Below are 57,671 nucleotides of genomic sequence, written 5' to 3'. Positions count from 1 at the left end.
AGATAACGGACATCCGCGACGGGCGCGGACTGCGGGACGTCGTCGGGTCGGACCAGCACGACCCTCGTCGCGGACTGCGTGAGCACGAGACGGCGCCGGTCCGGCGGACCCGACGGCGCGATCGCGTTCGCCCCGCATGCGGCCCGCCAGACGCCGAGGATGCTCGCGTACAACTCGAAGGAACGCGGCATCTCGACGGCGACGATGTCGCCGACCCGGCATCCCATGTTCTGCAGTCCCGCGGCGACCCGAGCGGACATCTGCTCCAGGTCGCGGTAGGTGTGTGCCTCGTCGCCGTCGATCACGGCGGGCTGTGCCGCGTGGTCGCGGCACGCCTGCAGGATTTTCGACACCAGGCTCATGCGCCGCCTCCGGCCGGTGCCGGCGCCGCGCCATCGCCCTCGACGCCCGAACCCGGTCTCGTCATCATCGATGTCTGCCCTTCGTCTTTCGGTGCCCGGCCGGCAGAGAGCACGATCGCCCCGGCCGCGGCTGCGATGGCCATGCCGATCAGAACGGCCTGGTACGGCACTCGCGTGACGAGGAACGCCACCAGAGCGACGGAGGCTGCCTGCGCGGCCGTGCGCAGCGTGTCCGCCGCCGCGAAGACCCGCCCCTGTACCTCGTTTCGGCTACCGGTCTGCAAGATGGTGTAGAAGCCGACCAGCACTGCCGGGAAGCCCGCGCCCATGACCACGCAGCCGAGGAGGGCGACGATTCGTTCGCCGAAGATCAGGCACAGGTTGCCCACCCCGACGACGAGCAGGCCTCCACGCAGCAACCTGAGTGACGTCGTCCGTGAACTCAGATGTACGCACGCGAACCCGCCCAGCACCGACCCGATCCCGCTGGCGCTGAACAGCCAACCGACCGAAGCGGCGCTGCCGAAGCTGTCCTTGGCGACGTCGAGCAGGACGGGGTCGATACCACCGACGATGAGCAGGACCACACTGACCAGTACGACGATGCGCCCGACCGGCCGATTGGCCCGTAGGTAGGTCACGCCGGCGGTCAGTTCCCGGATGAACCTGTCACCGCTCGGACTCGGCGGCGTCTCGAGGTGGCGCAACTCCGCCACCGCCGCCGCCGACCCGAGGTAGCACGCCGCAGCGACAACGCCGGCCAGGGCGATGCCCGACTGCTGATACAGCACGGCGCCGACGGCCGGGGCGGCGAAGAGTGCGACGTTTCGTCCGGCCCGGAACATCGAGTTCACCCGGGCGAGTTTGTCCGAGGCGATGGTGTTTACCAGCAAGGCGCTGGCAGCAGCACCCTGCAGGCATCCGCAGATGCCGATCACGATGATGATGGCGTAGAGGATGTACACGTCGTCGGCGCCGTGGACCAGCAGGACCAGCGGGATGCAGGCCGTTTTCAGGATGTCGCTCAGGATCAGCAACCAGGTTCGGCTGCGGCGGTCGGCCAGCAACCCGGTCGCCGGCGCGAGCAGAGCGGGCACCAGGTAGGCGAAGAAGACCATGCCCGCTGACGTGATCGAGCCGGTGAGCTTCTCAATCCAGATGGCGAAGACCAGGACGAGCATCTCGTCACCGAAGAAGGAAAGGCTGGCCCCGAGGGCCCACACGGAATGCCGCCCCGGTACGGCGACCTTCGTCTTCTCCGTCATCGCGCGGCTACTCCCCCGGCCGTCAGCTGGACCAGCCACTCCGATATCCGGCTCGCCGTACGCTGCGCCAATTCACCTTTGAGCATGCTGAAGTGGTCACCCGGGGTCGTCATGGCGACCACCGCTGGTGTTCTGGCCCGCCAAGTCTGCGCCATCTCGGCGGCCGAGAGCCCGCCTGGGCCGGCATCCTCGGCGCAGAGCAGCAACGCAGGACCGTGATGATGGCCCAGGTCGTGTGACGCGAGCTGTTGCAGCCCTTGCGCCCAGACCGGCAGCATTCGCCGTACCTCGTCCGGTTCGATGGTCTCGATGACCTCCGGACCGACACCGAGCGAGCCGAGCAACTCGCCCATCCGCGGTTCCGGGCCGATCGAGTGCGCCAGCTCACCGGTGCTCACCGCTCTCCGTCGGAGTTCGGAGAGGTGCTGGCGATCCGCGGAGTCGAGCGCTCGTCCGTCGAGCAGCACGAGGGAAACGCTGCGCTCATCGCCGGCGTGGAGGAGCCTGGCGAGTGTGTGCGCGCCCTCACACGCCAGTGACCAGCCGACCACCGTCCACCCCGGCGCGGCGACGGTCTCGAGCAGGTGGCCCGCAACCAGCCGGAGAGCGTCGTTCAGCGTCGGAGTCGCCGGACCAGCGGGCCAGGGGAGCCCGAAGACGCTTCCGCCGGCGGGCATTGCGGCGACGAGGTCGCGGTACGCGAGCATCGTTCCGGTCGGGGGCGCGACCAGGAGCACGGCCGGCCGGCGCGGGTCCCCGGAACGCAGCAGCGTCGGGGTTCCCGGCTCGGCGACGGCCGCGTCCCGCAGCAGTCGAGCGACACCCGCTGGTGTGGGATGCCGGATCAGGTGCGCCAGGGGCAGCCGTACCCCGGTCGCCTGTTCGAGACGGACCAGCAACGTCAGCGCCAGTATGGAGTTTCCGCCGCTGTCGAAGAAGTCGGTGACGGCGTTGATGTGCCGGTCTCCGAGCACCCCGCGCATACAGTCGGCGACCGTTTGCTCCTCCGCGGTCAGCGGGGCCATCGTGGCGGGTGGCGTGCCGTCTTCGGCGAGCCGCAGTCGCAGCATCGAAGCCACCGCCGAGCGGTCGGCCTTCCCGCTCGTCAACTGCGGTAATTCGGTGGCCCACCGGATCCACTTCGGCACCATGAATGCGGGCAACCGCTCGGCGACGATGTCGAGCAGAGTAGCCTCATCCGTCTCCGGCTGGGGCCCCTCGGGCACCAGCAGCGCGGCCAGGCTCACGCCGTCCAGGACCACGACCGAGGCGCTGTGGACCAGAGGGTGCGCTTCGAGGGCCGCCTCCACCTCGCCCAGTTCGATCCGGTATCCGCGGATCTTGACCTGGTCGTCCCGGCGCCCGAGGAACTCGAGCGCCCCACCGTCCTGGCGGCGAGCCAGGTCCCCGGTCAGATAGGCGCGTTGCCCGGGGGCGAACGGTAGGGTTCGGAACCGCTGTGCGTCGGCGGGGTCGGCCTCCAGGTATCCGTCCGCGACACCCGGTCCGCTGACGCAGATCTCACCGATGAAGCCGGGCGGCACAGGCAGCCCGGCCCGGTTGAGCAGATATATCCGGTTACGGCCGTACGCCCTGCCGATGGTGGACGGTGTGGCCAGCTCGCGTACGGATCCGATGGTGCAGTCGATGGTGCACTCGGTCGGGCCGTAGGTGTTGTAGGCCGGCACGCTCGATGCCGCCAGGCTGTCCCACAACGTCCGGGACGGGACCTCCCCGCCGATGACGACGAGTGAGGGAGGCACCGCGCTGCCGAGCAGGCCGGCTTCGACCAACACCGCCATGAGGCGTGGCGTGGTCTCGTAGAAGGTCAGGGCCGTCGCCGGGTCCTCGTTGAGTTCCACTAGAGCCGAGGGCGAGCCGCGCTGTTCGTCCGAGAGCAGGACGAGGGTGTTGCCAAGCGCGAAGCTGGCGAGCAGATGACTCAGGAAGATGTCGAACGACACTGCCGCGACCCCGGCGACGCGGTGCGGGCGGCCCGCGTCGTGCATCCGGAGCAGCGGGCCGAGCTGGTGCTCGACATGATCCGCCAGGTTCGCGTGAGTGAGCACCACTCCCTTCGGGGCACCGGAGCTACCCGAAGTGAAGATCACCATCGCGGCGTCATCGAGTTTCTGGGCCGGCAGCCGCCCGGGTTCCGTGGGACCGTCCTGAAGGTCGACGAGCCGGACACCGGTGGCGGCGACCTCCGCCGCAACGGTGGGGCCGTCCTGCACCAGGAACTGCGCGCCGGCACGGGCCAGCAACTCCGCCCGGCGCCGCGGCGGCTCCACAGGCTCCAGCAACAGCGCCGCGGCGCCGCTCAGCCAGATCGCCATGACTGCGAGCGGAAGCTCTACATCCCGTTGCAGGCAGACCCCGACCACGGCGCCGGGGCCGGCACCGGCGCCGCGCAGCGTGGCCGCCCGAGCACGGGCCAACCGGTGGAATTCGGCATACGTCACCGCGGACGTGCGGGTCTCCACCGCCGTGCGCTCGGGGAATCTCTCGACGAGGTCTCCGAACCGGGCCGGCACGGTGGCGAGAGACGAGCGACCGGACTCGACCGGCGCGGGTACGGCGGCCTGCCGCTCCGGGGTGACTTCGGAATCCCCGTGCGGGGCCTCGGCGAGGTCGTCGGCCCCGGCCGAGCACAGGTGGGCAAGAGCCCGCCGGAAGAGCCCAGCGAGCGTGCGGATCGGAGTGGCCTCCAGGAGCAGCGGGTTGTAGGTCAGGTCGCATCGATAACCGTGGCCCTGCCGGGCCACGTTGAGTGACAGGTCGAAGCCGGTGGCGTCCCAGCCGAACTCGGCCGGTCGAGCACTGAGCCCGCTGAACCGCCAGTCCCCGCTGAACTCCGTGCGGTTGTAGAACATCGCGACCTGCAGAGCGGGAACCGCTGTCGGCAGTTGCGAGAGGCGGGCAACCGACAGAATCTGGTCCAAGGGGAGAGCAGCGTTCTCGAGCGCGGCGAAGACCGTCCGGCGAGTCCTGGCCAGGACATCCGCAACGCTGTCCCTCGCCTTGTGGCGGAACCGGATCGGCACGGTGTTGGAGAAGATCCCCAAGGTCTGTGCGTACTTCTCCGGGCGTGCCGTTACCGGGCTGCCGATCAGCACGTCACCGGTCGAGCAGGCGCGGCCCAGAGCCAGCCCGAACGCGCTGCAGGCGATGACGAACGGCGTCGTTCGATGACGTGTCGCGGCCCGCTGCAGGCTCTCAGCGGCCGCGCCGTCCAGGTGGAACACATGTTGAGCGCCCGTGAACGGATCGATGGCCGCCCTGTTGACCTGCCGATACGGCAGCTCCAACGGCGAGGCTTCGCGCAGTTGCCGGCGCCAGAAACCGCGCTCGGCCGCGTGCTCCCCGCTGGCCGCCTCCTCCAGGGCGTACTCGGCGTACGAGGGAACCTGCTCCGGCAGCCGGCTGCTCGGGTCCTCATAGAGAGCCGACAGCTCCGCGCCGAAGATCTGCGCGGACACCTCGTCCACGATCGCGTGGTGGAAGGTGACTCCCAGAGCGTGCCGGGTCGGGTCGGAGGAATCGTGGACGATCACGATGCGCCACAGCGGCCCGGCAGCAAGGTCGAAGCGTCGCTTGGCGTGCTTGATCGCACGGTCCACGGGGTCGGCGCCGGACTCCTCGACGAACTCGTAGGCCTGCGCGGCCTCGGTCCTGTCGCCGATGCGCTGCCACACCTCGCCATCCCGTTCGTGCAGAGTGGTGCGCAACAAGCAGTGCCGACCGGCCAGAGTCGTCGCGCACCACCGGAGGCGATCGATCTTCAGGTCACCACGGAGCAGCAGCACCGTCGGCACGTTGTAGGCATGACCGGCGGCGAGCGCGTTGAGTACGAACATGCCGCGTTGCGTGGCGCTGGCGGGCACCCAGTGCCCGGTCGATTGGACGCCCATCACACCGCGATGGTGACGTTCGCGTCCGTGAGCCAGTAGTGGAGCTGGATGACAGCCTCAATGCTGGTCCGTGTGACCCCGAGACGCAGTCCGCCGGACGGCTCGTGGAGTACCGCCTTCAGCCGATCGGCATCGAGCAGCGGCAGCACCGGGCTACCGCCGTCCGCGAGGGCGGCGAGCTGCTGTGTCAGGCGGGCGCGGTAGGCCGGGTCCTGCGCCACCGGATAGGGCGACTTGGGTCGCTGTAGAGCCGACGGCGGCAACAAGCCCGCTGCGGCGCGGCGCAGCAGGGTCTTGCTCTCGCCGTTCTCGCTCTTGTGCGACCACGGCACGCTGTAGACGTACTCGACCAGCTCGTGGTCCACGAAGGGCACCCGCCCCTCGAGCGCGGCGACCGCACCGCCCAAACGGTCCCGGCGGTCCAGGACGACTCGCAGATACCGCGTCAGAGCCAGGTAGGTGAGCTGCCGCATACGCTTCTCCTGCGGCGACTCGGCACCGGACAGCGGTGTCTCCCGCAGCGCGTCTACATACCGGTCGCGGGTGTACTCGTCGAGATGGAGCTTGCCGACGAGGTCGCGATCCAGCAGGCCGCTCAACATCTCGGTGCCCTGCGAGGCGACCAGCCAGGGGAAGCTGTCACCGCTGCTGTAGTAGGCGTCATGGAACCAGATGTAGCCACCGAACAGTTCGTCGGCGCCGTCGCCGGCCAGCGTCACCGTCGCCATGGGTCGGATCTTGGTCGACAGGTCGAACAGGGAGGTATACATGTCGAGCCCGACGACCGGGCGCTCCATGGCGTGCACGACGGCCCGCTGCCGATCCTCCAGCGCCAGATCCGCAGCGGTCAGAAGGAACTCGGTGTGGTCGGTGCCGAGCAGCTCCGCCACCCGCTTGGCGTGTGTCGAGTCAGGGTCGGCGTGCACCTCATCCGGCCGGAACGAGGCCAGATGGTAGGCGTATTCCATGGACACGGTCTTGAGCGCCCGGCCGGTTGGTGAGCCGCCACGGCTGGCGAGCGCGGTGATGATGCTGGAGTCCAGACCACCAGAGAGCAGCGAGCACAGCGGGACGTCGGAGACCAGTTGTCGCGCTACGGTGTCTGCGAGGATCTCCTTCACCCGTTCGACGGTCGTCTGCTCATCGTCGGTGTGCTCCCGCACCGGCACGTCCCAGTAGCGGGTCACCTTCAGGCCCTGACGACTGAAACAGACCACCTCGCCGGGAGCGACCTCCCGAACGTCGCGGAAGGGCGACCTGCCGGGCGTGGGGGTGAATCCGAGCACCTCCGCCATGCCGTCCGCGTCCACGACCGGATCGACCAGTCCGCTGGCGAAGATGGCCTTCGTCTCGGACCCGAACACGAACTCGCCGTCGTGCGTGGTGCTGTAGAACAGCGGGTAGATGCCGAATCGGTCCCTGATGAGGACGAGTTTCTCAGTGATGTCGTCCCATACCGCGAAGGCGAACATGCCGCGGAGGCGCTCCGCGCATGCGGGCCCCCACTCCTGGTAGGAGCGCAGGACGACCTCGGTATCGCTCTGGGTCTCGAACCGGTGCCCACGCGCTCGGAGCTCGTCACGCAGCGCGACGAAGTTGAAGATCTCACCGGTGTAGGCGAGCACGCACTGAGTTCGCCCGTCCTCGTACGCGATCATCGGCTGCCCGCCGCCCGCGATATCGATCACGGCGCGCCGCTGAAAGGCCAGGAAGACGTGGTCGCGCAGCCACAAACCGTCCGAGTCCGGCCCACGGTGTTCGAGCGTCTTGCCCATGCGATCGGCCAGATCGTGTTCCTGGGACAGATCGCGCGTGAAGTTGCAGATGCCTGCGATGCCGCACATTGATCTAGAACTCCCCCGTGTGATATGCGTACGCCTTGACGGCCAGTCAGGCAGTCGCGGCTTGCTCCGCCAGCAGCTCTCGCAGCGACTCGGTGAACTCCTGCGCGTTGTCGACCTCGAAAATCTCCACCAGCGGGATCGAGATGCCGAGCTCTTTGCGGAGGTCCGCGATGAATCGGGTGGCCACGAGCGAGTCCAGACCGTGTTCCACGAGATTGTCGGTGACGGTCAGCTCGTCGGACTGCAACGCCTTGCGCAGCAGCCTCATGACGATCTCTTCGAGATCCTGCTGGGAATCGGTCACGGTCACATGCACCTCAGAGTTCGAGACGGGTGGCGGCATAGCGGCCCAAGCCGGCCGGTACGCCGCGAACAATGATCATGCTTCCATTGGACACTAAGAGGACGATGGATGTCCGTCAACCACAAAGCGGCGCCGTGAATCCAGATCCTTCATCCGATCCGTATCGATGATAGGCCATACTGACCCCCGGTCATTGCCCCTCATGGATGAAGCGGACGGGGATTCCCTGGGACCACCGCGGGTGTGGTGTTGTCCACTGGCTCGCACCCCTCCGGAGGCGACCGGAGGATGTACAGTATCCTGCCCACCCCGGCACCCGATCGAGTGGCTTGTCCACGGTCGGCGCCGATTGCCATGTCCAGTATGGTCGCCGGAGCCGATTGCACCTGGGGGTGGCGTGTTGGGCGGCAGCTGGACGGCGGGTGAGGCATCGCCGGTGAGGATCGGAACCCGGGCGCGACTCGACATCACCCGTCCTGTCGGGCCGTCAGATCACCTTCTCGTCTGCCTGCCTCCGGCGGGTGCGGGCGCCGCCCTTTTTCGTCCATGGGCCCGAAAAGTACCGGAGCGCCTGATCGTGGCGGGTGTGGATCTACCCGGACGAGGTTCTCTGCGCGGTGAGCCGTTGCGACCCGTCGGCGACTGGACGAGCCTGGTCCGTGACATCGTGACGAGTATCAGCACTGTCGACTGCGCTTCGGTAATCCTTTTCGGACACAGCATGGGTGCGTTGACCGCGTTCCTGGTGGCGCGGGGACTCGAGGCGGCGGGCCGGCCCAGCAGCCATGTCTTCCTGTCCGCCGGCCGTCCGCCGACCCGGCCGGCGCTGCACGGTCACCTCGCGTCCGCTACCCCCGCCGAGCTTGTGGCCGCCGAACTGCTGCCGTCGGGAGTTCTGGAGCACGTCGACCTGGTCGATCTCCTCGTGCCGCTGCTGCGCCACGACCTCGAACTGCTCGGCCGCTACGAGCACCAGGACCTGACACTCTCCAGCCCGGTCACGCTGATCGCGGGTGAGCACGACGCCGTGACGACGGTGGAAGAGGTACAGGGCTGGCACGAGGTGCTCACCGGCGACGTCGGGTTCGTGAAGCTGCCCGAGGGGCACGCCCTGTCCGACCGGCTGCGTGCCGAGGTGGTGAGAAGAATCCAGGATGGGTGGCTGTGACGACGGGCCGAGCGCCCCGTTTCGGAGTCGGATCGACGTTTGGCGTGGGGGAGACAATTGGTTGTCATGACGCAGGTTCGGTCGCTGCGGGACATTCCGGAGAACGACTGGAATGAGCTGACCGAATCGCAATCGGCTTTCAGCTGTCAACCCTGGCTGCGGTTCGTTGAGGAACGTGTCCGGCTTCGCTGCAGCTATCTGCTGTGGCACCACGAAGGGCGGCTGGCCGCCGCGCTGCCGCTCTACCGAGGGCCCCTGCGCAACACCGGCCAGACTTTCAGCCTGCCCGCCCTTCTGCAGGACCAGGCAATCGCGGTAGAGGGATCACCGGCGGACGGCACGGTCATCCTGGTCGGCGCGGCATACGGCTACCACAACGACGGCCTGCTCCTCGCCTCGTGGTTGGGACCGGACGATCGCGCGGCCGTCGGTGCGTCGCTCAGCGGATTCCTGCGCGAGTCCGTGGAGGCCCGGGATGTCGTGGGCGCCTTCCTCATGAACGTCGATCGGGGCACGATCGACGCGCTCGCCCGCGCCGGCTTCGCACCGCACGTTCCGGCGGCCGTCCTGAACGTCACCGCACGACTGGACGTCGTCGGCGATGACTTCGACGGCTATGTGGCGCACCTGCCGCACAGTCGGCGGCCTGACGTAAGGCGTGAGCGGAGGATGTTCGCCCAGGCCGGTCTGACGTGCACTGTGTCCACCGGGCCGGAGCCACTCGCCGACATCTCGGTGCTGGCCGAGGAGACCTACCGACGCCATGGCTACCCACCATCGCCTCCAGAGGAGTTCCAGGCGATGCTGGAGGCGTTGCAGACGCGGTTCGGTGAGCGATGCGTCCACTTCCTCGTGCACGACACAACGGGCGCGTTGACCGCGGCCTCGACGGGGTTCGTCCAGAACGACACGCTCGTCATACCCTGGTTCGGTGTGCGGGCGGACGCCGACCGCGCCGGGGCGCCCTACTTCAACACGTGCTTCTACGAGCCGCTCCGCTACGCGCAGGAGCACGGGCTCAAGAAGGTGGATCTCGGTATCGAGGCACTGAGCGCCAAGGTGTTGCGAGGTTGCTCGCTGTCCGTGAAGTACGGTGTCACGGTGACCGCTGCGGATCGTGCCGCGGCGTGGGAAGACGCGATCCTGACATTCAACCGCCGGCAGCGAGAGCTTCTTGGCGAACGTGCCGGTGCCGCCGCTCGAAAGGTGGTCGCCACCTTGCTCGCTGGTGACGGCGTGGAGCCGCGTGAGGATCGCGTGGAGGCCACCTGACCTCCGGCCGAAACAGGTGCACCGTCGAGGCAGCGTTGCGCTGCTTCGACGATCGGATCGCATGAGGATACAGGCCGCAGAATTCCGGTGGCCTGCCGCGAGAGCCGAGGAGAGCGCGAGGGCGGATAGCCACATCCGCTGTCCCGACTCAGGGCGTAGCGGGCAACCCGGCGCGGCACAGTTCAAGAGCGTCTCGAGCACCGCGCAGGGCTGCGATCACATTCGGCGAGGGTCGCACGTGCACTTCAGGAAAGTCGAGACCGGCCGCCCCGTCGGTGATCGGATAGGCCAGTTGCTCACGCCCCAGCCGGAACTGGGCGTCGATGCCGGCGCGGTTGCCGCGCGGGTCCTGGCGATGCCAGCGGCCCGCAAGGTACACGGCGACGAGGCCGTGCAGAAAGGGCTCTCCCCCGTCGGTCAGCTGTTGGTAGCACAACCCGGCCGGAACGCCGGCGGCCCGGGCCACGGCCACCAGCAGGTGCGACTTGGCATAGCAGAGGCCGACGCCGGCGCTGAGGACCTCGCCGGCGGTGACAGTGATCCGCGGATCCTGGGCGTCCACGGAATGCCGGATCCGGTCACGAACCCATTCGAAGGCGGCCCGCATGACGTCGACGTCGTCCGGATGCGCCGCGCGCAGTTCACCAGCCAACGCCCGCACCGCCGGATGGTCCACCTCGATGACCAAGTCACCGCCCAGGTACTCCATCGGCTCGCCCGCGACCAGTTGCATAGCTGTCCTCTCCCCGCCGCTTGCCCAGTCGGGTTCGAGGCTGCTCCTTGGCGCCACGACCCATCGCGTTACGGATGCGGCGCTATCTCACCGCAGCCACGCTTTTCCTGTCACCCTCATTCCCGGACACAGGTGCGGCAACGGGCACTGTTCGGCCGTTCGTCGCGGACGAGGGATTGGCCGACCCGGACAGCGAGGCGGGCGCGGCCAGTAACGGCTCGCCGACCTGTCCCGTCGCACCAGAGGGCTGCTGGACTGAGGGCACCAGCCCCAGGCCCGTGGACCGGTGGCTCCCGCCCAGGTCCGGTGCCCGGCCACGGCGATGAGTGGATGTTTGCTCGGCGAGGGCCTGGATACTTGTCGCGCCTATTGAACGAACGGTGCAACTCGGATTGTCGACGGCTCAAGATGGCCTGCGGAGAGGCGTCCTCCGAAGGCGACGTCGAAGGCGTTCGGGGCTGGTTCCCAGGCTATGGTCCACCTCGAACGGCCATGCCCGGTCGGGTCCAGGCTCATCCTCTGCAACTCCGTCGACACGAAGCGACTGAGGTGAACAAGATCGCCTATCCAGACGTGTCGCCCACGTCCCAAGACTACGGGACTGGGTTCTTCTCGAGGCGTATTAGAACGAGACAATCAAGACGGTCCCTGGCGCGGCATCCTGCTGACGGGGAACTGCACCGCATGCCCAAGCCCGGCATAACAATTGCCACGCGGTCGGATAGGTGACACGTGGGTCTTGCGCTCTCGTAGACCGAGGATATGGTGAGGGCCGTGTCGATAGAGAGCCCTGCGGACGAGACAGAGATTATCTTGCGGGTGCAATCCACTCTCGCACAGATCGCGCCGATCGCCATCTCTCAGCCGGGTCACGCGCAAGAGCAGATGATCAGGATGATCGACAGCCTCCCGCATGAACAGCTGAAGGAGCTGGAGCCCTCGATTCGGGACGTCGTCGAGGCGTTTCTTCCGAAGCGCCGTCGGCGGCTCATGGAACATCTCGAAACGAGGCTGACCGAGTCAAAGCCCGCTCGTCCACCGGCACCTGTTGTTTCACCCACACCGGCGACTCTCCTCCAGCGGTTCACGGCTGCCGCACCGGCCCCCCAGATCCCCGCCGCCCGTTCGACGAAGAGGCCCGTGACGCAGGCGGAGGTAGACGATCGGCTGGCCGGCCTTGAGGAGGCGCTCAGAGAGCTGAGCGAGAAGCATATCTTCCAGTGGCAGACCCTCTACCGCGACTGGCTTTCGGAGGACTTCGACTGGTTCTTGGACGCGCTGAGCAGTTACGTGCGCTACCCACAGGTATTGGAGAAGATCCACGAGGCGCTCGTGGCGCACTCGGCGGAGATCTTCGAAAAGGGCAGGCGACACCAGATCAACCAGGGGGAGACCGAGCAGTACGCGATCGACAAGTCCGTCAAGGGCCTACAGAGCTTTCTCGACCTGCCGATCGAGTTCTACTCTGCTCGACTGTCGACCGCTGCGGACGTGAGACAGGCCAGAGGGTTGCGTGCGCTTACGTCCAGCATGCTTTCCGCGATTCTGACCGGTTACAGCCTGCTCAACTTCGGTAGCCAATCCGGTAGTGAGGTTCTCGCCCGATACCCGAGGTCGTGGGCGCATGCGCTCGCCTTCTTCACGCCGGATGACCTTGATGCCCTCCTCGAACACATCGAGCACAACGAGTTCGTTCGCGGCCTGCTGTATTACCTCACGCCGCTGGTGGAGGCGATCGAGTCGCTCGGCGAGGGCCGGGAGCACATGCCGCTGCCCGCGCTCTCGCAGCTACGGTCGGATGCCGGGCGTATTGACATCTGGCTCAGGCCGTCGACGCTCTCGCCGTACCCGCAGCTAATCGAGCTTGAGTGCTATCTCGGCGAGCGGTATGTGCGGCAGCCTGATCTGCACGAAGCGGTCCGTCGGGGCGTCACGGTCGCGGTGGTCCCGGTCAGGGCCGGGTCAGCTCACGTCGCGTCAACCGACCCTCGGCTGCGGCAGACCGTCGTATACGCAGAAGCAGACCCGTCGAAGGTGGCGATCGCACGCGATGCCATCAAGGCACCGCTTGCAGCCCGCGCTTATCACCAGGGCACCGCCTCGACGCGCCGGCAGCCCTTGGGACACAACGTCGCCCGGTCCTTTCCCCGGGACAACCCCAACCTCCTGCCGTACTACATCGTTCATCGCCAGTCCGTGCGAGACCTGTTTCGCACCTTCGAGAGCCGCAGCGGTGTCCGCCTCTGGTGCAGCGTGCGACGTAGCGGCAAGACCACGGCGGGAGCACGGCTCGACGCTGACACCACGACCGGTCAGGTGACCGTGGTCAAGCAGACCTGTGATACCACCGGCGAGACACCCAACGACAACGTGTTCTACAAGCAGGTGCAAGCAGCCCTAGTGGAGGCCGACTGGTTGCCGGAGACGTTCTTTCGTGATCTCGTCCTGAGGTGCGGTGACGGGCAGGCGATCTCCGACCGAACAGTCTTCGTCCTCGACGAGTACGAAACACTCTTCGGCGCGCTCAGCGCGTCACTGCGACGGGACCCGGACCTGCGTTACTTCGTCGTGCAGCCACTGTTGAATCAGATGGTCGAGTTTTCCCGTGAGAATCTCATCATCTTCCTGGGACAGCAGCCCAACGCGCACTACATCCTCATGGACCAGAACCAGCTCAGCCCCTACGTACAGCAGGACTCCTTCCCACTCTTCTCGCACAGTCACGGCGAGCCAAGGGAGGAGTTCGCGCAGCTCATTCGGAAGGTTCTCGCCAACCCGGTGAACCCCGATGCGTCGTTCATCGACGCCGTCTACGGCGAGACTGCGGGCCATCCATATCTCACTGTGTCGATGCTGTACAGCCTCGTGGACTGGCTCATCGCCGAGAAGCGGCCCGTCAACCGGCTCGAGCTCACCCGGGAGGAGTTCGACCAGTTTGCCGCGGTTCGGCTGCGCCCGAGCGACGTACACCTCAATCGGGACTTCGGCATTTTCCACGAGGCCGCGCGGGAGGCCCTGAGCGAGGCCGGCCGCCAACGGTCACCGTGGCTGCACCAGGTCTACGGGGTCTTGCGCGCGGTGGCGCTCTCGTCGCCGGAGACCCTGCGTTGCACTCGTAGCGACTTCGCCGAGATCGCCGCGGGCTTCTCGGACGGGATTGACACGGGGCGCCTGCTCGCCACGGCGAGCGACAGCAACTTCTTCGCGTATGACGACAATTACGTCTGGCCGCAGATCCGGCTACTCGGCCGGATTGCCGCTGTGTCGCACGGGGGTGTGGTGTGACTGAATACCTTGATGAGCACATGTCACCGCAGCGGCTGGCTCAGGTGGTCACGGACCGGCTCCACGCCGAGGAATCGCCGGTCGCAGGGTACTGGCACGAGGTGCGCGGAGACCGGGACAAATACGCCGAAGATCTGCGTCGGTTGCTGGTGGGTGCTCCGGTAGTGGTCCTCGTCATCCGCGAGATCGTCTTCGACAATCCGAACGCCGTGCAGTCGGAGTTCGTCGAACTGATCGACAAGCATCGCGCCGAATTCGAGCAGTTGTTCAGCGAGTTGCCCGAGTATCCGCCTACGGTCGCCGTCGTGTTGCTGGCACGTAGTGTCCCAGCGGTGCCGCAGGTAGCGTCGCCGGCCATCATGCCTGGATGGTTTCCCCGCTTCGGTGGCACGATTGTCCCGGTCTATTTGCGCGACCTGACCTGGACCGGCAGCGCGGCCATCGACTGCGGCGAGTCAGCCATCCCACAGATCTGTGCTGGTCTGTTCACGTTGGACGGTGCGCTCCTCAGGCGTCTCACGAGTGTCCACAGGGCCGAGCCCGCAGAGGACTTCTGGGTTCGCGTGAGGTTCGATGACCGATTCGACTTCGGCGACTTTCTCTCAGCGTCACGCCGCTTCCGCGCCACGGTACGCAACAGGCAGGCGTTCCGGCCAGACGCGCGAGGCGGCACCACGGTGGTCGCCCGTCTCTGGAAAGTTGCTCAGCGAACGTCACCCGAGGCACTGAATCGAATAGGTACTGATCTAGCCACCGCGCTACGGCTGCCGGAGCCGCTGGGTCGCAATTGGCACCAGCCATTCGCTTCCGTGCTTGGACGCCCAGCCGATCGGCCCCCGGAGTCGGGCGTGGCGTTCGCAAGCAGCGTCCTGCGGACGGTCGCCGCGAGCGCCCAGTTCATCACCGTCGCCGCCCACGCCGACGACTACGACGCCTACCCCGTGGCGCTGCTACGTTCGACATCGCTCGACTTGCTGGCGGCGATGCGTGACGCCACATTGGTGCTGCAAACACTCGACTCGCTCTGACCCTCGGCGCTCCACCGCCACGACAGCCGTGTCCCATGTGGGCGCCGAATCCAGCCTTGCCCGCCGGTGTTGCAGTCCTGGGCCGGGGTTGCGTCGAACGCCAGTTCTGGATCTCAGCTTGAACTTCCCGTACCGCAAACGGGTTCGCCGCCTATGTCCGGGTCACCAAACCCGACGGTAAACGGGACCGCGAGTACGTCTCCGGCAAGACCCGCGACGAGGTGCACGACAAGTGGGTGAAGCCGCACCAGCAAGCCGCTGGGCCGGTCGCCACCAACGTCCCGACCTTCGACGACTTCGACCTGAACGCCACAGAGGCCGATGCGATCAGCTCGCTGGAGCGGGACCTGCGTGTCGGGCCGCCGGGCGACGTTCACCGGCTGAGCGCGCACCGCCGCCCCACGCCACCCCCGCACACTGGTAGCCGTCCTCTGCCGATCGAGGGATTCAATATAATTCCCTACTTTGGATGACTTACCAGGAAACACGAGCCCTGTGCTGCGGCACCCCCGCTCCAGGGCGCTAACAGGACAAGGGAGCGGCATGGCTCGGCACGAGCGGCCCGTAGATCCGACGGCTGGACCGTTGTCGTCCTTCGCCCATGAGCTACGAAAATTACGTGTCGAAGCGGGCAACCCCACCTACCGGCGGCTGGCCGAGATCGCCGGCTACAGCGCCTCGACCCTCTCCGCCGCTGCCAGCGGAATCCGGCAACCCAGCCTCGACGTGTTGCTCGCGTACGTCGGGGCCTGCGGCGGGGACACCGCCCAGTGGAGGCGGCGTTGGCTCGAACTGGACGAGGAACTGCGGCCCGCCAGTTCGGTCAGCGCACCAGCCGACCCGGCGAGGGCGGAGACACCCGAACCGACGCCGGTCGCACCGACCGCCACGCCCCTCGCAGAGTCACCATCCACTGTGATCGCCGGGGATCCATCGGCCCCGGCTACGGGTGAGCCGACCGGCACCAGCGGCGCGCCCGGACCGACCCATGACCGGCCCGCGAGCCCTCTGCGACACCGGAAACTTCGACTTCGACTGGCGCTGGCGGCGGTGGCGGTGGCCGGTGTCGCCGGTACGGCCGCCGTGGTGCCGATGACCCAGCCGTGGTGGGCGGCCGAGGGGGCGACGGCCGCCGCTGGCACGACGACCACCACCGCCTGCCCGGCGACCGCCACGGACGCCGCCTTCACCGCCGTCACGTACGGCGGTGGCGCGCATGTCCGGAGCGAGCCCCGCCGCGACCAGGGCATCCTCTACACCATTCCGCCCGGCTGCGTCGTCGGGCTCACCGGCTACTGCCTGGGTGAGCGGATCACCGACTCGACCTCCCAGACCCCCGACATCCGCTGGTTCACCCTGGCCGACGGTGGGCTGATCGCCTCCGCGGTGGTGCACGGCAACCCGCCCACCGGCCTGGAACCGTCCCGCTGCCGGGGCGACCGACCCGGGCCGGCCACGATCGCCCTCGCGATCGCCCCCGATGTGACCGGCCCGGGTGGGTGGCGGCTGAGCGCGACCGGCACGCACGTGGAGATCGTCGGCTTTGCCGCCTACTACGCGGACGACCCCGCGCTGGCGGCGGAGCGCCGCTGGCACCAGATCGGAATGACCGGTATTGCCGCCCCGCCGTTCGACCTCGTCTGGAAGCTCGACCGCCTGTCCGTGCAACCCGGATCCACCGCCGAGATCCCGGTGGTCGCGGTCGCGTGTCTCGGCGGCGGCGCGCCGACCGACGTACTCGACGTGCGGGTGGCCCGCCCCGACGGCTCCAGCACCGCCGGGGCCCTGCCGCTCGCCGCCGACCAGCGGCTCGCGGCCCGCCGTACCGCCTGCCTCTACCCCTGATGAGGGTGTACGCGGACGGCCACCACCGGTGGCCGGCGGGACGGATCCCACCGGGCCACCGGTCAGGCGTCACCGACCTCAACAGCCCTGGCGACCGGAGCGGATCCAGTAGGTGGTGCCGGCCCAGTCCATCTCGCCGTACGCGTCGACGCAGTTGTTCGCCGTGCCGGTCACTCCGCGCGGCCCGGCGTAGTACAGGTAGTCGGCGTTGTCCTTGGTGGACACCGCGGTGGGAGTGCACGGGCCGGTGCCGGAGGTCTCCGCGCACCGGGCGATCTGCACGGAGGTCCGCGCCGATGAGCCGTACGCCGCGCCGCGGTGGTACATGCAGGCGCTGTTCGTACCGCCGTTGGTGCTGTTGTAGTAGATGACCAGCTCGACCACGGGCTTGCTCGGCGGGTACGCGTAGCTGTAGGTGACCGTGCCCGAGCAGGCCACCGCTGCCTGCGACGGGGCCGCCGTGACGACCAGCACCGTGCCGAAGGTCAGCAACGCCAGCAGCGCTCCGAACGCCTTGCGCAGCATCATGACTTCCACTCCTCCGGGACGGGGTTGGTTGAGAGCCGTCCCGCCGTCCACTTCTACGGAACAGCGAAGTTGATCGCCGCTGGTGGTGGCGTCGATCAATCAACCTCGCACAACGCCGAACAACCACGTACCGCGTCGCCGCGCCGGGCCGAACGAACGGGTCGCGCCGGGGAAGGCGGCGGTCAGGCGCGGCTCCCGGTGACGGTGGCCTCGTACGACGTGGCGGTCCTGTCGTAGCCGGTGGCGACGCTGCGGCACTGCTGGCTGTCCTGCGGTACGCGCCTCTCGGGTCATTGATCTCCTGCTCACCGTGGCGCGGTGCTTCGCGGCCGTGGAGCAGGCCCGGTCACTCCGGCCGGCTGGGCAGCGGAATACCGGTGCTTTCGCCGGTTCTCAGGAACCAGAGCACCTGATCGGGTTCTGGCATGGGCAACGGGTCACCGAACGAGTGGACCTCCAGCTCCGCGAGCTGCCCGCTGGCAAGGAAAAGCAAGATGCCTCCGAACCACTGCCCTTCCTGATCGGGAAACTGCCCTTCTACGCGTACCGGAGTCTGCGCCGGTGAGGCGGGAAGGTTGTCGCCTTGGGGAAAGAGGTGGATGGTCCCGCATCCACACCCGCATCCCGGGCGGGCCATGACGTCACGCGCTTGCACCCGGAGCTCCTCAGCACCTACGAAGTCCTGGCGGAGAAGTGCTTCCAGGACACCGGCCTCGTTCGTGCTCAGGTGTCGTAGTGGTGGATCTGGCTCTGTCACGGCAGAAGCTTAAGCGCGGTTGGCCGAAGCGCCTTGGAGCCCATCTCTGTCGAAGATCCCCGCCGGGGGCATCGGTTCGTGTCCTTGGCGCAACCTTCAACCGGCCGGCTCGCCGAGCACCGGCGATGTGGTCGGTGGTTCTGCGCTACGGCCCGTCGTGAGTGTCGGTCGTTGGTGCGTACCCGGCGGTGGTAAGCAGGCACCGCATCCCGGCCGCTGGCAGGCTGTCTGATCAGCTGCAGCAACCCCTGGCGTGTCCTGTTTCGACAGCGGCGAGATGCGCCGCTGCCCCGATCGCGACTCCTGCGTGACAAGACGCCTTTGATAATCCGCGCAAGGCCGGCCACCTGGAAGGCATTGATCGCGGTCTTGACTCCATACGCCGCCCTACTCATGATTTACTGCGGCGGTCCAACAGTGAGGGTCAATGTCATGACGCAGGTAGAGCCACCGGCAGGAGGCCCCACATCAGCCGCCACTCTCAGCGAGCCTGGACCAAGTGGCCGACTCGCGCGTGCCAGGTCAGGCACGAGGGACTGGCTGAACCGTGGGGCCCATCGGCGGGAACTGAGCATCGCGAGCCTCGGTTCAGTGCTCCTCGCGGTCGCGATGATCTGGCTGATTCCGCCGTACGCGGTTCGCGTGATGACGGACGGCGCCACGACTGCGCCGATCGCTGACCCGGCCCACACCATCGTCGGTGACGCGGGGGACCCGACGGCCCAGGCATGGCTGGTGGGATGGGGTGGCCACGCTCTCACCCACGGCCTGCGTGGCCTGTGGGAGACCAACGCCTTCTATCCCGACGAGTACGGCCTGGCCCTGAACGACAGCCTGCTCGGCTATGCCCCGGCAGGGCTGATAGGCAGCGGTGTAGTCGGCGCCGTGCTGCGCTACAACATCCTGTTCGTGCTGGCTTTCGCGCTCGCCTTCTTCGGCGGCTACGCGCTCCTACGCCAACTTGGCGCGAACAAGGTCGCCGCCGCGGTAGCCGGGGCTGCCCTCGCCTATGCGCCCTGGCGCTACGGCCACGACGGCCATTTGAATATTCTCTCCACCGGTGGTATCACTCTGGCCCTGGCGATGCTGGCACGCGGCCACGGATTCTCGTTCACCCGCGGCTACCGTGCCGAGCGAGTCCGGCCGGGATGGGCGTTCGCCGGCTGGCTCGTCGCGGCCTGGCAGGTCAGCCTAGGCTTCGGCGTGGGGCTGGGATTCGTATACGTCCTCGCCGCCCTCTGCCTGATCACACTGACAGCCTGGCTGATCCACCGCCCACGCCTCAGCCCCCGGCTGATCGTCGGTGATCTGATCGGCGGGCTGGTCTTCACCGCGGTGACCGGATACTTCGCGTACGCGTACCAACAAGTCCGCGAGCTCAACCCACATGTCACCCGGGACTGGGACTACGTCGCCTTTTTCTCCCCGACACTGCGCGGACTTCTCGTGGCTCCGCAGTCCTCGCTGCCCTGGGGCACCCTGCACAACGACGCCCGCATCGCTCTTGGTGGCGCACCCACTGAGAAGGTGCTGCTGTGCGGGTACGCACTGTATCTACTGGCCTTCGCCGGCCTCTTCCTGTCCCGCTGGTCACTGGTGCAACGGCTTCTGCTGCTGTCTGGGGCGGTCGTCGGAGTGTTGTTCGCGCTGGGCACGAACGGGCCGATCTACCGCCTGCTCTATCACTACGTGCCCGGGTTCGATGGATCCCGTACCCCAGGGCGGTTGATCTTGTGGCCCACCATCTGCCTGGCCATCCTCGCGGCCGGCCTGGTTACCCACCTGGCCGACGTGGCTCGCAGGGGCGCCGAGCCGAAATGGTCGGTGGGAGAGGCACGGCTACTGACCGTTCCGTTGCTGGTCCTCGTGCTGGCTGAGGGCCTGCCTAACCTGGCCCACCCCCAAACCCCGGCCAAGCCGGCCGCGATGGCGCTAGCCGCCGCGCACGCTCCGACCATGGTGTTGCCGTCCAACGACGGCATCGACCTCCACGTCCTACTGTGGTCGACCGACGGTTTTCCCACCATGGTCAACGGTGCGGCCAGCTACACCACACCCAACCGTCAGGCGATCCGCGACGTCATGACGACCTTCCCCAGCCAGCAGGCCCTGGATCGGTTGCACCAGCTCGGCATCCGCAGCGTCGTCCTGCTGCGCGACCGGGTTTACGGCACCCCATACGAACCACTGCTCAACACCCCCGACCTACCCGGCATCACCCGCCACGACGTCGGGCCAGACGTGGTTTACACCATCGACGCCACCACGAAGTGATGGTGGGGGTGTCCTCGCCGTGGTGCTTCGGCCTGGCCGACATCCAGGACGAAGACCCGATCCGTATCACCGGGACCCGGTGGGCGATCGAGGAGTGCATCCAGACCGCCAAGACCAAGGTCGGCCCGGACCACCATCAGGTACGTCGACACGACGCTGACACCGCCACATAACGCCTGTTCACGTCAGAGGCGCTTGCCCGTTCCTCGGCTACTGGCGCGTGGCTGGCACGCCGCCACCATCCGCGGAAACCAGAGACATCACGTCGGGCTCGTCCGCACCGGTCCGACCTCTCCCTGGGTTGTCAATGCCCGGCGAGGTCATCCGTTCGACCCTGCTGCGCGTCGATGTACACTTCCCCCCATGGCGACCAGGCTTGATCGGCTGACGCCGCTGGGCTCTGCGCTTTCGGGTCTGGGTGGATCGCTGACCGTTGGCTACTTGATCTACTGCCTACAGGAATCGTCGCGCTCCTTCTGGCGCTGGCCGGGAATTCTTGGTTTGGTGATCCTCTCTGTCGGCGTCCTCGCACTGATCGCTGGCTTCCTCGCTCCCAAGTCTGATGCGGGCGAGACACGGACCCAGGTCCGGCAGAAGCAGAGGGGTGGCCGCCGGTCCACCAACTATCAGGCTGGCGGAAACATCTCGGTCGGACAGGTCAGCAAGCAAGAGAAGAAGTAACGCCGTGGAGGCGAATCAGGACCTGCGCGGCGGAATGGGATCGACCAACTATCAGGCGGTCGGGGACATTCGCGTAGGCCTTGATGCAGAAGAAGCCGGCAGACTCATCGAGCACGTCGCCGATGCCCTCAGGCCGCGACCGCCGGGATCGCCCGCTCCGCTACTGGGATGGGTACGCATCACACCGCAGTTTCTAGCCAACCGCAAGCCACGGGCGGACCTTGCGGATTACTTCGACGGCCTAGCGCCGGACTGGAAGGACGTCTGCCACCCCAAGCTCCGTCCTCGTCCTGCGGTGACAAAGGTCGTCCACGCGTTCCGAACCAACGATCTCGAAGACCGGAGCATCCTGCTCCGCATCGCTGGAGCTACCGGCGACGGCAAGTCCACGGTCCTTCTGCAGGCCGTTGCGCTGCTGGCCCAAGAGAATCGCTTCGACGCGATCTACTGGCGGAGCACGGCGGATGGCCGACTCGGTGCGGATGCCCTGGCCTCCATGCGCGCATCGCAACGGACAATTCTCATCGCCTCCGATGACGCCGAGGCGCTCCTCATGGATATCGACAGATTTGCTTTTGCCAAGCTGCATGAAGAGGATGTTTTCATTCACTTCCTGTTGGCTAGTCGCGATGTGGACTGGAACGGGGAACGCGATCGGCTCGGCTGGAAATTCAGCACGGCTGACCGGTGGGCACCGTCCTTCCGGGTGCTGCCACCCATCCAGCTGGGGGGAGTTGCGCCAGCCGACGCCCGCGTCGTCGCGGAAAATTGGATCAATTGCTCATCGAGCCGACCGGCGAGGCTCGCCAGCAACAACATAGGAAAGATCGCGGAGGGCATGCTCGACGCAAGCCGTGCCTCCGAGGGGCGGCAGGCATTTATGGGCGCCCTGCTGTCCATGCGTTTCGACTCGGAGCGCCTACGGCCGCGTCTGCTATCGCTGCTGTCCAGGTTGGCAACGGTTCGTCCGGGCGACCCGGGTATCTCCCTGGCGGAATTCCTGGTCGTTCTCGCCACCGTGGACGTCAGCGGCATCGAGGGCATGCCGCGCGATATCGCTGCGCGTCTTCTCGACATCCCAGAATCGGAGCTGCGGCCGTCGGTCGAGGTTCCGATGAAGCGGGAATTCTCTCTAGGAGCCTCCTCGCGAGCATTCTTCGCCCGGCATCCCAGCATCTCGAAGGCGATGCTGGAGTTGGCCCTCAGCGACGAGTCGGATTTGCGGGTCGAGTCGAGTCTCGAAAAGTTCATCGGCGACGTACGGGAAGCCGGTGAACAAAGCGGTTTCCGACCCGGATTCGGCCAGCTGATCGACCTGGGGCGGCGCTTGATGAACAGCGGCCTCCCGCGCGAGCTAGTCGCGCCGCTCGCGCTCCACCTATGCCGTATTGCCTGCACCGTGGAACCCCGGGAGCTAAGCAACTTCATCGCGCTGTCCCAAGCGCTTCGTGAGCTAGGCCGACCCCAGGCGGCCATAACAGAGGTTTGGGAGGGCCAAGCGACTCGGCTGGACGACCGCAGCGTGTGGGGCGACTACGCCAACCATGTGCGCGGTGCCTGGACCGAGCTATCCACCACACTCGGGACATCCGGGAACCAGTGGCCGTCGTACTGGGCGGCGCAGGTCTCCATTTCGGATCGCCCGGCCAGCGGAATAGACTCTCGAAACGTGCCGATCGCGCTGAATCAACTGGCCCTGAACGCAAAGCTGGTCTGCGAGCAGGGTGCGGAGCGGCGGGACTACCTCGATCTGCTGGTCGAGGTGGAGGCACTGACCAGCGCTCCTGGTTCGGCCTTATTCGACGGCAAGCGTTATCCGACGCGTTACCTTCAGCAGCTTGGCATCGCGCCGCGTCCGTACGGCGGTACGGACGCGTTGCTCGCGGCGATTCGGCGGGCAGCGGAGGGCCTGAGGGCATCTCAGCCGTCTCTACCCTGGTGTGACCGCCTCGCCAGCCCCAAGGATGATTCCTTCGATACGCTGATAGAACATTTGGCCCGCCGAGTCGGGCGAAGCGGTGTCGCGCTGCCCTGATCGAGAGCAGCCAAGAAGATCTGTAGGCGCTCCCACGTCAGCGGATCTCTGAGGCGGGGTCCGAAGCGGAGCCCCGAGGTCATAGTGGTCCCGGCCGCCCCCAGCGCGGCAGGCCGGCCCGGCCGGCGGCGGGAGCGCTCAGCTGATCGTGTCGAGTTGCGCTCAGTCTCCGCGTCGGAACGTGCGAGTGATCACGTGCTGCTGATCTGCTGCCTCACTCGGGTGAGTGGGCGTTGTGCGACGGAGGTGCAGGGCGAAGGCGGTGATCCAGGTCCAGCCGAGTCCGATGGTGAGGCGCTGGTACAGGCCGCGGTATTCGGAGACGGCCAGACCCTGGATGAGTAGAAGCATGGTCACGCCGGCTATTGCGCTGGTCATCGCCCAGATCCAGGAACGACGCCGTGCAGAGTGAAGCGCCCAGGTGAAGGTCAGGAGCGGCAGGGATAGGAACACAACGCTGCCGGCGGCGTTGTGAACTGTGCCGTGCCAGGTGTGCCGGGCCTGCCCGGCGACGTCGGTGATGAACAGCCCGGAGGCGATGAGGGCAACACCGAACAGCCCAGTGAGGGCCGCCGCGATCCAGGCGGCCGAGCGGGGGCGCAGGGCGCGGCGTATACCGATGGCGAATGCCACGAACAGTGAACCGCATACGAGGAAGTTAGTGATCTGGATCCATCCGGTCGACCCGAGTGCCAATTCGCTGGCGGCTTGGCGAATCGGGCGGTATTCGGGCTGTAGCGCGCCGCCAACGAGGATCACGATGACGAACAGAGGCCCGGCGGCGGCGCCGCACGCGAGGAGCCGCCGGGTGGTGACGTTTTCCTTCATGGCTCCATTGGGCGTGCGGGACCGGATTTGTGGTAGCGGCCGCCGTCGGTCGATGTGGCGACGATGGTGGCGGTTCGGAACCTACTTTCGTCGGTATGGGCAGGACGGGGTGCTTGGTCCCGGCCTACCGTTGTCGCCGTGGTGGGAGCCATCTGGAGTTGGACGCAGCCTGTCGTGGAGCGGGATGATTCGCCGAGGCGGCGGGTAGTCGACGCTGTAGTGGCGGCGGCCGCGTTGCTCGCCGGTCTGGTGTTGTCGGCCGGGCCGGCCGGCGACCTGCGGGGCGGCTACGGCCTCGCACCGGTGGTCTTCGCGGCGACGGCCGGCGCGCTGTGGTGGCGCCGGAGCGCACCGGTAACGGTGGCCTGGCTTGCTTTCGCCGGCAGCGCCGTCCTGGCCGCCGTCGAGACCCTCGACCCGGGCGACTCGATCCGGCCGGGCGAGAACACGATCATGTTCCTCACTCCAGCCGCCCCGTTCGCGGCCTACGCGGTCGCGGTCTACGCCGCTCGTCGCGTGTCGGGCTGGGCGGCGGTGGTCGCCCTCGCGGTTGCGGCCACGGCACCGTTGCCACCGCCCTGGGCGCGGCTACGCTCCGGTCTGGTGCTGCTCGGTGTGCCGGTCCTTCTCGGCCTCTACCTGGCAGCGCGTCGCCGCATGGTCAACATGCTGCGCGAGCGGGCCCGGTGGGCCGAGGCTGATCGGTACGCCGCAGCCGAGCGGGCCGCCGCAGGTGAACGTGACCGGCTCACCGCCGAGATGCACGATGTGGTGACGCATCAGGTCACCCTCATCGTGCTGGAGGCCGGGGCGCTCGGGCTGACCGCAGCCGATGAGGCGACTCGGGTGGCCGCCGAGCGGATCCGAGAGGCCGGTTGCGCGGCACTCGACGACCTTCGCGACCTGGTCCGGGTCCTTCCTGAGCAGCCGCCAGCCCGGGAGCCGGCGCCGGTACTGCTGCCCGATTGGCGACCACTGGTAGGCCCGGCGGCTCTGGAGGTGACGGGTACCCCGGTGCCGGTGTCCCCAGCGGTCGGGCAGGCGGTGGTCCGGGTCGTCCAGGAAGCGCTGACCAACGTGAGGAAACACGCGCCGGGTGCCCGTGTAGAGGTGGTGGTGCAGTACGAGGGCGTCGGCGTCCGAGTCCTTGTCCGCAACGGCGTAGTTCGGTCGGCGGCGGACGCGCGGCTGGCCGCTTCCGGGTCGGGAACCGGGCTGCACGGGTTGCGGCGTCGGGTCGAGTTGCTCGGCGGCACGTTCATGGCCGGGCCCGAGCCGGGCGGCGGTTTCACGCTGCGGGCGTGGCTGCCGGGCGTACACCACGACGGGTCGTCATGATCCGGGTGGTGGTGGCCGATGACGATCCGCTGGTCGGCGCTCACCTGCGGACAATCCTGGCGAGCGCCGGCGACATCGAGGTGGTCGACACCGTGGCAGACGGGGCTGCGGCGGTCGAGGCCGCCATCCGGCACCGTCCGGACCTGGTCCTGATGGACCTGCGCATGCCGGGCGTCAACGGACTGGTCGCCACCGATCAGATCGCCGCCCTGAACCCGGCCCCGGTCGTGGTGGTGCTGACTACGTTCACGGCCGATCGGTATGTGGCTGCCGCGCTGCGCGCCGGAGCCAGCGGGTACGTGCTCAAAACCACGCCGCCGCGCGAGTTCGCCGACCTCATCCGCACCGCAGCCGCCGGCCACACGATCCTGCCGCCCGGTGCGGCCCGGGTCCTGCTGCCCGCCGCCCCGTCGGTGACCCTGCCGAACGGCCTGTCCGAACGGGACCGGGAGATCTTGACCGGCCTGGGCCAAGGCCTGACCAACGCCCAATTGGCGGCCCGACTGCACCTCACCGAAGCCACCATCAAGGGCTACGTCTCGCGGGTCCTCACCCGACTCGGCTGCACCAACCGGACCGAGGCGGCCCTCCTCGCCCAGCGCGCCGGACTCGTCAAGTACGGATAGCCCGAGCCCAGCGGCACGTGGGATACGCTGGTTAACCGCATTATCGAGTGCGCGCTCATGCCGCGATCCGCGTTGCCGTGAACGGGCTCGTCAGGTCGTCAGGTCTGTACCGCGGCGCGCCACAGACGAGACGCCCGGTAGCGAAGCCGCTGGGAGAGTGCCCGAGATTCCTTCGAAAGCCGCCACCGGCCCGGATCTTGCTCAGCTTCGGTCTGCTCGTCCGGCCGCAGGCGGTGTGTTGCGACATCCAGCCGGTCACGGAGTCGTGTACGCCTCGAGCGCCTTCATCGTGTCGGCCAGGTCGATGTCGAGCGAACTGCAGCTCAGCCGGCGTAACCCGATTCTCGAGCCCCACAGACCCGTCCGGCGTGATCAGCTCGCGACAGGTTTCGATGGGTTTCGGTAACAAGCTGAGCTACATCAGCATGAAGAACATGGAGCTCACCCCGGCTGCCGATCTAGCCGGCGAGGATTCGGGCGACGGCGGTGCTCAGCACGCGTACGCCGCGGGTCGAGCCCGCCTCCAGCCCGGTCAGGTCGCGCACCCGGGTCAGCCGGTAGTCGAGCGTGCGCGGGTGGATGCACAGCGCGGCCGCGGTGTCGAGCCGGTTCATGTCGTGTTGGTAGTAGGCGTCCAGCGTGGCGACCAGGTCGGGGCCGGCGTCGAGTTGCGCCGCCACCACCTGGAGCCACTGCCCGACCTCCGCCAGCCGGGCGGCGCCCAGCTCGGCGAAGACGTCGGTGACCGTGTACGCGTGGCGCGGCACGGCCCGCACCGGTGCGACCTCGCTGACCTGCCGGGCCAGCGCCACGGCGTCGCCGAACGCGCGCACCCGCCCAGGCGCGGTGCCGGCCGCGCACGGCCGGCCGGTCATCGAGGCCACGTCGCGGGCCAGCGCGAGCCCGCGCTCGACCGCCGGCTGCCGGCCGCCCGGCGAGCTGGGGATCAGCGCGACCACCTCGTGCGGCTCCGGCCAGCTCAGCGGCATCCAGTGCGTCTTCAGCAGCGCGCCGGCGAACTCGTCCCGCGCCGCCTGGTCCGGCCCGGGCGACCCGCCGGCCACCCGGACCACCGTCGCGACGACGTGGTCGGGGACCGGCATGTGCAGGCCGCGCGCCAGGTCGGTCGCGCTGTCGTCGCCGGCCAGCAGCATCACCGTCAGCAGCCGCACCTGGGCGACGGTCGCCAGCGTGCGCCGCTGCCCCTCGATCCAGCCCCGGGTGTACGCGCCCTGAGCGGCCAGTCCCGCGGGAGCCAGCCAGGCGAGCGTGTGCATCGTCGCGGCGATGTCGTTCGGGCCGGCCGCCTCGTACACCTCGCGCAGCGTCAGCCGGGTGTGCACGAGCAGCACCTGCCGCTGCGCGGTGAGGGTGAGTCCCTTCTCGCCGCGCTGGCGGCCCATCGCGGCCATCAGGTCCAGATCCTGCACGGGGAACGGCGCGCTGTCCGCCGCGAGGTCGACCGTGCGCTGACGGAGGAAGACCGCGAAATCGAGCATCTCCGACCGCACCCGCGGCACGGCCGCGAGGTTGCGGTATTCCAGCAGCTCCTCCTGGTAGGCGTCCACCGCCCGGCGGGCGTTGTCGGCCACTCGCTGCCGCCAGAGGCTGAACAGACCGCCCATACCGGTCGACGGTAATCGATGCGTTCCGACCACGCCGCCCGGTTGACGCGGACCGGACAGCCTTGCGGACATTCACAAGAACCGGGGTACGCCGGCGACCAGGTTCTCGCCCTGTCACGAAGACCCGGCCACCGGCACCCTGGAACGCTTCGCCATGGACGTCGGACGACGGCCCGGCCGGGTCGGGCGCGACCAGGTACGCGCCCCGGCATCCGCAGATCGCACAGCACTCGAGAGGTGGTTCTGGTTATGACATGGCGTAGTCGACCCTCCGCCGGAGCACGATCCGGCATTCTCCGCGCATCCAGTCTGCTGTTGGCCGCGACGGCGATGCTCGCCGCGTTCATGGCCGCACCGTCCGCGGCGGTCGCGGCACCCGCGCCGAGCGGCGACGCGGCTGTCGCCGCCATCGGAGCCGAGCGGGCATCGGCGAGCTCCGCCGGCACGTTGAGCGTCACGACGTCGACGGCGGCCGCCGCCTCACCGGCGAAGGGCGGCGGTTTCTCGGTGATGTCGGGCTCCTGCCCGTACGCCGGGCAGTACATCGACCCGTGGCTCATCGTGTTCCAGGGCTGCACCCTCACCGGCCAGCCGACGACCGCGGTCAGCGCCCGGTGCTCCAACGGGGCCACCCTGGGCCCCGTGCACGTGCCGCCCGGCGTCTACGACATCTATGTCGACTGCTACCCGGCGTTCTTCAGCTCGCTCACGTTCATCTGATCGGCCCACCCGGCACGGATCCCGTCGCGGGATCCGTGCCGGCGGTGCCGGTCTCAGGGCAGCGCGTCCAGGTGCGGCCCGACCGTGTTGGCGAAGCGGTCAACGCGGGTTAAGCCTTGTCGAAGCCTTCCCGCCCGCCTGCGTATCAGCCTGCCGGAATGGGCCCCGAGCTTCTGCCCGGGACCCATTCCGGCACGAGAGCGAGCTGGGCCACACGCGCCTCATCGAGCCGGTCCCGTGCACGCTCCTAGCCGATAAGAGGGCGTCGCGACCGCTGTTGCACCGATGCGAGTTCGCCGAGAAGTGGCCCGTGAGCGCCGGCCTGGCCGCGCAGGTCTTGCATGGCGACCGCACTTCTCGGCGATGTGCGCTGGCAGACGCTGATTGCCGGCGGGCTACAGGTTGTTGATACGGGCCAGGAGGTCTGCCTCGGTCAGGTTCTCCAGGGCCGCGTCCTGCTTGCGGCCCAGGACCGCCAGCAGCTTCTCCTTCTCCAGCTTCTTGGCCGCCGCCGCCTTCGCCGCCTGGTCCTCCGCGAGGCGAACGGCGATGACGTGCTTGACGACCTCCAGCTTGGCCTCCAGCGTTGCCTTCGCCGGATTGGCCTCGGTGGTCACGAACGACTCGGTGTCGACGGCCTTGAGTTCGGCGTTGACCGCCTTGGCCACATCATCGAGGCTGAAGCCGGACTTGGCGGTCAGCGGCAGCTCCCACAACTGTTCCGTGGTCAGCAGTCCCTTGGCCGACGGATAGCGGAACTTCTCCCGGGTGGCCCTCTCGAAAATGGTCACGGGTAGCCTCTCTGAGATATCTGGGCAGGGAATCAGAACTGGATGCTGACGAGGCGGCGTCGGCCTCCGGCCATGGTCACCTTGGCGACCACAGAGCTGCGGACCGTGGAGCTGAAGCCGAGGCCGGAGAGCTGATCGGGAGACGGCTCGCACTTGGTGCGGTCGCCGAGAACCTCGAACACCTTGCGGTGCGGTTGCAGATCGCTGCGGAGGAACTCGTTGTAGATCCCCCGCGTCGGCTGGTCGTTCACGCACCCCTTGAGGATGAAGAAGTAGTGCCGGTTGCCGACCTCGTTGTCGTCGAAGTAGTTCGGCGAGTACATGATTGTGGACACCGGGACGAACTGTTCGGTGGTGATGCCCCACAGCTCCTTGCTCGCACTGCCCGACTGCACGTCCTTACCCGGCCGGAAAGCGGTGATCGCCCCGCCGGCCACCGTCATCCGGCCCACCTCGACGGTCTCCTTGTGGCCGACCGCGCGCTCGTGGCTGTAGTGCTCGATCTTCCCGTTGCTCTCGGTCTCGACCACGAAGCCGACCTGGGTGCTGTCCCGCTTGCGGTACTGGTTCACCTCGATCCGGTACTCACCGTCGGGGACACGGTCGGTCCAGGTGACGTTCTCCACCGGCTCGCGGGAGAGCGGCGCGCTGGCGTTCATGTCGACGTCCAGCTTGTTGCGCTTCTCCTGGTACCAGATGTGGTCACCGTTGGGTTCGTACACGTGCAGGTCCAGGTCGTCGTGGTTGAACCAGGACAGGCTCACCCGCAGCTTGCCGGTGACGTTGCCGCCGGCCCGCTTGACCCGCTCCCTGATCGAGTCGGTGACGTTGCCGCCGTACGACCAGCCGAAGTCGTTGTCCCACCTGAACAACCTCGGAGCATCCGGATGCTGGCCGGTGGTGAGGCTGACGAGGTGCGGCTCGTAGGTGTTGGCGACCCACAGATCGATGGTGGCGGCGCCGGGCAGGACGTCCTTCATGAAGGAGACCACGGGAATCTCCTCCGGCTTGGCGTCGCGAAGGAGCGCGCCTGACGACCGTGTGGTGGCCGCCTGCATGAGCAGCCCTTCGATACCGTCCTTCATCTGCACCTTGGCGTCGTTGTCGACCCACAGCACGTTGGTGACCGACACGTCGGAGAGCCGGGCGAACCTCCGCTGCAACGACTCCTCGATGCCCAGCTCGGCAATGGTCCTCATGGCGGCCTTGACCATGCCCGGGGTGATCAACGCCGTGGGGCGCTGGTAGGTCTGTGGCGCCACCTTCGCCTCGAACGACCGGACCGCCCGCTCCAGCTCGACGCCTGAGGAGAGATCCTGGACGAGGGTGCCGATCACCGTGTTGCGGAACCGGGCCGCCGGGTTCATGGCGTTGGCGAAGACGAAGGCACGTCTGTCGGTCGCCTGGGTCCACCGGTTCTGCAGCGAGCGGAACTCGGTCACCGTCCGGCGATGCTCCGCGCCGCGGTAGAGGGCGTTGTCGTCGATGAGGTCGACGACGGTGTCCAGAGCATGCCCGGTCAGCTCGGCCAGGCCACGCTGGAACACCTGTACCGCGGCGTGAAAATCGCCCTGTGCCGCTCCGACGTCCTCGGTGCGATGCCGCTCCTCCACCCGGCCGTGCAGGTGCTGCCACACCTCCACCTGCCCATCGCGCAGCGTCCGGGTGGTCTTCGTCCCGTACTGCGCCTGACCGGACCGGAAGATGGTGGACAACGGCAGCGAAAGAACGAACTCGTCCAGAGCGGCGGCGACGACGGAGAAGACCGGGTCGGATGCCGACACCCCGGACCAGACGGTACGGACCCGGCCGTCGTGGATCTCGACGACGGTACCGAAGTGCTTGATGAAACCGCGGCAGGTCGAGCAGTCGTACTCGGATCGCTTACGGAACCGAGGATTGGTGCCGGCGGGAAAGGAATCGAGAAAGGTGAGCCAGAGTGAGTCCCGGTCAAGACCGTCGCCGACGGTGTACAGCTCACGCTTGGACATTGTGGACAGGCGCGACGTCACATCCGTCACGAACTGCTGGAAATCTCCCACCGCCTCATTCCCCCTTGATCGCCGGAGATCCTACGCAGCGGACACCGATCGGAGGAACGCGTTTCCGGCTGTCCGCGCAGTCACAGACGGGCCCCGGTGGCCGGAGGTCAGTCGACCGGAGCGCTGCACGGCGGCGGTGGGATGCCGAACCGGCGGTCACCAGGTTCCGCCAGTCGGCCGGTGGCGCCGTCGAGTACATCCCGGTTCACGCTGTGGTTGCCTTCCCAGGCACCGACAGGCCTGGGTGGTCGAACAACTTCTCAGGCACGCCAGGCTCGCACGAGTGACCGTGTGAACGCGCGCTCGATCAGGTGCTCGCCCATGCCGCTGTTCGCGCGTTGGCCCCGCCCGGCGCAGCGAGGGGGCAGCCATCCACCGTTGACGGGCTAGCCGTCGGCGGCCCGAGCACCGACGACCACCGTCGCCGCACCGAACAGCATCGCCACCGCTGACGGTAACGCGAGTTCCAGCGTACTGAACCCTGCCCGGCGGCTGGGCTGTCGGTGCCCGCACGGACCGGGTGGACGTCGACGCGTTGCTCATCCGGCCCGACGGCTGTGTCGCCTGGGCCTTGCCAACCGGGCAGGACCTCACCGCCGCCACGCTAGTGCGTGCGCTGGTCACCTGGTTCGACCAACCGGCTGAGGGCCGTTTTAACGGTCGTCTCAGATTCGCTCGGTACGAAGTCGGCATCAGATAAGCGATGTGACCCGTATGTAGGAGGCTAGTGATGGCAGTCAACGCAGCGCCGTCCGGGGAAGCACCGGCCGGTCGGTTGGCAGGCCGGTGGGTGCCGTGGTTGGTGATTGGCTTGTGGGTGGCGCTGGCGGCGGTCATGGTGCCGTTGAGCGGAAAGTTGAGCTCGGTCACCACCGACAGAGCCGTGGACACCCTGCCGGCCGGCGCCGAGTCCACCAAGGTGGCGGCGCTGGAGGACGGTCTCCCCGGCGGTGAGGACAACACGTTCGTGTTCGTGTACCACCGCGCCGGCGGGATAACCGACGCCGACCGCGCGACGGTCGAGCGCCACTACGACACCCTTGCCAAGCGGTACCCGCCGAAGGTGGCGGCCACGGCCGGCGAGGACGACGAGGGCCCACCGACGAGACTCTCCACCAACGGCAAGGCGATGATGTTCACCCTCGACGTGAGCACGACCTACGGCGCACCGGAGGCCATCGTCGGCCCGTTGCGTGACGCCGCGAAGGACCGCCCCGCCGGCCTGGAACTGGACGTGACCGGCCCAGCCGCGGTCGACGGCGACATGGACGCCGTCTTCGACGGCATCGACCTGCAGGTCTTCCTCACCACCGTATTCGTCGTCACGCTTCTGCTCATCCTCACCTACCGCAGCCCGGTGTTGTGGTTCATCCCGCTGGTGGTCGTGAGCGCGGCGGCACTGACCGCGGTGGCGACCGTCTACCTGCTCGTCAAAGGCTTCGGCATCGTGGTCAACGACCAGAACTCGGCGCTGCTGACGATCCTGGTATTCGGTGTCGGCACGGACTACGCGCTGTTGCTCATCGCTCGATATCGGGAGGCACTGCACCACCACGAGAACGTCCGGGTTGCGATGGTCCACGCGTTGCGCGGCGCGGCGCCGGCGATCGTCGCGTCCGCGGCCACCGTGGTCGCCGGCCTACTCTGCCTGCTCGTCGCGGACCTGAACAGCACCAGCGGGTTGGGCCCGATCGGTGCGGCCGGCATCCTGTGCGCGCTGGTGGCCATGCTGACGCTGTTCCCGGCGGTGCTCGTGGTGCTCGGCAGGCGGATCTTCTGGCCGGCCGTCCCGCGGTTCAGCACGACCGTGGAGGAGAAGCCGGGGCTGTGGGGGCGGCTTGGCACCGCCATCAGCCGCCGCCGGTGGGTGGCGACGCTCGGCTCGCTCGGAGTCCTCGGCGTGCTCGCCCTCGGGCTGGCGGGCAATACCGGCGCCCTGCGGGAGCAGGACCAGTTCCTGTCCGCGCCGGAGTCGGTCACCGGCTTCACCGTTCTCCGCCAGCACTTCCCGGAGCTCGGCGGCCAACCGATGACGATCTTCACACGGCCGGCGTACCAGGATCGGGTGCTCCACATCATCGAGACCACCCGCGGTGTGGCCATGGCGATCCCGGGTCAGACCAAGGGTGGCTGGGCCGACATCTCCGTGTTCCCGACGGACGCGCCGGACACCGTCGCGGAGTACGACACGATCAAGCGGGTGCGCACCGCCGTGCACGCGGTCAGCGGGGCGGAGGCGATCGTCGGCGGGCCGAGTGCGGAGAACCTCGACACCGAGGTGACCACCAGCCGCGACGAGAAGCTGGTGATCCCGCTGGTGCTCGCCGTCGTCCTGATCGTGCTCGGGCTGCTGCTGCGCGCGGTCGTGGCCCCGTTGGTCCTGATGGCCACCGTGGTCGTCTCATTCGCCGCAGCCTTCGGCGGCAGCGTGTTCGTCTTCGACACGATCCTCGGGTTCAAGGGCATCGACTACTCGGTGCCGCTGCTGGCATTCCTCTTCCTGGTGGCGCTCGGCGTCGACTACAACATATTCCTGGCCAGCCGTGCCCGGGAGGAGGCCGCGCTTCTCGGCACCAGAGAGGGCATGCTCAAAGCCCTCTCCGCCACCGGTGGCGTCATCACCTCGGCAGGCCTGGTCCTGGCGGCCACGTTCGCGGTCCTCGTCTCACTTCCGCTGGTGATGCTGATCGAGGTCGGGTTCCTCGTCGCCTTCGGCGTGCTGCTCGACGCCCTGCTGGTGCGGTCGGTCCTGGTGCCCGCCCTCACCCTGCTGATCGGCCGGCGGATGTGGTGGCCGAGCCGGCTGTCCCGACCGGCGGAGCCGCCGGACGGGCGACAGTCGCTCGCCGACGATGAGGAGCCCGCGCTGCAACGGTGAGCGCGGCGGCACGGGCGAGATCCGGGACGGAGCCTCAGGCCCGTCCCGGATCCTTATCCCCGGCGGTGGGCCGCATGATTGGACCGGGCGGGGCAGCGGCCGGAAGGTCGACCCGAAGCAGCGCGCCACCGCGTGCGGAGCGGGCGACGGTGGCCCGGCCGCCGTGGGCGTCAACGACCCGCTGCACGATCGACAGCCCGAGACCGGATCCAGGCAACGCCCGGGCACTGTCGGCACGGTAGAACCGGTCGAATACCCGAGGTACGTCGGCGGCGTCGATGCCCGGCCCGGCGTCGTCGACCTCGAGCACCGCCGACGCACCCTCGGCACGGAGCCGGACCTGGACCGGCCGGTCCGCCGGGGACCACTTGCCGGCGTTGTCGATGAGGTTGAGCACCGCCCGTTGGAGCGCAGCGGGACGGCCGCTCACCCACACGGAGGTGAGGTCGAGCGCGATCTCAATGTCGGGCACGCGGGAACGCGCCCGAGTCGCGGCGGCCACCACCACGTCGGCGAGGTCGAGCAACTCGGTGCTCTCGTCGGTGACATCACCGCGGGCCAGGTCGGTCAGTTCGGCTGCGAGGGTGCTCAACTCGGCTACCTGGGCGCCGAGGTCGTGAAGCAGCCGGGTCCGGCTCTCCGCCGGCAGTGCGCTGTCCAGGGTGCCGCGTCGATCGAGCCGGATCAGCAACTCGACGTTGAGACGCAGGCTGGTGAGCGGGGTCTTGAGCTCGTGGGCGGCGTCCTCGGCGAGCAGCCGCTGGGCCTGCCGGGAGTCCCGGAGCGCGGCGAGCATGTCGTTGATCGACTGGATCAGCCGCCGGATCTCCCCGCCGCCTTCATCCGGGATGTCGGCGTCGAGATCCCCGGTGTGCGCGACACGTACCGCGGCGGCGGTCAGCCGGTCGATCGGTGCCAGCCCGGCCCGTGCCACGGTCCGCCCGACAAGGGCGCCACCGACCACGCAGAGCAGTCCGATCAGCAGCATACCGAACCCGAACTGGTTGATCGGGCTGTCGTCGACGACGCGGGCCACCTGGACCGCGCCGTCGCCCGCCCGCAGCGTGTAGATGAGGTATCCGTCCTCGTCGATGTCGTTCGACTCCATCAGGTCGGCCGACGCGCCCTGCGCCACGCGCCCAGCGTGCTCGCTGACCGGGGGCAGCGCGGGTTGACCGGCCGGCGTCCGGGTCGAGCCGTCGGGCAGGACGACCCGAACCAGCGGACCGGATCCGGGATACGGCGGTAGCGGGACCTGCGCCAGACCGGCGCGCTCCGCGTTCGTCGCCAAGACGCGGGAGTCGGCGCGCAGCTGATCCTCGGCGGTGTCCCGCAGCTCCCAGTCCAGCAGCTCGCTGGCCACCTGGAAGGCCGTGAACACGCTGACGGCGATGGCCGTCGCCGCGATCACCGTCAGCCTGGTCCGCAGCGACCGCCGGCGCCACCATCGGGTCAGCCGGTGCGGTGCCCGGCCAGCGGGCCTGCTCACGGAGGAGTCTCCCGCAACGTGTATCCCAGGCCGCGCAGCGTGTAGATCAATCGCGGCTCACCCTCGGCCTCCATCTTGCGGCGCAGATAGCTCACATACACCTGAAGGTTGTTGGCGGTGGCGCTCATGTCGAAACCCCAGATCGCCTCGAACAGCGCGTCGCGGGTCAACACCCGGGTCGCGTTGCGCACGAGGACCTCCAAGAGGGAGAACTCGGTCCGGGTCAGGCGCAGCGGCCGCCCGCCCCGCCACGCCTCGAACCTGTCGGGATCGAGCCGGACATCGGCGAACGACAGGACCTGCGACTCCCCGTCGCCCGGCGTACGCCGGCGCAGCAAGGCCCGCACCCGGGCCAGCAACTCCTCGGTGGCGAACGGCTTGGGCAGGTAGTCGTCGGCACCCGCGTCCAGCCCCGCGACCCGGTCCGAGACCTGGTCACGAGCGGTCAGCATCAGCACCGGCAGATCCCGACCAGCCGCCCGCAACCGCCGACAGGTCTCCAACCCGCCGAGGCGGGGCATCATCACGTCGAGGATCAGCAGATGCAGTGCGTCGCCGCCGGCCCCACCGACCCCATCGAGCACGGCGAGACCGTTGGCGACGCTGATGGTGTCGTAACCCTCGACCTGAAGCACCCGCTCCAACGAATCACGGATGGCCGCGTCATCATCCGCGATCATGATCCGCACGCCGATGCACCCCTTTCCAGTCGATGCTTTTGCCGCTCATGGTCCCCGATCAACCTGAGGCCAGGATTAGAACCCGCACAGCAAGATCCCCGACCAACGGGACGGGGATCGCTCGAAACGCGAAGAGGAGTCACGGATCCAGATGCCGTGGTGATTCAGGTCGGCGACCTGATCGATCGCGGGCCGGACAGCGCCGGCGTGCTCGCCTTCGTTTGGCAGCGACTGGCGGACTCGCGGCGATGGATCCAGCTCATCGGCAATCACGAATCGCAGTACCTGGGTGCCGAGGGGTGTGGCCACAGCAGCTGTCCCACGAAGACGCCGCGCTCCTGAAAAGCTGGTGGTTGCGGGAGTATCTGCGAGTCGCGGCTGCGGTACGCACCGCCGAGGGAGAGGAGCTCCTGATCACACACGCAGGTCTCGCTCTCGATGCTCGGCGGCAACTGGGTGAACCGGTCACCGCTGCCACCACTGCGGATCTGCTCAATACCCGCCCCGAGGACATCCTGTGGCACGAACATGGACCGCTGTGGGCCGAGGCAGGCCCTCACCTGTACGACTCCTGGTTACACGCCGCGGAACCCCCGCCGTTCGGCCAAGTGCACGGACACTCGACAATCGCCGATTTTCGCCACCGAGCGTGGCGGTGCGCCGAACAGATCCGCCAGCGAGCGAGCGCCCCCGACACCCGTTCGTCGGCTCGTTCGGACCGCGCACACCGGCCGACACCACTTTTCGCTGGCGAGCGCTTCGCGGCAGATCAGGACGTCTGACCTGGGCGCCTCGACTGGCAACTACGGCGACGTCATGCGGATCCGAGGAGGTCCCACCGGTTGCCGGCGATGTCGAGGAAGACCGCCACGCGGCCATAGGGCTCTGCCCGTGGCTCCCGAACGAAGGTGACACCGGCCTCGGCCATCCGTCGGTAAGCGGCGTCGAAGTCGTCGACTCGGAGGAAGAACCCGACCCGGCCGGCTACCTGGTCACCGGTTGCGGCACGTTGGCGTTCTCCGTCGGCGCGAGCAAGGAGAATCCCGGTCTGGGCACCCGGCGGCCGGACGACGACCCACCGCTTGGGCCGCCCGTCAGTGGTCAGCGATGGGGAATCCTCGACGAGATCGAAGCCGAGTACGTGAGTGAAGAACGCGATCGCGGGGTCGTACTCGTCAACGATCAGGGCAACCAGATCGATCTGCACCACGGCAGCGTACGCAGGGTCCGTCTTGCTCGCCGCCCGCGCGCCGACAGCGGCAGAAGCGTGTATGTGACCTTGGTGTGCTACGCCGTGCTGCTCGCTCTGCCATCAGGCAGGAAACCGCCGCAACGAAGAGTCGATCCCGACGGGCTCTCCAGGGCGAGAGCCGACGCGTCCCGCTCGCTCAGACGTCCTGCTGTGTGCGGATGTCCAACTTTCCCGCCAGCCAGTCCGACTGGGGCACGGCCGATCCCCGGATGCCGAGACTCGTCCGGGCCGCCTGGTAGAAGCGATCGCGTGTCTCGTTGGCATGGCCGAGCCCAGCAGCCAGCTCGAACCCCGCGGTAGTCATGCCGCGGGCGTAACGGGCGATGTCCGTCACTGCGGCGCGCCACTCGCGGGCCGCAGTGATCGATGCGGCGTCGCCCAGGAGGAGGACACTCTCCCATGTCTTTGTGCGCCGGATATCGGCCTCTTCCATCCTGGCCAGGGCGTGTTCACGATCGACACCGTGACGAAGCGCGTTCAGGTTGGCGAGCCGGAGCGCGTACGTGTGCACTTCCTTGACTGCGTTGGCGAACTCGACGTACGCCTGAAGCCGGCGCTCGTCCCACCGCGCCGCCTGCTGGCGCTGCCACCGCGAGCGGTCCGCGATCAAGGTGGCGAGGATGGTCCCGCCTGTTCCGACGAGGACGCCGAGCAAAGCCGGCAGTTGGTCCATCAACGCGCTCATGCCCTGATGGTGCACGGGCGCCACAACCGACATGCGTCTGCCCGGCAAGGCGCCCGACCTTCGGCGTGACCGCGCGACCAGCGGCAGATCCGGATGCGCGGCCACAGCTTCCGCTGGGTGTGGCGCGTTGTGCTGCTCGTGCTCGGCACCACCCCGCGCACCGTCGACAGCGACCTCATCAAATGGGCCGACACGTCCTGGACGTCGACGTCGAGGCTCTGCGCCAGCGTGTGGCCGTCTCTCACGACTGAATCATGGCTGCAACGGGCAGCTGCGGCGGGCCGGGCTGGGCCTCCTTCCAACCGGGTCGCTGTAGAAGCGAAAATTCCGCTATAACGAGCATGCTGTTCCGCTGGCCGACATCGCCCCCTCGGAGTGCCCATGACGACGCAGTTGCGTGACCGTCTCGACCAACTACTCCATGCTGGCCAGGTCGGCGGTCTGCACGCCGTCGCGGCGGTTCGCGGTGGTCAAACCGTGCTGGAGTACTACAGGACCGGCGAAGATTTCGCCTGGGGCGACTCGCTGGGCGTCGTCGAGTTCGGGCCCGGGGTCCTGCACGACATCCGGTCCGTCACCAAGAGCGTGACCGTCCTGATGTACGGCATCGCGCTCGGCGAAGGACTGGTGCCGCCGCCAGCGGAGCCGCTCCTGCAGCGGTTCCCGCAGTACCCCGACCTGGCGGCCGACCCCCACCGCGCCCGGCTCACCGTCGAGCACGCCCTGACGATGTCGTTGGGCGTGGAGTGGCGCGAAGATCTCCCGTACAACAGCCCGGCCAACGCCGAGATCGCGATGGAGCTGGCACCGGACCGATACCGGTACATCCTGGAGCGGCCGATCCTCGAGCCGCCCGGCACCCGTTGGACCTACTGCGGAGGTGCCACGGCTCTGCTCGGCCGACTGATCGCCGAGGGCACCGGGCAGTCGCTGCCGCAGTACGGGAAGGCCGTTCTGTTCGCACCGCTGGGCATCGACCGTTTCGAATGGATGACCGGCGCGGACGGAGTGGCCTCCGCCGCGTCCGGGCTGCGACTCGCGCCCCGCGACCTGGCCAGGATCGGTGAGCTGGTGCTGGCCGAGGGAACCTGGGACGGTCAGCGGATCATCCCCGCCGACTGGATCCGCACGATGCTCCAGCCACGCCTGCAGACCAGCTGGGGCGCGCAGTACGGCTACCAGTGGTACATCGAATCCATCGAGGGCCATCGGCTGCTGGCCGGCATGGGCAACGGCGGCCAGCGCCTGTTCGTCCTGCCCGACCTGGACCTCACCGTGGCGGTCACCGCCGGCAACTACGACGACCCCAACCAGTGGCGGACCCCGCTCACGGTGCTGGAACGGGTCATCCTTCCCGCGATGGCCTGAGGCACCGCGCCCGCCGGTCAGCCCATCGGCAGGGCGCACATCTGGGCCGGGCGTCAGCTCACGCGTCCGGTTGGGACAGCTTCTGCGTTCGCCGGAAAGGCACCCGCGTCACGGCACCCGATCGACATCCGGTCATCGGCTAGAAGCGGATCGGCTTGACCAAGGCGCTGCTGGACATGCCCAGCTTGTCACCCTGTGGGCCGACACCACCGTCGTCCATCTGCTCATCGACGGCGTCCGACTCAAGACCGTCCCGTCCCGACTCACCCCCGCTCACCTGCGCCAACTCCTCGCCGACGACGGCCAACCGGCCGGGCAGCCCCCTATCACCACCGGTCCCGTTCGGGCCGGCGCCGCGATCGAAGTCGAACGCCTCGTCAACGCCACCGGCTTGATCGGCCTGGCCGGCCGGCAACACCCCATCGGCTACCACTTCGCCGGCAGGCGCGTCACCATCCGCCTCGACCGCGGCCTCATGCAGATCAGCGCCGACGGTGTCCTGCTGCGCAGCCTGCCCAACCCGCTGGCCCCGGCCGAAATCGCCCGCATCCGCGACGCTCGCCCCCGCCGGACCACCACCCGCGCCGGCACCCGAACCGGTGCGGGTCGAACGCCGCGTCAGCTGCCGAGGAGCCCTGGTCATCGCCGGTCAACGCATCCACGTCGGCATCGCCCACGCCGGAGCAATCCTCACCGTCGAAGCCGCCGACACCACCTTCCGGGTCCACGACGGTGACCAGCTCCTCACCGAAGTGCCCCGCACGACCGTCAAGCCGATCGCCCGGTTCAAGGCTCGCAAGCCCGAAGCCTCGCGGCGCAAAACCAGCGGTCAGGTCGAGTCGGAGTACGCAAGGTGAGTACCGCAGTGCCGGCAGCGGAACCGAAACGCGGTGACCGGGCCGTCCTTGCTGATCGCCTGCAAGTACCACTCCTCTTCCTCCATCGACCAGCCAGACCCGGCGATCTCCAACCGCAGTTGCATCACGGCATCAGGAAAGTCGGCCAACTCCCGCGCACCGACCTCGCCATGGAACTCCGCCGCGTCACCGCAGTGGTGCAACCACCGCTCCTGCTGCCAGCCGGCGAAGCCCGGCGTTCGACGGAGAACCACCTCGGTCACGTCCGACGGGACATCTTCAGGCACGCGCCAATGCGCATCGGTGAATTGCGCGTCGAACATCGCCGCCGCCCGGCCGTCCGCGATGCACCACGGACACAGCCTCCTGCCCACCTCGTCAACGGCATACACAGGGCCGACATACGTGAAGGGGCGCCGCTGGCCGCAGCACGCACACACCACCTCGGCGGCCACGACCGAACCCGTCGCCACCGGGTCCGGGTGGTAGGGAAACTGCGGAAGACCTGCCTGATCAGCCAGCACGCGCCGATCCTAGGGCGCTACGACCCAGCCGTCCGACCCCAAAGCGGTTACCCTGACCCGAAGATCGTCTAGCCGGATGTGTCACCCACGTCCCGAGACTGATCTGTCACGGAGGTCCTGAGAGGGCGGTCCGCAGTAACTTGATCTGATCTATGCGTTGCGTCCGGTTGGCGGCCGGGAGTGTGGATCTAAGGGTGTTTCCGGCCTGACCCGCCGGGCGTTGTGCCTGGTGAGGAGGGTGCCGTGATGACCGCGACACTGAACGACCAGACCGGACGTAAGAAGCGGGCCGAGCCGTCGGCGGAGGCGAAGGCCGCCGCCGAGCTGGTCCGGGCCGCTAAGGAACAAGGGCTGTCGTTGACGGGCCCGGACGGGTTGCTCAAGCAGTTGACCAAGACGGTCTTGGAGACCGCGCTCAACGAGGAGATGACCGAGCATCTCGGTTACGAGAAACACGACCAGGCCGCTGCTGGGTCGGGCAACGTCCGCAACGGAACCCGGTCGAAGACGGTGCTGACCGACAGCACCGGTCCGGTACAGATCGACGTGCCGCGGGACCGGGCCGGCACGTTCGACCCGCAAATCGTCCGCAAGCGGCAGCGGCGCCTGTCCGGGGTCGACGAGGTCGTGTTGTCGCTGTATGCCAAAGGCCTCACGACCGGGGAGATCTCGGCGCACTTCGCCGAGATCTATGGGGCTTCGGTGTCGAAGGAGACGATCTCGCGAATCACCGACAAGGTGATCGAGGAGATGGTCGACTGGTCGCACCGCCCGTTGGACGAGATCTACGCGGCGGTGTTCATCGACGCGATCGTGGTCAAGGTCCGTGACGGGCAGGTCGCCAACCGGCCGTTCTACGCGGCGATCGGGGTCACCCTCGACGGGGAGAAGGACATCCTCGGGCTGTGGGCCGGCACCGGTGGTGAGGGCGCGAAGTTCTGGATGAGCGTGCTGACCGACCTGCGCAACCGAGGCGTGAAGGATGTGTTCTTCCTCGTCTGCGACGGGCTCAAAGGCCTGCCCGAGGTCGTCACCAATGTGTGGCCCCGCGCGGTGGTGCAGACGTGCATCATCCACCTGATCCGCAACACCTTCCGGCTCACCTCCCGCAAGTACTGGGACGCGCTCAAGCACGACATCAAGCCGATCTACACCGCCGTCAACGCCCAAGCTGCCAGGGCAGCGTTCGACGATCTCGCCGACAAGTGGGGCGGCCGGTATCCGGCGGTGATCCGCCTGTGGGACAACGCCTGGGCCGAATTCGTCCCGTTCCTCGACTACGACGTCGAAATCCGGCGGGTGATCTGCTCGACCAACGCGATCGAGTCGTTGAACGCCCGCTACCGACGGGCCGTGAAAGCCCGCGGCCACTTCCCCAACGAGCAGGCCGCGTTGAAGTGTCTATACCTGGTGACCCGGTCCCTGGACCCCACCGGAGCAGGCAGAACCCGATGGACGATGCGCTGGAAACCCGCGTTGAACGCCTTCGCCATCACCTTCAGCGACCGCTTCCCAGCCGCTGAAACCTACTAACCAAGATCGCCGGAAACACCCTTAGCGAGACAGCCCCTGGCGGCCTTCCGGCGGGTTCGCTGTTGATAGCGGTGGGTCGATGGGTTGAATGTGAGTTCTGAGGCTGAGCGCCCGCCGGGAGCAAGAGGCTTCCGCGCCGGAGCCGGTGCTCACATCATGACCGCGATCCGGGCGGCAGATCAGGGTCACTCGGCGACTCTCGTTGCAGAACGCGCTCGGCAGCGAAGACAATGGATGGAGCCATCACTGTCGAGTGTGTCGCCGCCGGCGAGCCGACCTGCGCCTCCCGACGGCGACGACTTCGAACCTGGCGCGGCCGATGTCCTCCCGGTACGAGGGTGGTTCCCCGAGATGCTGACGTACTCGTTGCACGTTTTGATCATCGCCGTCCCGCTGTTCGTCAACGGGATCGTGGTGCACGAGTCGCGCTGGTGGGCCGTCTTCATCGTGACCGTGCTCGGGCCGCCGGCCCTCTTCGTCATCAGCATCAGGCCATGGGCGAGGCTCAGCGACGCACTGTCGCCACACCTCCAGATGGCTCTGGTGCTCTCGTCGACCGGACTTCTCGGGTACGTGGCCTACCGGTCCGGAGTGTCGACCATCCTGATCTGCGCGGCGGCCTTCTACCTCAGCCGGCTCCTCGCCGTGTATCCGGTTTTGCTGGTCCTCAGTTTGTGGCGTAACCGCCACGGCGAATTCGATCACCTGTGAGAGGGCGGTTCGGAGGATTAGGTCTGTTTCTGGGCGAGGGTGAATATTCCGGGCTCGTCTTCGGTGAGGACGTGGTGGTTGACCATGCGCTTTAGCTTCGCGCGGGTGCCTTCGACGTTCTTCGGGGAGGGCTCGACGCCGAGGGCGAGGCAGATGCCTTTGGCTCGCATGCCGGTGGGCGCGGTGCTGAGGACATGCAGGATCTGTTGGTAGGGCCCGCTGGCGATCGTGGGGTCGTCGGCGGTGAACTCGGTGGTGGTGAGGGTGCGCAGGGTGGCGCGGGTGGTTGTCAGGTCGGCCAGTTCGCCGTCGATGCGGGCGAGTTCGGCGGTCAGGGTGCTGATCTGCTCGCGGAGTTGGTCGGCGTGTTGGCGTGCGGTGGTTTGACGGTCGGCGATGAGGTCGAGAACGGTGGGTAGGTTCACCGGTGCCGCCAGGAGGGCGTGCTGGTTCCGGTCAGTCGGCGCACGATGTTCGCCGTCGACGCCCACAGCGCTCGTGACACCGAGGATTCTGGTCGGCTTTCGTACTCGCGTGTGAGGCGACTGTGCAGCATCAGTGTGCCGTTGACTTGCTCGACGATCCACCGTTTACGGATCGGTACGAACCCGGGTCTGGCGTCGGATCGTTTGACGATCTCGACGTCGACGCCCAGCACGGCGCCGTGCAGCGCGAGGTCCTGTTTGAACCCGGCGTCGACGAAGGCGCGACTCACCGTCGGGGTGTGTTCGACGACCTTGTCGAGCAGCCGGATGCCGATCGCGTTGTCAGTGACCGACGCCGCGGTCACCACCACCGCGATCACCAGCCCCAACGCGTCCACGGCCAGACCCCGCTTACGCCCCGACACCTTCTTCGCGACGTCTTTGCCGGTCGTCGCGGCCGGGACGTGGTTCGCCGCCCTGATCGACTGGGTGTCCAACACGACCGCGCTCGGATCCTCCCGACGGCCGGCTTTTTCGCGCGCCTGGCAGCGCAGCAGATCGTGGATCACCTGATCGGTGCCGTCGTCGCGCCACAGAGCGAAGTAGTAGTAGGTGGCCGACTTCGGCGGCAGGTCGTGCGGCAGGTACGCCCACTGACAACCCGTCCGGTTCTGGTAGAAGATCGCGTTCACGATCTCCCGCAGGTCATAGTCGCCTGGCTGGCCCGACACCGACACCGCGACCCGCTTGGCCTTCCACGCCCACAGAAACGGCCCGATCAGCTCCCACTGCCCGTCGGTGACATCGCTGGGATACCGCTTTCGATCACCCATGACCGGGCTAACGCCCCATCCGCCCGACGGTCACGACCAGAACTCACATTCAACCCATCGACCCACCGCTATCAACAGCGAACCCGCCGGAAGGCCACCATCCGAACGCAACGCATAGATCAGATCGAGCTACTGCGGACCGCCCTCTGAGACCCGACAGCACTACTTGAGCCATGTCCGACTTTGCTTGATGCGTTACAGGTCGACTTCACATGATGGGTGACACTCCGCCGAGCGTTGGTGGAGTTGTCCGTGCTTGCCGGATCGTGCGATCACGAAAACCCGTACCTTAGCGTTCCGGGTCCTCTGCGAAGACCTGGGTCGCGACCTGGTAGCCGTCGAACGCGCGTGCTACGCCGGCGTAGACCGCGACCTGAAGGAAGACTTCGGCGATCTCCTCCTTGGTGGCACCGGCGTTGAGCGCGATGCGGAGCTGCCCGCGTAGCGGCTCCAGGACGCCGAGTGTTGCCGCGATGGTTACAGATACCAGTGCCCGCGTCTGCGTATCTAGGTGCTCGGTGCGCGGCCAAACGTCGCCGAAGGCGTGCATCGTCGCGATCCGCTTGAAGTCTGCGCCGTTAGCTGGCTCACCAGGGGTAGCGCCAAGAAAGCGCTCCAAGCGGAAGCCCAGCAGGCGCTCAGCCGTGTCCAGCGCGGCGGCGTATCCCGGGTCTGTCGCCGCCGTTGCCTGATGGTCCGTCGCCATGATGCTTAGTCTTTCATCTACCAGGGCAAAGCGGGCGAGAACGGGCACTTCGACCGCAGCTCAAGGCCACCGAGACATATGCTGTACTTCCCTGGTGTACAAGATCAGAAAGGGCCACCCGGAAGAATCCGAATGGCCTCTGACCTGCGTCGGGACGGCCGGATTCGAACCGACGACCCCTTGTTACCATCCGTAACCAAATCGAACATGTCGTTGATTGTCGAGAATTGACGTTGAGCTGCACTGACGCGATCAAACACTGGTCGCTTCTTGTCACTGATCGTCACCGGTAGACGAGGTTTTTCGGGGGGTAAACGGGGGGTCGCCGACGTGGCAGCACTGGTTCCACCGCGCCCCGCTCCCCCACCGTCGGGGGCATGCTGTCGCCAGGAAACAGCGTGCGCCCGCCCGTCGCGACTCGCGTACCGCGAGCAGGGGTTCGTGGCGGTGGGGCGAGACGGACCTTGCCCCACCGCCGATTACCCTCGGCACGACTCTCGAGCTCACGCAAATCTAGCGACACCGTGGACATCAACTGGAGCGACGGCACGGCTGGCCAGGGCAAAAACCGGTCATGACCGGGAGTTGTAACTGCCCCGCGGCTGGTGCGACGACTTCCTGGAGGAGCTCACCGAGGTCGTTCAGCAGGAACCCGTTGACTTCGGCCGAAAGCGTCTGATCTGGATCTTCTTCGCTGGTATCTCAAGGTTAGGTTCCGAAGTTAAGCCTTGCCCGCAGTCGGCCTCGACAGGACGATCGGCGAGTGTTCGCGGTGGGCTTCTCCAACCGCGGACATGCAGTTCGACGATGCCGCTAACAGCCGCTCCGTGCCCCATCCATAGTGGTTGCCCGCTCGGCGGATGTGATACGCGGTTCGGACGGACGACACTGGCGAGATGCCAGCGAGGGAACATCGACCGTGATCGCACCGTCGATCGCCGTGGAGGGCCCGGCCTGGGGCGAGCCGGGGTTGACGGCGCGTGCCGGCCGATACCCGTTGGCCGTGGAGGCGCCGGTCATGGCGGGCGTCGACATCCTGGTCCCCGGCGTCTCCACGCTGAGCCACTACGCTCTCTACTGGGCGCTGGCCGCCCACGCCGAGGCCACCGGCCTGGACGAACAGCGGTGCCGGTGGCTAATCCGGCGGACCGAGGTGGCGCTCGCGGTGATCTCCCGGGCCGCCGGCTCGGACGGTCCGGATCCGGCGCCGGCGCACGGCGTGGACGCCCTGGTCCGGCTCGCCCCGGAGCCGGGCCGCGAGTTCAGCGTCGCCGACCGTGAGGGCCAGCGGTCCTACTCGCCCCGGGCCTGGGGTTTCTGGTCGCAGTACGGCGGGTCGAGCATCAGGTTAGGCACCGTGACGGTGGATCGAGGCGCGCTGCGCAGCGGCCGGCACCCCTGCCCGCCGTCGATCGTCGACATGTTCGCCCCGCTGTTCGAGATCGCCGAACGCGACGCCGGGGTGCAGGAGCCGGCGGCGCTGGCCGGCCGGCCCGAGGACCTCAGCGCGCTGGCCGCGCTGATGACAGCGACCGTCGCCGGCCGGCACGACCCGGACGACTGGACCGGCGACGACCAGACCCGCCGGGCGACCCTGCGGATCCTCGCCCGCGCCTGCCAGCTGCACCCGGCCATGCCGACCTGGGTGGGGGCGTTTCGGAAGGCCGTCGCGTACGGGGCGGCGGTGCGTGAGGACTCGGTGCTCGCCGGTGACGACCGGACCCAGGCGTGGCGGGGCGTCCTGCTGCGCCACCACTCCGTGGGTGCGTGGCGTCACCTCTGGGCCGCCCTGGTCGGCGAGGTGCACCGCAACGGGCCGGTTACCCGGGAGCACCTGCGCGACTGGTTCGCCGACCAACTCCCGGCCGGCACGGTCGCCGGCTTGGAGGCGGGGCTGCCCGACCTCGTGGACGGCCGCGGTGATCCGCTCCCCGCGGAACTGGCCCTGCGGGAGGACGAGACCCTTGCCGCCAAGGTGGCGCTGCTGCTGCTCGGCGCACGGCGGGCGGACCTGCTCACCGGGACCGCCCGGCGCTACTTCCTCGGTCGTCGGCGGGCCTACTTGGACCCGTCGTGGGTGGCGCAGCGCCGCACCGAGTACGTCGACTGGCCGCTGCGCGACCTAGGTCGCCAGCTGGTTGACGACATGCTCGCCCAGTCCCGGCGGGTGGCGCTGCGGAAGGCGAAGGTCCATCGTGGCGGCACGATGTCGATGCCGAGCCGGTTGCACGAACGCGGTGGAGCGTACGTGGCGGCCAGTCGGGAGAGCCGGGACAACATCGGGCTGCGGATCAATCAGCTCGCCGGGCTCGCCGTCCAGTTGGGGCTGCTCACCCCGGAGGTGCACCAGCCCGTTACCCCGCTCGGATTGGCCTTGCTGGACGTGGCACGGTGACCGATGAGTTGCAGTGGTCGTTCCGGTCGCCGCTCAGCCTGCTCGAACGGTGGCGGGACCGGTTCGACGGGGCCCGGCTGCGGGAGTTCCTGGTCACCGGGTACACCCTCGACCTGGGGTTCCTGGAGCGGTTCGCGGTGCCCACCGCCCGGGCGCTCGGCGCGCGGATAACCGTGCTGGCTGACGCTGGGCAGGCGGTGCACGACGCGGTAGACGTGCGGCGCGCGGGTCTGGCGTACCAGCACGGCCACGCGGTCTCCCGGGGCGCGTTCCATCCGAAGCTGGCCGTCCTGCTCGGCGACGACGACGTGTGGGTGGCAGTCGGCTCTGGCAACCCGACGGCCTCGGGTTGGGGCCATAACCGCGAGGTGTGGCTCACCGCCCGCAGCCGCCTCGGCTGTGGCCCACGGCTGCTGCACGACGTGGCGGATTGGCTGGTGGACCTGCCTACGGTTGTGGCCGTACCGAGTTGGATCGCCCTGACCCTCCGGGAAGTCGCCGGGCGGATGCACCCGGTGGAGGTCGATGAGGGCTGGTCGCAGGTCCGGGTGGTCGGCAACCTGCACGGTTCGCTGCTCGGTCACCTGCCCACCGACGCGGTGGCAGAGCTGCGCCTCGCCGCGCCGTTCTACGACCCGCAGGCTGCGGCCGTGCGCGCGCTCGTCGACCGGATGAAACCCCACGCGGTACGCGTCGCGGTGCAGCCCGCCTTCGGCCGGTTCGAGGGCGGCGCACTGCTGCGGGCGACCGAGCCCGCGGTGGAGCGCGAGTTCCGGGTGCTGGCGGCCGGACCGCCGCTGCACGGCAAGGTGGTCGAGTGGACGACGCCCGCCGGGGCGACCCACGGCCTGACCGGGAGCGCCAACATCACCGCCGCGGCGCTGCTGCGCAGCACCGAGCACGGCGGCAACTGTGAGCTGGCCGTGCTGGCACCCCACCCAGTTTCACTCCTTCCCGAGGGCGAGGAGCCGAGTGAGGCCGCGATGGCCCAGCTGCGGGCGGGCCAGAGCACGAGCGTGACGGGGAGCCCGGCACCGGTCCTGCTGGGCTGCGCCGTCGTCGACGGGACGACGCTGCTGGTGGAGCTGGCCGCCCCGGTCACCGGACGGGTGGTGGTGGAGACCTCGCCCTCCGGTGAGCCAGGCACCTGGCAGGCTATAGGCGTCATTCCGGTGGGCCAGGCCACGGCCCGCTTCGTGCTGACGGAGGTGACCGGTGGCGCGGTGCGCACGGTCGTCGAGGTCGGCGGCGTACGGGTAGAGTCGGCAGCCGTCTTCGTCACCGATCCCTCCCGGTGCCGACCGGTACGGGACGCGGACGACGCGCCGCGCCTCGGCCGGGGAACGCCCTACGAGGCGATCGAGGTGTTCACCGATCCGGCGCTCGCCGCGCGGTTTACCGCCGACCTGGAACGGCTGATGTTGCTCGTGACACCCCGGCCCCGCACCCCGTCAGCCTCCTCGGACCGGCAGGGGGTCGACGTCCGCACCGACAGCGACTGCTGGCGGGACTACCTGGAGGACTCCGACCGCGTGCTGGGACCGGACTTGTCCCGCCTCGTCTTCCCGCGCCGCCGCCCACCGACGGTGGGCGACCGTCGGTCGAGCTTCGTCGTCGACGACGTACGCGAGGACGAGGCGACCGAGGAGGAGGCCGGCATCGCGCCCGATGCGCCGACGGGCGACGACCCTTCGGCGGACGGCAACCTCCTCGACCGGCTGACCGCGAGCGAGCGGGCCCGCTACCGGGACTTCGCCACACGGTGGGCGGAGGCGGTCAGCACGCCAACGGTGGACAGCGACCATGGGTCGCTGCCACCGATGCACCTGCGGATGCTCGCCGCGTCGATGTACCTCACGCTGCTCGCCGAAGGCATGTGGCGCGACGACGGCTGGCGTACCGATCTGCGGTGGCTTGCGTGGGCGCTGGTGCCCGACGACAACGCCCTGGACGAGCTGCCGGCCGAAGCCTTCGCGCACCTGTACGCGTGGCTCGCCCTGGTAGTGGCGACCCTGCGGGAAGGCGCGCGACTGCACGGCAGCCAGGACGCGGACGCGCTGGTGACCGCCGCCTGGCGGGACGCCGCCGAGTGGGTGGCCGAGACCGACCTCGCGCTGGCCGAGGCTCTGCTGCTGCCGGCCGGGCACCTGTTCGCCGTGGTGGCGAGTGCGTCCGCGCTACGGGAGACCGTCGAGCTCGCGCGCGGCGCCAAGGATGACTCATACGCCGAGGCGCGGTCGGCGTTCGCCGATGCCGGGCTGGCCGTACGCCTCGAGGAGGGTGTCTGGCGAGTCGACGGTGTCACCGGCAACCCTCAGCGGGCCGCCGCCGACGTGGTGACCACGGTGCGGCGGGTTAGCGGTCGAGCGGCGGTGGCGGTGGCCTGCGCCGGAAGCCGTGCGGTGCTGGTCGCCTGCGACGACCGGATCATGCTGCTGGCCGACTCGCGCACGGCGATGTGGTCGGTGTACGAGTTGTCCTCCGTGCGTACGCCGCTCTCCCTCGTCGCCGGTGCGGCGGGCGGGCTCCCCTCGGGCGCCCGCGCCCGTCGTCCGCTGCGCACCCCACCCCCGCAGGTCAGTGAGCTGAGCCAGCTGCTCAGTGTGGACCTCGCCGCCATGGCCGCCGCCCTGAAATCCTGACGTCACCGGCACCACGGTGGCCCTGCCGTGCCCGGCCGAACTGTCACGTGCACGGCGCAGCGACAAACTCCGGCTAAGCTCAGCACTATCGATCGCTTCGAAGGCTCCTTGCCCCGCCGCCTCACGTTGGCGCTCGCGTCAGGCGCGTTGCTCGCCATGGCCGCCGCAGCGATATTGATCATCTGGCACGATTCCGCCACCAGAGTGGTCGGCGCCGATGGCTACAAGACATTGCTCCAGTTCCTCTTGGTGGTCGTGCTAGGTGGCGGCGTCTCCTTGCTTTACCAGGCTTTCAACCGTCAGGCCGAACAACGGGCCGAGCGATTCAAGCTGGCCGAGGATCGCGCGACCGCCATCCGCGAAATCCGCCAGCGCTACCTGGCCGAGCTGGTGGTGCTGTACAACGCGGTCAAACGCGCACGCCGCTTGCTGCGCGCCAGAGCCCAGATCCACACCACAGCGGGAGACGGGAAACTGCGGGTCGCCACGTACGACGAGCAACTCCAACTCCTCCTCGACGCGCAGCTGAGCCTCGAGCTCATGATCCGCAATGTGAACGCTGAGGGCGAAGTCTTCCACGGCGTACCTGAGCTCGTCCTCTTCTTAAAGTCCACCGAGGAATATTTACGCGAGCTGGTCACCGAGTACGAAACCGTCATGCCGCGCGTCCCGTCCGGCACCACCGAGATCCCCACCCCGCCAAAGCTCGCCGACTTCATCGGACCGTACGAGCACTCCGAGTTCCGTCCCGATTTCATCCGCCCGGTCCAGGCCGCCATGGCCGCCGTCCAAAGCTTGATCACCGCCCCACAACCCTGATCCCCCGCCCCTTCGGACATCAGGAGGATGCGATGGAGCGCGACCATGGGCTCGAGGAGATCCTCGACCAGCTCGATTCGGAACCGGCGAAGGCCGCGCTCAGGTCGTGGGCGCAGGACACCGGCGTTCGTCTGACCCCGGTCAACTGGTCGGCCTCGGGTTTCACGTCGGCCCGGGTGTTCGGCGTATACGCACAGGGGAGGACGGGATCCAGCAAAGGAACCATCATCAAGGTGGACACTGCGCCGGATCGGGCTCTCACCGAGCTCGAAGCGAATCAGCTGGCGGAGTGGCACGTTAAGCCGCTCAGGCTCGACCATTTGGTGCGCTACAACTTTCCCGTCAAGCCTCTGGTGGGCGGCGGCTGGATCACCTTTCAGCAGGTCGCGGGGGGCGGCTTCGACCACACCATCGGATTCGACAAGATCTTCGAGAAGCACATTGATCCAGGGGCGACCTGCAGGGCCATCATCCGGTCGCTGCTCCTCGACTGGAATGCCAACACGGTGATGAGTGGTCCGATGACCGCCGGGCGGGTCCTGAAGGAGCTGCTGGGAGACCGGATCGAGCCGGGTGGGATCCTGCACGCCTGGGCGGACAGGTACGCCGGCCTCGTCTCCGCTCCGAAGACCTGGCTGCGTCACCTGGACGGGGACCTCGTCAATCCCTTCGCATTGGCCACCCACAGCGCGCTCGGAGACCTCGTCAATCTGTATCCCTTCCGCGGGCACACCCACGGTGACTTGCATCCGGGAAACCTGCTGGTGGCCACGGAGGCCCACAATCCGCCTGACTACTGGCTGATCGACCTCTCGCGATACCGCCCGCGCGGGCTCCTGGCGTGGGATCCGTGCTATCTGATGTGCACCACCATCGCGATGCGCCTGCGCGAGCAGAAGGCATTGGATAAGGCCGCGCTAAGAGACGCGCTGCTGCATCCACAGACCGATGATGGAAAGCTCTCCTCGAAGCTCGACCGGGAGATGCGCCAGTTGATCTCCGGCATATACGGCGCCGAACACGAATACGCGAACGCAAACGGTCTGCTGGGCGACTGGCCGAAACAACGGCTCGTCTGTCTCACCGCGATCGGGCTGATCCTCTCCGGTCGGTCACTGCTCACACCGGCCGACCGCCAGTGGTTCTTCTGGCTCGCCGCGCATGCCGCCACCAAACTCCTCCCCCGTGACGAGATCGAGGACACCGACCAGCTACAACTTCCCCAAGAGTTCATCCTGCCGGGAGCCGACGCCAACGCATCGCGCTCCCGTCCCCGACGAACGAAGGGCGGCAGTGCGGTCCCGGCCTTCCACGAACCGGCACGGGTGGCGTTGCGCAAGCGGCTGGTCGACGGGCCGTACGGCGTGGTCGTCGTGGTCGGGCCGCGCGGGGTCGGCAAGTCGACGCTGGTCAGCAGGGTACTGAGCGGTCTGGACAGCAGCCAGGTCCAGGTGTTCCGCACGCCAGCCGTCGGCGGGGCCCTACTGGACACGAAGACCCTCATCGAGTGCATCGAGGGTGGTACGGCCCCGGGGGCCGAACTGCGGCCGGGTGAGTCTTCGTTGGCCCGATTGGAGGCGGCGCTGGACGCGATCGGAGACAAGACGATCGTCATCGTCGTCGAGGATGCGCAGCAACTGCTGGGGCCGGGCGCCGTACTCACTGACGGCGCCTTGGACGAGGCCTTCGAGGCGCTGAGCGCGCGACCAGAGCACCGTGTCTCGGTCGTGCTGGTCACCAGCGTCGTGCCGACCTCTCCGTCGGACGGCACGTGGGCCGTGAGCGAACCACCGATCGCTATCGCGCGCCTGAACTACGACCACTTTGTGGGTTTGCTGCGGGAGCGCCCCGGTGGCTCCTCGCGCGTCCGGCGCTTGGACGACGAAGGGCTCAGCCAGCTCTACCGGGTACTTCAGGGCAATCCACGCCTCACCAACCTGTTCCACGCGGTCTGCGTGCTGTCCCTTCACCGCGTCCGGCTGCGCGCCCTGGTCGACGAGTTGTCCGGCCTCGCACCGAGGGAGGTGCCCGGAACCCTGCTCGGTCTGCTGCTCAACGACCTTGAGCCACCGGCTCGCCGGGTACTGGAGGCGCTGGCGGCCTTTCGGATCCCGGTCGCCGAGGAGCACGTTCTGGCCCTGTTCGACGGTGCGGCCGACGAGGAGACTCTCCACGCGCTGGAGAGACTGACCGACAGCATGCTCGTGCGGCGGGACGGCGACCGGTACGAGCTCACGGACGCCGACGCGGACGCGATTCTTCAGCGTATGGACGGAGGTGCTCGGGACCTGTCGTCTGACGTGGCGGCCCGTCTCAAGGAAATGCGCAACCGGAATCCTCGAACCGTGGCTGATCTTGCAGTTCACTTCGCCGAACTACGGGCGCTGATCGAGGCGGGCGAGTTCGAGTCGGCGTACGAGCTGCTGGAGAACATCCACGACCGGCTTCGCGAGGTAAACAACACCTTCCTGCTGCTCGACACCCGCGACACGCTGCGCGGCCGCCTCGGCCACCCGTACCTCGAGATGGCCAACGAGAGTGCAATCGGCGGCATCCACCGTTCGCGCGGACGCTTCGCCGAGGCGCGGGCCGCCTATCAGCGTGCACTCGCCTACGCCGAACAGGATCGGCACGAAGTGGCGAAGCTCAGGATCGGGGCCAACTTGGCCGCGATGTCCTGGCTCGACAACGATGCCGAGGAGGCCTTCGCGCGCTATCGAACGGTGCTCGACGGCGCCGAGCAGCTCGGCGATCCGGTCCTCCGGATGGGAGGGCTCGAAGGCCTGGCCGACTGTTACCGGCGCTGGGGACGGTTCCCGGAAGCCATCCATCACGTCGAGACGGCATACCGCCTGCCCTCGGAGGACGGCTACCCCGACACGCCGACCGCCCGGCGGGCTGCGGCCCGCAGGGTCACCCTCGCCCTGAAGCTCTCCCGCTGGCATGCCGAGCTCGCCCAACTGCCCGAGGCCCGCCGGTGGATCGAGGAGGCGCAGCGCTGGGCTAACGACAGCGCCGGCCGTTGGCATCGTGCCGCGCTCGCGGACGGCGAGGCTGACCTGTTTTTCTGGGAAGGCGACAAGACGGCTGCACACGCCCGTGCTGCCGAGGCGGTCGAGCTGGCCCAGCAGCTACACGACCCGGCCATCCTGACCCGAGCTCGAACGACCCTCTGTCTCGTGCACCTGGAGAACGGCGAATTGGGCGTCGCTGCGCAGGAGATCCTCTCGGTCAGACGCTACCGGCGCCCGGGCCACTCGCTGGTGGTCCTCGCGCTCGAGGCAGTGGCCGCCCGGCGCCAGCGCCGCCCCACCATCGCCAGCATGCGGTTTCGGCAGCTGGCCGCCGAGTCCGGCGACCGCTACCGGCACGATCCCCGCGACTTCGCGGCCGGTGACTTCCGAGCGCTCGCGATGTGCGATGACGTTCTCGACCGCGACGTCCCGGTCGCCGACGCCGTGCAGGCCTTCCGGGAGTCACGGTCCGGGGCACCGGAGAGCGAGGGCCTACGCAGACTCCTGCGGTTCCTGGTCAGCCGGATCGACCTCCGCGGCCGCCCCCGGGGTCCATTGCAGCCGGTGCTGGACGAGCTCTCGGCAACCAACCCCGATCACGAGCCCGCATGATGGCCTCAAGGCGGCTGCGTACACCGATCTCCTTGTACAGAGCCTGCAACAGGCGAAACATCGCGCGCTCGGAGTACCCGGCCCGCTGGGCGAGCTGCGCCACGGTGACTCCCTCGGCAAGCTGACGCAGCCACTCCAACCGTTCCGCCGGGGGAAGCGAGTTTTCCTCGCCGGAGGCCAGCGCCACCGCCACCCGGGCGGGCAGGACCGCCTGACCGTCGAGTGTGGCCTCGATCGTGCGTCGCAACGTCTCGTTGGTGACACAGCGCGGTATCACCGACCGGGCACCGGCACGCACCGCCCGAACGCCCAGGACCACGACGTCGTCCTCGACCACGGCGATCACCGAATGGGGTGACTTTTCCTCCCCCAGCCTGAACAGCAGATCCCAGTCGCCGTGCCCGATCAACGTCAACAGCACGACCGCGCCCGGAGACCGGCGGACCCATGCCAGCGGGTCTTCAGGCGTCTCGACGATGTGACCGATCGCGGACAGGGTCGCGGCCACTCCCTGCTTATACATCGGCAGGGGGTCGAGGACCGCGACATGGACGGTCACCGGTGATGGACATCCCTTCTCGGCCGCGCGGGCTACAGCGTAGGCACTTGTGCTCGCCCACCGGTCCGTCGACTCACCAGCAGGTCAGGTTTCTGCCACTTCCTGGCACGACCACGGCAGATATCGGTCGGTATTCGGCATGCGCCGATGTCCTTACGCTGGGTGCATCTACGCCTTCGAGGAGTTGCCGTGGTCTACGACGACGACCCCAGCGATCCACCTCACCAGGATTTCGACGTCAGCGGTTTGCCGCTGCCGACACCTGTACCGCCGCCCTCACCCGAGCTGTACGACCTGATCGCCGAGGTCATCAAGGAGTACTGGGATGAGGGCTTGGCCCGCAAACTGACCGAATCTCAGCGGAGGCAGAGGGTCCGACAGGTTCAGCCCTTGTCCGAACTCACCAAGGGAATGGTCCTCTGGGTCCAGAGAACTCTGCACCCAGGCGGATGACTAACCGGCTGTTCAGGCGCCGTTGATCGACAGTGCGATGCCGGCGATCATGGCGGCGGCGTCGCTCAGGCGGCCCGTGTCGGTTCCGCCTGAAAACTGACCCCGTGGTTCCGGCTGAATTTTGACCCCTTCCGGAAGCATCGGGAGGTGCTGAGCGTGGAGGACTGGGCGGAGATCCGTCGGTTGCACCGGGCGGAGCAGATGGCGATCAAGGCCATCTGCCGCCGGCTGGGGGTCTCGCGGAACACGGTGCGCAAGGCCTTGGCCAGTCATGAGCCGCCCCGCTATCAGCGGGTAGCGAAGGGCTCGATCGTGGATGCGGTCGAGCCGCAGATCAGGGCGTTGTTGACGGAGTTCCCGGACATGCCCACGACGGTGATCATGGAGCGGGTCGGGTGGACCCGCGGCAAGACGGTGTTCGCCGACCGGGTGCAGCAGCTGCGGCCGTTGTTCCGGCGCCCGGACCCGGCCCAGCGGACGGAGTATCTGCCGGGAGAGCTGGCGCAGTGTGATCTGTGGTTCCCGTCGGCGGACGTGCCGTTGGGCTTCGGGCAGGTCGGCCGGCCACCGGTGCTGGTGATGGTCTCGGGGTATTCGCGGTGGCTGTCAGCGGTGATGATCCCGACCAGGCAGTCACCGGACCTGCTGGTCGGGCACTGGACGCTGATCTCCGGCTGGGGGCGGGTGCCAAAGGCTCTGGTGTGGGACAACGAGTCTGCCATCGGGCAGTGGCGGGCCGGCAGGCCTCAGCTGACCGAGGCGATGAACGCCTTCCGCGGCACCCTCGGCATCAAGGTGATCCAGTGCCGGCCGGCGGACCCGGAGGCCAAGGGCCTGGTCGAGCGGGCCAACGGCTATCTGGAGACCTCATTCCTGCCCGGCCGCCGCTTCACCTCACCCGGCGACTTCAACGCCCAGCTCACCGAGTGGCTGGTGCGGGCGAACAACCGCCAACACCGGATGCTGGGCTGCCGCCCGCTGGACCGGTGGGACGCCGACCGGCAAGCGATGCTGCCACTGCCACCGGTGGCGCCGGTGGTCGGGTGGCGGCAGGCCACTCGGCTGCCTCGCGATCACTATGTTCGCTTGGACGGCAACGACTACTCGGTGCACCCGTCGGTGGTCGGCCGGCGGGTCGAGGTCACCGCCGACGGCAACCACGTGACGGTGCTCTGCGACGGCCGACCCGCAGCCCGACACGACCGCTGCTGGGCGAAGCATCAGAGCATCACCGACCCCGCCCACCGCAGGGCCGCCGCGGACCTGCGCGTCGCCGCCCAACGCACCCCGACGACCGCCGTCGACGCCCAGGTCGAACGCCGGCCGTTGAGCGACTACGACCGCATGTTCGGCCTCGATGAGGTGGCTGCGTGATGGCCACCAAGACCAGCCGCAACGTCGCATCCGAGATCGCGTTCCTCACCCGGGCCCTCAAGGCGCCGTCGCTGGCTGCCTCCGTCGAGCGCCTGGCGGAGCGGGCCAGAACCGAGTCCTGGACGCACGAGGAGTTCCTCGCCGCCTGCCTGCAACGCGAAGTCGCCGCCCGTGAAGCCCACGGCGGTGAGGGACGCATCCGGGCAGCGAGGTTCCCGGCCCGCAAAAGCCTGGAGGAGTTCGACTTCGAACACCAACGCTCTCTGAAGCGGGAGACGATCGCTCACCTCGGCACGCTCGACTTCGTCGCGTCGAAGGAGAACGTGGTGTTCCTCGGCCCGCCCGGCACCGGCAAGACCCACCTGTCCATCGGCCTCGGTATCCGGGCCTGCCAGGCCGGACACCGGGTCGCGTTCGCCACCGCCGCCCAATGGGTGTCCCGCCTCGCCGACGCCCACCACGCCGGCCGGCTCCAGGACGAGCTAGTCAAACTCGGCCGGATCCCGCTGCTGATCGTCGACGAGGTCGGCTACATCCCCTTCGAAGCAGAAGCCGCGAACCTGTTCTTCCAGCTCGTCTCCAACCGCTACGAACGCGCCT

46 protein-coding genes and 1 pseudogene (2 of these 47 only partly in view) are annotated in these 57,671 nt (G+C 68.0%); 25 read left to right on the top strand and 22 right to left on the bottom strand.

The window, feature by feature from the left end:
- The 5 genes in view from O7616_RS17100 to O7616_RS17080 are tightly spaced (at most 46 nt apart) and all read right to left on the bottom strand, a layout consistent with a single transcriptional unit that may run on beyond the window.
- A protein-coding gene (locus O7616_RS17100; protein WP_282302886.1) for an amino acid adenylation domain-containing protein crosses the window boundary here: on the bottom strand, nt 1-362 show its 5' portion. Its footprint begins 1,159 nt before the window's first position; the window shows 362 of its 1,521 coding nt (coding positions 1-362); the start codon lies at nt 360-362; the stop codon falls past the left edge of the window.
- Nucleotides 359-1,627 (bottom strand): MFS transporter, encoded by a 1,269-nt coding sequence (locus O7616_RS17095; protein WP_282302883.1) that lies wholly within the window; start codon nt 1,625-1,627, stop codon nt 359-361. Before O7616_RS17095 ends, O7616_RS17100 begins: the two co-directional genes overlap by 4 nt.
- Complete coding sequence (locus O7616_RS17090; protein WP_282302881.1) at nt 1,624-5,538, bottom strand: amino acid adenylation domain-containing protein; 3,915 nt, start codon at nt 5,536-5,538, stop codon at nt 1,624-1,626. The genes O7616_RS17095 and O7616_RS17090 overlap by 4 nt, the downstream gene beginning before the upstream one ends.
- A complete protein-coding gene (asnB, locus tag O7616_RS17085) occupies nt 5,538-7,382 on the bottom strand; it encodes an asparagine synthase (glutamine-hydrolyzing) (RefSeq protein WP_282260511.1) in 1,845 nt (614 codons plus the stop codon). Before asnB ends, O7616_RS17090 begins: the two co-directional genes overlap by 1 nt.
- A gap of 46 nt (nt 7,383-7,428) precedes the next feature.
- Nucleotides 7,429-7,686 (bottom strand): acyl carrier protein, encoded by a 258-nt coding sequence (locus O7616_RS17080; RefSeq protein ID WP_282260513.1) that lies wholly within the window; start codon nt 7,684-7,686, stop codon nt 7,429-7,431.
- A gap of 166 nt (nt 7,687-7,852) precedes the next feature.
- Here O7616_RS17080 and O7616_RS17075 point away from each other — a divergent pair, with 166 nt between their 5' ends.
- Both O7616_RS17075 and O7616_RS17070 read left to right on the top strand, forming a co-directional pair.
- Nucleotides 7,853-8,854, top strand: coding sequence for a thioesterase domain-containing protein (locus O7616_RS17075; RefSeq protein WP_348773819.1), 1,002 nt, complete (start codon nt 7,853-7,855; stop codon nt 8,852-8,854).
- 66 nt (nt 8,855-8,920) lie between these two features.
- Nucleotides 8,921-10,126 (top strand): GNAT family N-acetyltransferase, encoded by a 1,206-nt coding sequence (locus tag O7616_RS17070; RefSeq protein ID WP_282302879.1) that lies wholly within the window; start codon nt 8,921-8,923, stop codon nt 10,124-10,126.
- 148 nt (nt 10,127-10,274) lie between these two features.
- On the opposite strand, the gene O7616_RS17065 is transcribed toward O7616_RS17070, so the two are convergent.
- Nucleotides 10,275-10,859: a transglutaminase family protein gene (locus O7616_RS17065; protein WP_282302878.1), complete on the bottom strand. Its 585-nt coding sequence runs from the start codon at nt 10,857-10,859 to the stop codon at nt 10,275-10,277.
- 774 nt (nt 10,860-11,633) lie between these two features.
- On the opposite strand from O7616_RS17065, the gene O7616_RS17060 reads away from it, so the two are divergent.
- The 4 genes and pseudogenes from O7616_RS17060 to O7616_RS17045 all read left to right on the top strand — a co-directional run bounded on the left by O7616_RS17060 (nt 11,634) and on the right by O7616_RS17045 (nt 17,017).
- Complete coding sequence (locus O7616_RS17060; RefSeq protein ID WP_282302877.1) at nt 11,634-14,144, top strand: hypothetical protein; 2,511 nt, start codon at nt 11,634-11,636, stop codon at nt 14,142-14,144.
- Complete coding sequence (locus tag O7616_RS17055) at nt 14,141-15,172, top strand: hypothetical protein (protein ID WP_282302876.1); 1,032 nt, start codon at nt 14,141-14,143, stop codon at nt 15,170-15,172. The genes O7616_RS17060 and O7616_RS17055 overlap by 4 nt, the downstream gene beginning before the upstream one ends.
- 128 nt (nt 15,173-15,300) lie before the next feature.
- Nucleotides 15,301-15,459 (top strand): annotated as a pseudogene (locus O7616_RS17050) (site-specific integrase); the annotation flags it as partial.
- Nucleotides 15,460-15,715: 256 nt separating this feature from the next.
- Complete coding sequence (locus O7616_RS17045) at nt 15,716-17,017, top strand: helix-turn-helix domain-containing protein (protein WP_282302875.1); 1,302 nt, start codon at nt 15,716-15,718, stop codon at nt 17,015-17,017.
- A 78-nt stretch (nt 17,018-17,095) separates the two neighbouring features.
- Here the strand turns inward: O7616_RS17045 and O7616_RS17040 are convergent, their stop codons facing one another.
- Both O7616_RS17040 and O7616_RS17035 read right to left on the bottom strand, forming a co-directional pair.
- Nucleotides 17,096-17,545, bottom strand: a complete 450-nt coding sequence (locus O7616_RS17040) for a hypothetical protein (RefSeq protein ID WP_282302874.1) — start codon at nt 17,543-17,545, stop codon at nt 17,096-17,098.
- 346 nt (nt 17,546-17,891) lie between these two features.
- Nucleotides 17,892-18,302, bottom strand: a complete 411-nt coding sequence (locus O7616_RS17035) for a hypothetical protein (RefSeq protein ID WP_282302873.1) — start codon at nt 18,300-18,302, stop codon at nt 17,892-17,894.
- Between the two features lie 591 nt (nt 18,303-18,893).
- Here O7616_RS17035 and O7616_RS17030 point away from each other — a divergent pair.
- From O7616_RS17030 to O7616_RS17015, 4 genes are all read left to right on the top strand, one after another.
- A complete protein-coding gene (locus O7616_RS17030; RefSeq protein WP_282302872.1) occupies nt 18,894-20,576 on the top strand; it encodes a hypothetical protein in 1,683 nt (560 codons plus the stop codon).
- The gene (locus O7616_RS17025) at nt 20,576-20,749 is read left to right on the top strand and encodes a hypothetical protein (protein WP_282302871.1); all 174 of its coding nucleotides are present in this window, start codon (nt 20,576-20,578) and stop codon (nt 20,747-20,749) included. Before O7616_RS17030 ends, O7616_RS17025 begins: the two co-directional genes overlap by 1 nt.
- A gap of 190 nt (nt 20,750-20,939) precedes the next feature.
- Complete coding sequence (locus O7616_RS17020; RefSeq protein WP_282302870.1) at nt 20,940-21,257, top strand: hypothetical protein; 318 nt, start codon at nt 20,940-20,942, stop codon at nt 21,255-21,257.
- 4 nt (nt 21,258-21,261) lie between these two features.
- A complete protein-coding gene (locus O7616_RS17015) occupies nt 21,262-23,292 on the top strand; it encodes a hypothetical protein (RefSeq protein ID WP_282302869.1) in 2,031 nt (676 codons plus the stop codon).
- A 162-nt stretch (nt 23,293-23,454) separates the two neighbouring features.
- Here the strand turns inward: O7616_RS17015 and O7616_RS17010 are convergent, their stop codons facing one another.
- Nucleotides 23,455-24,120, bottom strand: coding sequence for a DUF998 domain-containing protein (locus tag O7616_RS17010; protein ID WP_282302868.1), 666 nt, complete (start codon nt 24,118-24,120; stop codon nt 23,455-23,457).
- A gap of 138 nt (nt 24,121-24,258) precedes the next feature.
- Here O7616_RS17010 and O7616_RS17005 point away from each other — a divergent pair, with 138 nt between their 5' ends.
- Together O7616_RS17005 and O7616_RS17000 are read left to right on the top strand one after the other, a co-directional pair.
- Nucleotides 24,259-25,458 carry a histidine kinase gene (locus O7616_RS17005; protein WP_282302867.1) on the top strand — a complete coding sequence of 400 codons (1,200 nt, stop codon included), beginning with the start codon at nt 24,259-24,261 and terminating at the stop codon, nt 25,456-25,458.
- Entirely contained in the window at nt 25,422-26,084 is a 663-nt protein-coding gene (locus tag O7616_RS17000; protein WP_282302866.1) for a response regulator transcription factor, read from the top strand. The genes O7616_RS17005 and O7616_RS17000 overlap by 37 nt, the downstream gene beginning before the upstream one ends.
- Nucleotides 26,085-26,542: 458 nt before the next feature.
- Here O7616_RS17000 and O7616_RS16995 read toward each other — a convergent pair whose 3' ends face one another.
- Nucleotides 26,543-27,709, bottom strand: coding sequence for a PucR family transcriptional regulator (locus tag O7616_RS16995; RefSeq protein WP_282302865.1), 1,167 nt, complete (start codon nt 27,707-27,709; stop codon nt 26,543-26,545).
- Between the two features lie 315 nt (nt 27,710-28,024).
- Between O7616_RS16995 and O7616_RS16990 the strand changes: the two genes are divergently transcribed.
- On the top strand, nt 28,025-28,429 hold the full coding sequence (locus O7616_RS16990; RefSeq protein WP_238670810.1) for a hypothetical protein: 405 nt from the start codon (nt 28,025-28,027) through the stop codon (nt 28,427-28,429).
- Nucleotides 28,430-28,824: 395 nt separating this feature from the next.
- On the opposite strand, the gene O7616_RS16985 is transcribed toward O7616_RS16990, so the two are convergent.
- Together O7616_RS16985 and O7616_RS16980 are read right to left on the bottom strand one after the other, a co-directional pair.
- Entirely contained in the window at nt 28,825-29,220 is a 396-nt protein-coding gene (locus O7616_RS16985; protein ID WP_282302864.1) for a hypothetical protein, read from the bottom strand.
- Between the two features lie 32 nt (nt 29,221-29,252).
- Entirely contained in the window at nt 29,253-31,262 is a 2,010-nt protein-coding gene (locus O7616_RS16980; RefSeq protein ID WP_282302863.1) for a hypothetical protein, read from the bottom strand.
- Between the two features lie 802 nt (nt 31,263-32,064).
- Between O7616_RS16980 and O7616_RS16975 the strand changes: the two genes are divergently transcribed.
- Nucleotides 32,065-34,140 (top strand): MMPL family transporter, encoded by a 2,076-nt coding sequence (locus O7616_RS16975; protein ID WP_282307657.1) that lies wholly within the window; start codon nt 32,065-32,067, stop codon nt 34,138-34,140.
- A 34-nt stretch (nt 34,141-34,174) separates the two neighbouring features.
- Here O7616_RS16975 and O7616_RS16970 read toward each other — a convergent pair whose 3' ends face one another.
- Complete coding sequence (locus tag O7616_RS16970) at nt 34,175-35,629, bottom strand: HAMP domain-containing sensor histidine kinase (protein ID WP_282302862.1); 1,455 nt, start codon at nt 35,627-35,629, stop codon at nt 34,175-34,177.
- Nucleotides 35,626-36,318, bottom strand: coding sequence for a response regulator transcription factor (locus O7616_RS16965; RefSeq protein ID WP_348773818.1), 693 nt, complete (start codon nt 36,316-36,318; stop codon nt 35,626-35,628). The genes O7616_RS16970 and O7616_RS16965 overlap by 4 nt, the downstream gene beginning before the upstream one ends.
- Nucleotides 36,319-36,465: 147 nt before the next feature.
- Here O7616_RS16965 and O7616_RS16960 point away from each other — a divergent pair, with 147 nt between their 5' ends.
- Nucleotides 36,466-36,651 carry a metallophosphoesterase gene (locus O7616_RS16960; protein ID WP_282302860.1) on the top strand — a complete coding sequence of 62 codons (186 nt, stop codon included), beginning with the start codon at nt 36,466-36,468 and terminating at the stop codon, nt 36,649-36,651.
- A gap of 472 nt (nt 36,652-37,123) precedes the next feature.
- Here O7616_RS16960 and O7616_RS16955 read toward each other — a convergent pair whose 3' ends face one another.
- Together O7616_RS16955 and O7616_RS16950 are read right to left on the bottom strand one after the other, a co-directional pair.
- Nucleotides 37,124-37,516 (bottom strand): VOC family protein, encoded by a 393-nt coding sequence (locus O7616_RS16955; RefSeq protein WP_282302859.1) that lies wholly within the window; start codon nt 37,514-37,516, stop codon nt 37,124-37,126.
- A 181-nt stretch (nt 37,517-37,697) separates the two neighbouring features.
- A complete protein-coding gene (locus O7616_RS16950) occupies nt 37,698-38,246 on the bottom strand; it encodes a hypothetical protein (protein ID WP_282302858.1) in 549 nt (182 codons plus the stop codon).
- 381 nt (nt 38,247-38,627) lie between these two features.
- On the opposite strand from O7616_RS16950, the gene O7616_RS16945 reads away from it, so the two are divergent.
- Nucleotides 38,628-39,614: a serine hydrolase gene (locus tag O7616_RS16945; RefSeq protein WP_282302857.1), complete on the top strand. Its 987-nt coding sequence runs from the start codon at nt 38,628-38,630 to the stop codon at nt 39,612-39,614.
- 139 nt (nt 39,615-39,753) lie between these two features.
- Here O7616_RS16945 and O7616_RS16940 read toward each other — a convergent pair whose 3' ends face one another.
- Entirely contained in the window at nt 39,754-40,257 is a 504-nt protein-coding gene (locus tag O7616_RS16940) for a hypothetical protein (protein ID WP_282302856.1), read from the bottom strand.
- A 186-nt stretch (nt 40,258-40,443) separates the two neighbouring features.
- Nucleotides 40,444-40,995 carry a CbrC family protein gene (locus O7616_RS16935; protein ID WP_282302855.1) on the bottom strand — a complete coding sequence of 184 codons (552 nt, stop codon included), beginning with the start codon at nt 40,993-40,995 and terminating at the stop codon, nt 40,444-40,446.
- Between the two features lie 246 nt (nt 40,996-41,241).
- Between O7616_RS16935 and O7616_RS16930 the strand changes: the two genes are divergently transcribed.
- Both O7616_RS16930 and O7616_RS16925 read left to right on the top strand, forming a co-directional pair.
- Nucleotides 41,242-42,528 (top strand): IS256 family transposase, encoded by a 1,287-nt coding sequence (locus tag O7616_RS16930; protein WP_282302854.1) that lies wholly within the window; start codon nt 41,242-41,244, stop codon nt 42,526-42,528.
- A 351-nt stretch (nt 42,529-42,879) separates the two neighbouring features.
- On the top strand, nt 42,880-43,239 hold the full coding sequence (locus tag O7616_RS16925; RefSeq protein ID WP_282302853.1) for a hypothetical protein: 360 nt from the start codon (nt 42,880-42,882) through the stop codon (nt 43,237-43,239).
- 17 nt (nt 43,240-43,256) lie between these two features.
- Here the strand turns inward: O7616_RS16925 and O7616_RS16920 are convergent, their stop codons facing one another.
- From O7616_RS16920 to O7616_RS16910, 3 genes are all read right to left on the bottom strand, one after another.
- Nucleotides 43,257-43,664 (bottom strand): hypothetical protein, encoded by a 408-nt coding sequence (locus O7616_RS16920; RefSeq protein WP_282302852.1) that lies wholly within the window; start codon nt 43,662-43,664, stop codon nt 43,257-43,259.
- Nucleotides 43,661-44,497, bottom strand: coding sequence for an IS5 family transposase (locus O7616_RS16915; RefSeq protein ID WP_282302851.1), 837 nt, complete (start codon nt 44,495-44,497; stop codon nt 43,661-43,663). Before O7616_RS16915 ends, O7616_RS16920 begins: the two co-directional genes overlap by 4 nt.
- Nucleotides 44,498-44,786: 289 nt before the next feature.
- The gene (locus tag O7616_RS16910; protein WP_282302850.1) at nt 44,787-45,203 is read right to left on the bottom strand and encodes a carboxymuconolactone decarboxylase family protein; all 417 of its coding nucleotides are present in this window, start codon (nt 45,201-45,203) and stop codon (nt 44,787-44,789) included.
- A gap of 919 nt (nt 45,204-46,122) precedes the next feature.
- Here O7616_RS16910 and O7616_RS16905 point away from each other — a divergent pair.
- From O7616_RS16905 to O7616_RS16890, 4 genes are read left to right on the top strand one after another with little or no spacing between them, the layout of a single operon-like run.
- The gene (locus O7616_RS16905; protein WP_282302849.1) at nt 46,123-47,598 is read left to right on the top strand and encodes a hypothetical protein; all 1,476 of its coding nucleotides are present in this window, start codon (nt 46,123-46,125) and stop codon (nt 47,596-47,598) included.
- On the top strand, nt 47,595-50,240 hold the full coding sequence (locus O7616_RS16900; RefSeq protein ID WP_282302848.1) for a hypothetical protein: 2,646 nt from the start codon (nt 47,595-47,597) through the stop codon (nt 50,238-50,240). The genes O7616_RS16905 and O7616_RS16900 overlap by 4 nt, the downstream gene beginning before the upstream one ends.
- A gap of 27 nt (nt 50,241-50,267) precedes the next feature.
- On the top strand, nt 50,268-51,059 hold the full coding sequence (locus O7616_RS16895) for a hypothetical protein (RefSeq protein ID WP_282302847.1): 792 nt from the start codon (nt 50,268-50,270) through the stop codon (nt 51,057-51,059).
- 32 nt (nt 51,060-51,091) lie between these two features.
- Nucleotides 51,092-54,685: an AAA family ATPase gene (locus O7616_RS16890; RefSeq protein WP_282302846.1), complete on the top strand. Its 3,594-nt coding sequence runs from the start codon at nt 51,092-51,094 to the stop codon at nt 54,683-54,685.
- Here the strand turns inward: O7616_RS16890 and O7616_RS16885 are convergent.
- Complete coding sequence (locus O7616_RS16885; RefSeq protein WP_282302845.1) at nt 54,591-55,193, bottom strand: DNA-binding response regulator; 603 nt, start codon at nt 55,191-55,193, stop codon at nt 54,591-54,593. The two genes, O7616_RS16890 and O7616_RS16885, sit on opposite strands and share 95 nt — an antisense overlap.
- A gap of 240 nt (nt 55,194-55,433) precedes the next feature.
- On the opposite strand from O7616_RS16885, the gene O7616_RS16880 reads away from it, so the two are divergent.
- The 3 genes from O7616_RS16880 to istB form a co-directional block, all read left to right on the top strand.
- Nucleotides 55,434-55,697 (top strand): hypothetical protein, encoded by a 264-nt coding sequence (locus O7616_RS16880; RefSeq protein ID WP_030334736.1) that lies wholly within the window; start codon nt 55,434-55,436, stop codon nt 55,695-55,697.
- Nucleotides 55,698-55,844: 147 nt separating this feature from the next.
- Nucleotides 55,845-57,071: an IS21 family transposase gene (istA, locus tag O7616_RS16875; protein ID WP_282302844.1), complete on the top strand. Its 1,227-nt coding sequence runs from the start codon at nt 55,845-55,847 to the stop codon at nt 57,069-57,071.
- On the top strand, nt 57,071-57,671 hold the 5' portion of the coding sequence (gene istB / locus O7616_RS16870) for an IS21-like element helper ATPase IstB (RefSeq protein ID WP_282302843.1). 188 nt of this gene lie beyond the right edge of the window; 601 of the gene's 789 nt are visible here — the first part of the coding sequence; its start codon is at nt 57,071-57,073; its stop codon lies beyond the right edge, outside the window. The genes istA and istB overlap by 1 nt, the downstream gene beginning before the upstream one ends.

This window comes from Micromonospora sp. WMMD964, assembly GCF_029581455.1.
Lineage (GTDB): Bacteria > Actinomycetota > Actinomycetes > Mycobacteriales > Micromonosporaceae > Micromonospora.
The sequence above is the reverse complement of the archived record's forward strand: the minus strand, read 5'-3'. Positions and strand labels throughout refer to the sequence as shown.

Bases quoted from the DNA above. Each gene is read 5' to 3' on its own strand.
- O7616_RS17040 (WP_282302874.1), bottom strand. From the start codon at position 17,545: ATGATGCTGCGCAAGGCGTTCGGAGCGCTGCTGGCGTTGCTGACCTTC.
- O7616_RS17075 (WP_348773819.1), top strand. From the start codon at position 7,853: ATGATAGGCCATACTGACCCCCGGTCATTGCCCCTCATGGATGAAGCG.
- O7616_RS16925 (WP_282302853.1), top strand. From the start codon at position 42,880: ATGCTGACGTACTCGTTGCACGTTTTGATCATCGCCGTCCCGCTGTTC.
- O7616_RS16890 (WP_282302846.1), top strand. From the start codon at position 51,092: ATGGAGCGCGACCATGGGCTCGAGGAGATCCTCGACCAGCTCGATTCG.
- O7616_RS16950 (WP_282302858.1), bottom strand. From the start codon at position 38,246: ATGAGCGCGTTGATGGACCAACTGCCGGCTTTGCTCGGCGTCCTCGTC.
- O7616_RS16940 (WP_282302856.1), bottom strand. From the start codon at position 40,257: ATGACCAGGGCTCCTCGGCAGCTGACGCGGCGTTCGACCCGCACCGGT.
- O7616_RS16945 (WP_282302857.1), top strand. From the start codon at position 38,628: ATGACGACGCAGTTGCGTGACCGTCTCGACCAACTACTCCATGCTGGC.
- O7616_RS17065 (WP_282302878.1), bottom strand. From the start codon at position 10,859: ATGCAACTGGTCGCGGGCGAGCCGATGGAGTACCTGGGCGGTGACTTG.
- O7616_RS16910 (WP_282302850.1), bottom strand. From the start codon at position 45,203: ATGGCGACGGACCATCAGGCAACGGCGGCGACAGACCCGGGATACGCC.
- O7616_RS17090 (WP_282302881.1), bottom strand. From the start codon at position 5,538: ATGGGCGTCCAATCGACCGGGCACTGGGTGCCCGCCAGCGCCACGCAA.
- O7616_RS16915 (WP_282302851.1), bottom strand. From the start codon at position 44,497: ATGGGTGATCGAAAGCGGTATCCCAGCGATGTCACCGACGGGCAGTGG.
- O7616_RS17095 (WP_282302883.1), bottom strand. From the start codon at position 1,627: ATGACGGAGAAGACGAAGGTCGCCGTACCGGGGCGGCATTCCGTGTGG.
- O7616_RS17070 (WP_282302879.1), top strand. From the start codon at position 8,921: ATGACGCAGGTTCGGTCGCTGCGGGACATTCCGGAGAACGACTGGAAT.
- O7616_RS16995 (WP_282302865.1), bottom strand. From the start codon at position 27,709: ATGGGCGGTCTGTTCAGCCTCTGGCGGCAGCGAGTGGCCGACAACGCC.
- O7616_RS16930 (WP_282302854.1), top strand. From the start codon at position 41,242: ATGACCGCGACACTGAACGACCAGACCGGACGTAAGAAGCGGGCCGAG.
- O7616_RS17045 (WP_282302875.1), top strand. From the start codon at position 15,716: ATGGCTCGGCACGAGCGGCCCGTAGATCCGACGGCTGGACCGTTGTCG.
- O7616_RS17010 (WP_282302868.1), bottom strand. From the start codon at position 24,120: ATGAAGGAAAACGTCACCACCCGGCGGCTCCTCGCGTGCGGCGCCGCC.
- O7616_RS17025 (WP_282302871.1), top strand. From the start codon at position 20,576: ATGGTGGGGGTGTCCTCGCCGTGGTGCTTCGGCCTGGCCGACATCCAG.
- asnB (WP_282260511.1), bottom strand. From the start codon at position 7,382: ATGTGCGGCATCGCAGGCATCTGCAACTTCACGCGCGATCTGTCCCAG.
- O7616_RS17020 (WP_282302870.1), top strand. From the start codon at position 20,940: ATGGCGACCAGGCTTGATCGGCTGACGCCGCTGGGCTCTGCGCTTTCG.